The organism is Micrococcus luteus, assembly GCF_014138885.1.
Classification (GTDB): Bacteria; Actinomycetota; Actinomycetes; order Actinomycetales; family Micrococcaceae; genus Micrococcus; species Micrococcus luteus.
Window position 1 is genome coordinate 2,270,111 of sequence record NZ_JACJIK010000001.1, and the last position, 56,517, is coordinate 2,326,627.

Annotated in this window: 50 protein-coding genes (2 of these 50 only partly in view); 26 read left to right on the top strand and 24 right to left on the bottom strand. The window is 75.5% G+C overall.

Going from position 1 to position 56,517, the window contains the following annotated elements:
* Both dapC and HDA34_RS10570 read left to right on the top strand, forming a co-directional pair.
* Positions 1-17, top strand: the 3' end of a protein-coding gene (gene dapC / locus HDA34_RS10565) for a succinyldiaminopimelate transaminase (protein WP_044659396.1). Its footprint begins 1,135 nt before the window's first position; the window shows 17 of its 1,152 coding nt (coding positions 1,136-1,152); the start codon falls outside the window, past its left edge; the stop codon is at positions 15-17.
* A gap of 148 nt (positions 18-165) precedes the next feature.
* A complete protein-coding gene (locus HDA34_RS10570; protein ID WP_073117070.1) occupies positions 166-1,452 on the top strand; it encodes a citrate synthase in 1,287 nt (428 codons plus the stop codon).
* A 109-nt stretch (positions 1,453-1,561) separates the two neighbouring features.
* Here HDA34_RS10570 and HDA34_RS10575 read toward each other — a convergent pair whose 3' ends face one another.
* Positions 1,562-2,557, bottom strand: coding sequence for a hypothetical protein (locus HDA34_RS10575; RefSeq protein ID WP_134377039.1), 996 nt, complete (start codon positions 2,555-2,557; stop codon positions 1,562-1,564).
* Between the two features lie 259 nt (positions 2,558-2,816).
* Positions 2,817-3,782 (bottom strand): 2,3,4,5-tetrahydropyridine-2,6-dicarboxylate N-succinyltransferase, encoded by a 966-nt coding sequence (dapD, locus tag HDA34_RS10580; protein WP_036382673.1) that lies wholly within the window; start codon positions 3,780-3,782, stop codon positions 2,817-2,819.
* 69 nt (positions 3,783-3,851) lie between these two features.
* On the opposite strand from dapD, the gene dapE reads away from it, so the two are divergent.
* A complete protein-coding gene (gene dapE, locus HDA34_RS10585; RefSeq protein WP_036382675.1) occupies positions 3,852-4,988 on the top strand; it encodes a succinyl-diaminopimelate desuccinylase in 1,137 nt (378 codons plus the stop codon).
* 61 nt (positions 4,989-5,049) lie between these two features.
* On the opposite strand, the gene HDA34_RS10590 is transcribed toward dapE, so the two are convergent.
* The 4 genes from HDA34_RS10590 to HDA34_RS10605 form a co-directional block, all read right to left on the bottom strand.
* Complete coding sequence (locus HDA34_RS10590; RefSeq protein ID WP_036382705.1) at positions 5,050-5,937, bottom strand: amino acid ABC transporter permease; 888 nt, start codon at positions 5,935-5,937, stop codon at positions 5,050-5,052.
* Positions 5,934-6,614: an amino acid ABC transporter permease gene (locus HDA34_RS10595; protein ID WP_036316476.1), complete on the bottom strand. Its 681-nt coding sequence runs from the start codon at positions 6,612-6,614 to the stop codon at positions 5,934-5,936. The genes HDA34_RS10590 and HDA34_RS10595 overlap by 4 nt, the downstream gene beginning before the upstream one ends.
* A gap of 105 nt (positions 6,615-6,719) precedes the next feature.
* Positions 6,720-7,613, bottom strand: coding sequence for a glutamate ABC transporter substrate-binding protein (locus tag HDA34_RS10600; RefSeq protein ID WP_134377038.1), 894 nt, complete (start codon positions 7,611-7,613; stop codon positions 6,720-6,722).
* 47 nt (positions 7,614-7,660) lie between these two features.
* Entirely contained in the window at positions 7,661-8,395 is a 735-nt protein-coding gene (locus HDA34_RS10605) for an amino acid ABC transporter ATP-binding protein (protein ID WP_179288613.1), read from the bottom strand.
* 178 nt (positions 8,396-8,573) lie between these two features.
* Here HDA34_RS10605 and HDA34_RS10610 point away from each other — a divergent pair, with 178 nt between their 5' ends.
* The 3 genes from HDA34_RS10610 (at position 8,574) to HDA34_RS10620 (ending at position 10,069) form a co-directional block, all read left to right on the top strand.
* The gene (locus tag HDA34_RS10610; RefSeq protein WP_123244003.1) at positions 8,574-9,377 is read left to right on the top strand and encodes an LOG family protein; all 804 of its coding nucleotides are present in this window, start codon (positions 8,574-8,576) and stop codon (positions 9,375-9,377) included.
* Positions 9,374-9,718, top strand: a complete 345-nt coding sequence (locus tag HDA34_RS10615; protein WP_123244008.1) for a cell division protein DivIVA — start codon at positions 9,374-9,376, stop codon at positions 9,716-9,718. The genes HDA34_RS10610 and HDA34_RS10615 overlap by 4 nt, the downstream gene beginning before the upstream one ends.
* Before the next feature lie 180 nt (positions 9,719-9,898).
* Entirely contained in the window at positions 9,899-10,069 is a 171-nt protein-coding gene (locus HDA34_RS10620) for a DUF3117 domain-containing protein (protein ID WP_002855133.1), read from the top strand.
* Between the two features lie 78 nt (positions 10,070-10,147).
* Here the strand turns inward: HDA34_RS10620 and HDA34_RS10625 are convergent, their stop codons facing one another.
* Entirely contained in the window at positions 10,148-10,798 is a 651-nt protein-coding gene (locus HDA34_RS10625; RefSeq protein ID WP_123244002.1) for an O-methyltransferase, read from the bottom strand.
* Positions 10,799-10,994: 196 nt separating this feature from the next.
* Between HDA34_RS10625 and HDA34_RS10630 the strand changes: the two genes are divergently transcribed.
* Both HDA34_RS10630 and HDA34_RS10635 read left to right on the top strand, forming a co-directional pair.
* On the top strand, positions 10,995-11,861 hold the full coding sequence (locus HDA34_RS10630; protein WP_061867036.1) for an anti-sigma factor family protein: 867 nt from the start codon (positions 10,995-10,997) through the stop codon (positions 11,859-11,861).
* A gap of 60 nt (positions 11,862-11,921) precedes the next feature.
* The gene (locus HDA34_RS10635) at positions 11,922-12,530 is read left to right on the top strand and encodes a twin-arginine translocase TatA/TatE family subunit (protein WP_049147241.1); all 609 of its coding nucleotides are present in this window, start codon (positions 11,922-11,924) and stop codon (positions 12,528-12,530) included.
* Between the two features lie 48 nt (positions 12,531-12,578).
* On the opposite strand, the gene HDA34_RS10640 is transcribed toward HDA34_RS10635, so the two are convergent.
* The 3 genes from HDA34_RS10640 to HDA34_RS10650 are packed head-to-tail and all read right to left on the bottom strand — an operon-like array spanning position 12,579 to position 15,824.
* Positions 12,579-13,727: an Mrp/NBP35 family ATP-binding protein gene (locus HDA34_RS10640; protein ID WP_123244001.1), complete on the bottom strand. Its 1,149-nt coding sequence runs from the start codon at positions 13,725-13,727 to the stop codon at positions 12,579-12,581.
* On the bottom strand, positions 13,724-14,515 hold the full coding sequence (locus tag HDA34_RS10645) for a DUF1003 domain-containing protein (RefSeq protein WP_036382691.1): 792 nt from the start codon (positions 14,513-14,515) through the stop codon (positions 13,724-13,726). Before HDA34_RS10645 ends, HDA34_RS10640 begins: the two co-directional genes overlap by 4 nt.
* Before the next feature lie 40 nt (positions 14,516-14,555).
* Positions 14,556-15,824 carry a magnesium transporter MgtE N-terminal domain-containing protein gene (locus tag HDA34_RS10650; RefSeq protein ID WP_036339212.1) on the bottom strand — a complete coding sequence of 423 codons (1,269 nt, stop codon included), beginning with the start codon at positions 15,822-15,824 and terminating at the stop codon, positions 14,556-14,558.
* 92 nt (positions 15,825-15,916) lie between these two features.
* Between HDA34_RS10650 and HDA34_RS10655 the strand changes: the two genes are divergently transcribed.
* Positions 15,917-16,693 (top strand): YflT domain-containing protein, encoded by a 777-nt coding sequence (locus tag HDA34_RS10655; RefSeq protein ID WP_101967527.1) that lies wholly within the window; start codon positions 15,917-15,919, stop codon positions 16,691-16,693.
* 6 nt (positions 16,694-16,699) lie between these two features.
* Here HDA34_RS10655 and HDA34_RS10660 read toward each other — a convergent pair whose 3' ends face one another.
* Both HDA34_RS10660 and HDA34_RS10665 read right to left on the bottom strand, forming a co-directional pair.
* Positions 16,700-18,505, bottom strand: a complete 1,806-nt coding sequence (locus tag HDA34_RS10660; RefSeq protein WP_101967526.1) for a pyruvate kinase — start codon at positions 18,503-18,505, stop codon at positions 16,700-16,702.
* Positions 18,506-18,538: 33 nt separating this feature from the next.
* Positions 18,539-20,137 (bottom strand): aminopeptidase P family protein, encoded by a 1,599-nt coding sequence (locus HDA34_RS10665; RefSeq protein WP_134377037.1) that lies wholly within the window; start codon positions 20,135-20,137, stop codon positions 18,539-18,541.
* 64 nt (positions 20,138-20,201) lie between these two features.
* Here HDA34_RS10665 and HDA34_RS10670 point away from each other — a divergent pair, with 64 nt between their 5' ends.
* The gene (locus tag HDA34_RS10670; RefSeq protein WP_049147253.1) at positions 20,202-21,062 is read left to right on the top strand and encodes a PHP domain-containing protein; all 861 of its coding nucleotides are present in this window, start codon (positions 20,202-20,204) and stop codon (positions 21,060-21,062) included.
* 118 nt (positions 21,063-21,180) lie between these two features.
* Here the strand turns inward: HDA34_RS10670 and HDA34_RS10675 are convergent, their stop codons facing one another.
* The 5 genes from HDA34_RS10675 to HDA34_RS10695 form a co-directional block, all read right to left on the bottom strand.
* Positions 21,181-23,022, bottom strand: a complete 1,842-nt coding sequence (locus HDA34_RS10675) for a DEAD/DEAH box helicase (RefSeq protein WP_134377036.1) — start codon at positions 23,020-23,022, stop codon at positions 21,181-21,183.
* A gap of 251 nt (positions 23,023-23,273) precedes the next feature.
* Entirely contained in the window at positions 23,274-24,839 is a 1,566-nt protein-coding gene (locus HDA34_RS10680; protein WP_063189558.1) for an RNB domain-containing ribonuclease, read from the bottom strand.
* Positions 24,840-24,907: 68 nt separating this feature from the next.
* Positions 24,908-25,132: a DUF3107 domain-containing protein gene (locus tag HDA34_RS10685; RefSeq protein ID WP_002854967.1), complete on the bottom strand. Its 225-nt coding sequence runs from the start codon at positions 25,130-25,132 to the stop codon at positions 24,908-24,910.
* A gap of 120 nt (positions 25,133-25,252) precedes the next feature.
* Positions 25,253-25,909 carry a TetR/AcrR family transcriptional regulator gene (locus tag HDA34_RS10690; RefSeq protein WP_044659417.1) on the bottom strand — a complete coding sequence of 219 codons (657 nt, stop codon included), beginning with the start codon at positions 25,907-25,909 and terminating at the stop codon, positions 25,253-25,255.
* Positions 25,910-25,934: 25 nt separating this feature from the next.
* Entirely contained in the window at positions 25,935-27,287 is a 1,353-nt protein-coding gene (locus HDA34_RS10695) for a glutamyl-tRNA reductase (protein ID WP_101967522.1), read from the bottom strand.
* A 136-nt stretch (positions 27,288-27,423) separates the two neighbouring features.
* Here HDA34_RS10695 and hemE point away from each other — a divergent pair, with 136 nt between their 5' ends.
* Genes hemE through HDA34_RS10725 form a run of 6 tightly spaced genes read left to right on the top strand, consistent with a single transcriptional unit; the run spans position 27,424 to position 34,247 of the window.
* On the top strand, positions 27,424-28,647 hold the full coding sequence (gene hemE, locus HDA34_RS10700) for a uroporphyrinogen decarboxylase (RefSeq protein WP_101967521.1): 1,224 nt from the start codon (positions 27,424-27,426) through the stop codon (positions 28,645-28,647).
* Positions 28,644-30,152, top strand: coding sequence for a protoporphyrinogen/coproporphyrinogen oxidase (locus HDA34_RS10705; protein ID WP_101965984.1), 1,509 nt, complete (start codon positions 28,644-28,646; stop codon positions 30,150-30,152). Before hemE ends, HDA34_RS10705 begins: the two co-directional genes overlap by 4 nt.
* A gap of 50 nt (positions 30,153-30,202) precedes the next feature.
* Positions 30,203-30,919, top strand: coding sequence for a hydrogen peroxide-dependent heme synthase (hemQ, locus tag HDA34_RS10710; RefSeq protein WP_036314319.1), 717 nt, complete (start codon positions 30,203-30,205; stop codon positions 30,917-30,919).
* A complete protein-coding gene (locus HDA34_RS10715; RefSeq protein ID WP_049147270.1) occupies positions 30,919-32,268 on the top strand; it encodes a ferrochelatase in 1,350 nt (449 codons plus the stop codon). The genes hemQ and HDA34_RS10715 overlap by 1 nt, the downstream gene beginning before the upstream one ends.
* Before the next feature lie 4 nt (positions 32,269-32,272).
* Positions 32,273-33,406: a hydroxymethylbilane synthase gene (gene hemC / locus HDA34_RS10720; RefSeq protein WP_134377035.1), complete on the top strand. Its 1,134-nt coding sequence runs from the start codon at positions 32,273-32,275 to the stop codon at positions 33,404-33,406.
* 1 nt (position 33,407) lies between these two features.
* Entirely contained in the window at positions 33,408-34,247 is an 840-nt protein-coding gene (locus tag HDA34_RS10725; protein ID WP_036314324.1) for a uroporphyrinogen-III synthase, read from the top strand.
* 27 nt (positions 34,248-34,274) lie between these two features.
* Here HDA34_RS10725 and HDA34_RS10730 read toward each other — a convergent pair whose 3' ends face one another.
* The 3 genes from HDA34_RS10730 to brnQ form a co-directional block, all read right to left on the bottom strand.
* A complete protein-coding gene (locus HDA34_RS10730) occupies positions 34,275-34,556 on the bottom strand; it encodes a hypothetical protein (protein ID WP_134377034.1) in 282 nt (93 codons plus the stop codon).
* A gap of 99 nt (positions 34,557-34,655) precedes the next feature.
* Complete coding sequence (locus HDA34_RS10735) at positions 34,656-35,756, bottom strand: NYN domain-containing protein (protein WP_134377033.1); 1,101 nt, start codon at positions 35,754-35,756, stop codon at positions 34,656-34,658.
* Between the two features lie 10 nt (positions 35,757-35,766).
* Positions 35,767-37,161, bottom strand: coding sequence for a branched-chain amino acid transport system II carrier protein (gene brnQ, locus HDA34_RS10740; protein ID WP_036381103.1), 1,395 nt, complete (start codon positions 37,159-37,161; stop codon positions 35,767-35,769).
* Between the two features lie 107 nt (positions 37,162-37,268).
* Between brnQ and hemB the strand changes: the two genes are divergently transcribed.
* Complete coding sequence (gene hemB, locus HDA34_RS10745) at positions 37,269-38,255, top strand: porphobilinogen synthase (protein WP_036381100.1); 987 nt, start codon at positions 37,269-37,271, stop codon at positions 38,253-38,255.
* Complete coding sequence (gene hemL, locus HDA34_RS10750) at positions 38,252-39,577, top strand: glutamate-1-semialdehyde 2,1-aminomutase (RefSeq protein WP_036381097.1); 1,326 nt, start codon at positions 38,252-38,254, stop codon at positions 39,575-39,577. The genes hemB and hemL overlap by 4 nt, the downstream gene beginning before the upstream one ends.
* 28 nt (positions 39,578-39,605) lie before the next feature.
* Here the strand turns inward: hemL and HDA34_RS10755 are convergent, their stop codons facing one another.
* Complete coding sequence (locus tag HDA34_RS10755) at positions 39,606-40,292, bottom strand: 3'-5' exonuclease (protein WP_036381094.1); 687 nt, start codon at positions 40,290-40,292, stop codon at positions 39,606-39,608.
* A gap of 44 nt (positions 40,293-40,336) precedes the next feature.
* Between HDA34_RS10755 and HDA34_RS10760 the strand changes: the two genes are divergently transcribed.
* Genes HDA34_RS10760 through HDA34_RS10770 form a run of 3 tightly spaced genes read left to right on the top strand, consistent with a single transcriptional unit; the run spans position 40,337 to position 47,696 of the window.
* Entirely contained in the window at positions 40,337-40,747 is a 411-nt protein-coding gene (locus tag HDA34_RS10760; RefSeq protein WP_098092311.1) for an MGMT family protein, read from the top strand.
* Positions 40,744-44,184 (top strand): ATP-dependent helicase, encoded by a 3,441-nt coding sequence (locus HDA34_RS10765; protein WP_134377032.1) that lies wholly within the window; start codon positions 40,744-40,746, stop codon positions 44,182-44,184. Before HDA34_RS10760 ends, HDA34_RS10765 begins: the two co-directional genes overlap by 4 nt.
* Positions 44,172-47,696, top strand: coding sequence for an ATP-dependent helicase (locus tag HDA34_RS10770; RefSeq protein WP_134377031.1), 3,525 nt, complete (start codon positions 44,172-44,174; stop codon positions 47,694-47,696). The genes HDA34_RS10765 and HDA34_RS10770 overlap by 13 nt, the downstream gene beginning before the upstream one ends.
* Here the strand turns inward: HDA34_RS10770 and HDA34_RS10775 are convergent.
* On the bottom strand, positions 47,671-48,777 hold the full coding sequence (locus HDA34_RS10775) for a phosphotransferase (RefSeq protein ID WP_134377030.1): 1,107 nt from the start codon (positions 48,775-48,777) through the stop codon (positions 47,671-47,673). The genes HDA34_RS10770 and HDA34_RS10775 overlap by 26 nt on opposite strands.
* 72 nt (positions 48,778-48,849) lie before the next feature.
* Between HDA34_RS10775 and nudC the strand changes: the two genes are divergently transcribed.
* Both nudC and HDA34_RS10785 read left to right on the top strand, forming a co-directional pair.
* Positions 48,850-49,839, top strand: a complete 990-nt coding sequence (nudC, locus tag HDA34_RS10780; RefSeq protein ID WP_036314348.1) for an NAD(+) diphosphatase — start codon at positions 48,850-48,852, stop codon at positions 49,837-49,839.
* A 15-nt stretch (positions 49,840-49,854) separates the two neighbouring features.
* A complete protein-coding gene (locus HDA34_RS10785) occupies positions 49,855-51,984 on the top strand; it encodes an ATP-dependent DNA helicase UvrD2 (protein WP_041105123.1) in 2,130 nt (709 codons plus the stop codon).
* Between the two features lie 42 nt (positions 51,985-52,026).
* Here HDA34_RS10785 and HDA34_RS10790 read toward each other — a convergent pair whose 3' ends face one another.
* Positions 52,027-52,755: a ThiF family adenylyltransferase gene (locus HDA34_RS10790; protein ID WP_134377029.1), complete on the bottom strand. Its 729-nt coding sequence runs from the start codon at positions 52,753-52,755 to the stop codon at positions 52,027-52,029.
* Between the two features lie 97 nt (positions 52,756-52,852).
* Between HDA34_RS10790 and HDA34_RS10795 the strand changes: the two genes are divergently transcribed.
* Positions 52,853-53,524 (top strand): M48 metallopeptidase family protein, encoded by a 672-nt coding sequence (locus HDA34_RS10795; RefSeq protein ID WP_041105127.1) that lies wholly within the window; start codon positions 52,853-52,855, stop codon positions 53,522-53,524.
* A 64-nt stretch (positions 53,525-53,588) separates the two neighbouring features.
* Here HDA34_RS10795 and HDA34_RS10800 read toward each other — a convergent pair whose 3' ends face one another.
* Positions 53,589-54,989 carry a zinc-dependent metalloprotease gene (locus HDA34_RS10800; protein WP_041105129.1) on the bottom strand — a complete coding sequence of 467 codons (1,401 nt, stop codon included), beginning with the start codon at positions 54,987-54,989 and terminating at the stop codon, positions 53,589-53,591.
* 196 nt (positions 54,990-55,185) lie between these two features.
* On the opposite strand from HDA34_RS10800, the gene HDA34_RS10805 reads away from it, so the two are divergent.
* Entirely contained in the window at positions 55,186-56,256 is a 1,071-nt protein-coding gene (locus tag HDA34_RS10805; protein WP_233437066.1) for a YlbL family protein, read from the top strand.
* Positions 56,257-56,366: 110 nt separating this feature from the next.
* On the top strand, positions 56,367-56,517 hold the 5' portion of the coding sequence (locus HDA34_RS10810; protein WP_101967786.1) for a UPF0182 family membrane protein. The gene runs 2,993 nt beyond the window's last position; the window shows 151 of its 3,144 coding nt (coding positions 1-151); it begins with the start codon at positions 56,367-56,369; the stop codon falls past the right edge of the window.

The window sequence follows — 56,517 nt, forward strand, 5'->3', positions numbered from 1 at the left end:
GGCCGCGGACCGGCTGAGCCGGGGTCGGGGGCCGTCGTCGGGGGAAGCGACCGCGCGTCCCGGGCCGGTCCTTGATAGTTTGGAGCAGAGTCGTCCCCGTGTGGGCGCGCCCACGCCGGCGCGTGAACCCGGGCCATCGAGAAGAGAAGACGAGGGAGCACACCCGTGACCCATCACGAGTCCGTCCGGCTGACCGTCGGCGAGCAGAGCCTGGACCTGGGCGTCGAGCACGCCACAGAGGGCAACAACGGCATCAACATCGCCCCGCTCCTGAAGGAGACCGGCGACGTCACCTACGACCCGGGCTTCATGAACACGGCGAACGCCAAGTCGGCCGTCACGTTCATCGACGGTGACCAGGGCATCCTGCGCTACCGCGGCTACGCCATCGAGGACCTCGCCGAGCACTCCTCCTTCATGGAGGTGGCCTACCTGCTGATCTACGGCGAGCTGCCCGAGTCCAAGGAGACCCTGGAGGCCTGGGAGACCAACATCCTGCGCCACAACATGGTGCACGAGGACCTCAAGCTGTTCTTCAACGGCTTCCCGCGGGACGCGCACCCCATGCCGGTGCTGTCCTCCTCCGTGTCCGGGCTGTCCACGTTCTACCCGGACTCCCTGGACCCGCACGACCCGGAGCAGGTCCACATCTCCACCGTGCGTCTGCTGGGCAAGCTGCCGGTGCTGGCCTCCTACGCGTTCAAGAAGTCGCTGGGCCAGCCGTTCATGTACCCGCACAACTCGCTGAACTACGTGGAGAACTTCCTCCGCCTGTGCTTCGGCGTGCCGGCCGAGGAATACGACATCGACCCGGACGTGGTCAAGGCCCTCGACCTGCTGCTCATGCTGCACGCCGACCACGAGCAGAACGCCTCCACCTCCACGGTGCGCCTGGTCGGCTCCACCCAGGCCAACCTGTTCGCCTCGGTGTCCGCCGGCATCAACGCCCTCTACGGCCCGCTGCACGGTGGCGCCAACGAGGCCGTGCTGAACATGCTCCGGAAGATCAAGTCGGAGGGCATCACGCCCGAGGACTTCATGGAGAAGGTGAAGAACAAGGAGGACGGCGTCCGCCTCATGGGCTTCGGCCACCGCGTGTACAAGAACTATGACCCGCGGGCCAAGATCATCAAGAAGACCGCCGAGGACATCCTGGGCAAGATGGGCGGCAACGACGAGCTGCTCGAGATCGCCCAGCGCCTCGAGGAGAAGGCCCTCGCCGACGACTACTTCGTGGAGCGCAAGCTCTACCCGAACGTCGACTTCTACACCGGCGTGATCTACAAGGCCATGGGCTTCCCGGAGAAGATGTTCACCGTCCTCTTCGCCCTGGGCCGCCTGCCCGGCTGGATCGCCCAGTGGCGCGAGCTCATGGAGGACCCGGCCACCAAGATCGGCCGCCCGCGCCAGATCTACGTGGGCGAGCAGCTGCGCCAGTACCCGCAGCGCTGACCCGGGGGCACTGACCCTGCGTTTGGGGGCGGTTTCGGGTGGTATTCCGACGGAATACCACCCGAAACCGCCCCCAAATGCGTTCGCCGGAGCCTCTTCATGGCGAGGCTCAGGGGCCGAGGCGGCGTCGGACCACCCCGACGACGCCACGGAAGTCCTCGCGCCCATCCGCCCAGGTGACGCGGAGCGTCGTCCAGCCGCGCGCCTGCCCATAGCGGTCCCGGCGGGCGTCGCGCGCCTCCTGCTCCCGCGTGCGGTGCCCCGCGCCGTCGTACTGCAGGGCCAGGCGCACGTGGCGGTAGGCCAGGTCGGCCACGGGGGAGAAGGGGTCCCCGGGCTCGAGCGCGGCCTGCAGCTCCGGCTCCGGCAGCCCGCCGGCCACGAGGGCCAGGCGCAGGCGGGTCTCGGGCGGCGAGTCCGCCCCGACGCGAACGGAATCCAGCGCCTCCCGGGCGGCCGGGCGGCCATGGAAGCGTCCGGACGCGCGCAGCGCGGACCGCAGCGCGGCGATCGTGGTGGCCGGATCCGTCCGGCCCGCGGGCGTCCACGGGTGCCTGACGGCGTGGTCGCCGGCGGCCACGAGGTCCTCGAACGTCCACGGGGGCGTCAGGGAGCACAGGTCCAGCCAGGTGCGATCGACGGTGGTGACGCGCAGGCCGTGCACGTGCGTGACGAACTCGGGCGCCAGCGGCCTGCGGTGGTCCATCAGCCCGGCCCGCCGGACGCGTCGTGTCCCCCGAGCCACGGTGAGGTGCACCGGCGGGTCGGCCTCGAGCTCGCCCGTCGCCGGGTCGCGCCGCCGCCAGGCTCGCGCGGGCATCGGCAGGCCGTGCAGGTGGGCCGCGGTCTCGTGGGAGAGGACGGCATCCGGGCGCCGGCGCAGAAGCGCGGCGAGGTGATCGGGGGAGAAGCCGTGCCCGGGCTCGGTCAGGCCCAGGTCGGCCCAGCCCGTGCCAGGACGTGCCCGCTGCCGGTGGAAGCCCTGCCCGACCCGCTCCAGGTCCGACCGGCGGGCGCGGTCGGGCGGCAGCCCCAGTCGGGCCAGGTCCGTGGCCAACAGCACGGCGGGCTGGTCGGGCGGCAGAGGAGTCACGACGCGCGGCATGCACCCATCGGACGACGCCGGCGGGGCGCCCGGGGCGCGCTGGCCGCGGCACGGGGACGACGCGCGGGGCGGGCGCTGCTGTGCAGGAGCCGACGGCCCGCGCCGCGTGCCGCCGTCGTCGTCTTCCCGCCCCCGGGCCGCCGGGGAGTTCCGGGGGCGATACTGGGCGTTATCCCGGCGGGATACCACCGGAAATCGCCCCCCAACGCGGCGGAAAACGCGGGGAGGAACGGGGGAGGGGAGGGCCGGGTGTGCCGGGTCAGTTCGCGTGCAGCGCCGCGTTCAGTTCGACGGTCCGGCCGGCGCGGGGGAGGGCCTCGACCCCGCCCGTGGTGGAGTTGCGGCGGAACAGCAGGTTCGGCACGCCGGAGAGGTCCACGGCCTTCACGGTCCGCGCCGCCTCGCCGTCCTGCAGCACGCTCACGCGCGTGCCTGCGGTGACGTACAGACCGGCCTCGACCACGCAGTCGTCGCCGACGGAGATGCCCACGCCGGAGTTCGCGCCGAGCAGCACGTGCTCGCCGATCACGATCCGCTGGGTGCCGCCGCCGGAGAGCGTGCCCATGATGGACGCGCCGCCTCCGACGTCGGACCCGTCGCCCACCACGACTCCGGCCGAGATCCGGCCCTCCACCATCGAATGCCCCAGGGTGCCCGCGTTGAAGTTCACGAAGCCCTCGTGCATCACGGTCGTCCCCTCGGCCAGGTGGGCGCCCAGGCGCACCCGGTCCGCGTCGCCGATGCGCACCCCGGAGGGCACGACGTAGTCCGTCATGCGCGGGAACTTGTCCACGCCGTACACCTGCACGGCGCCGCGGGCACGCAGCCTCGCCCGCGTCAGCTCGAAGTCCGCGACCGCGCAGGGTCCGTGGTTCGTCCACACCACGTTGGTGAGCAGCCCGAAGACGCCGTCGAGGTTGAGCTCGTTCGGCCGCACCAGGCGGTGCGAGAGCACGTGCAGGCGCAGCCACGCGTCCGCGGTGGAGGCCGGGGCGGCGTCCAGGTCGACCTCCAGCTCGACGACGGCCTGCGTGGTCCCGCGGTCCGCGTCGTCCGCGGCGAGGGCGCGCAGGGTGTCGCGCAGCGAGGCGTCCGCAGCGGAGAGCGGACCGGCCACGGGCGCGGGGAACCACACGTCCAGGACGGCGCCGTCGGCGGCCGTGGTGGCCAGGCCGTGGCCGGAGACGAGACGGGGGGAGGGCTGCTGTGCAGCGGTCTGGGTCATGCGCCTCAGCCTAATGAGCGGCCGGGGCACGCTGCAGGGCGGCGAGAGGCCCGTCCGTAGACTGGACACATGAGTCTCACCCCCGTGCCCCTGCCCGACCTCGCCGATCCGGACCTCGACGTCGCGGCGCTCACCGCCATCCTGCTGGACGTGCGCTCCGTCTCGGGGGAGGAGGGGCCGCTGGCCGACGCCGTCGAGCAGGCCCTGCGCGCCCTCGGCGGCCTCGAGGTGCGGCGGTTCGGGGACGCCGTCGTCGCCCGCACCGCTCTGGGGCGGCCGACCCGCGTGATCCTCGCCGGGCACCTGGACACGGTGCCCCTGCCCACCGTGCCGGGCTCGCGCGGGACCGTGCCCTCGGCGTGGGACGGGGACGTGCTGTACGGCCGCGGAGCCGTGGACATGAAGTCCGGCGTCGCCGTGCAGCTGGCCCTGGCCGGCCGCTTCGGCCGCGCGGACGGCCCGACCCCCGTGCACGACGTCACGTGGGTGTTCTACGACCACGAAGAGGTCTCCTCGGACCTCTCGGGCCTCGCCCGCGTGGCCCGCCAGGCCCCCGAGCTGCTGGAGGGCGACTTCGCGGTGCTGCTCGAGCCGACCGACGGCGTCGTGGAGGGCGGCTGCAACGGCACGTGCCGGTACCGCGTCACCTTCTCCGGTGTCGCGGCGCACTCGGGCCGCGCCTGGCGCGGCGACAACGCGATCCACAAGCTGGCCCCCGTGCTCACCGCCCTGGCGGCGTACGAGCCGGCCACGGTCACGGTGGAGGGCCTGGAGTACCGGGAGGGGCTGCACGCGATCCGCGTGGCCGGCGGCGTCGCGGGCAACGTCATCCCGGACGAGGCGTCCGTGGACCTGAACTACCGGTTCGCTCCGGACAAGACCCTCGACCAGGCCCACGCGCACGTCCGCGCGGTGCTGGAGGGGGCCGGTGTGGACTGGGACGCCCAGGTGCGGATCGACGACGCCTCGCCCGCCGCCCGCCCCGGTCTGGACCGGCCGGCCGCCGCCGCGTTCGTCGCCGCCGTCGGGGGAGAGCCCCAGCCCAAGTACGGGTGGACGGACGTGGCGCGGTTCTCCCAGCTGGGCGTGCCCGCGGTCAACTTCGGCCCCGGCGACGCCCTCCTGGCCCACACGGACGACGAGCACGTGCCCCGCGAGGCGGTCCACGCGTGCCTCGCGGCGCTCGCGGCCTGGCTGGCCGGCTGACCCGACGACGTCGGCCGCCGCCACCCGCCGGACCCGCGGGCCCGCCGCGCCCGCCGCCGGGTCAGGCCGCCGTGGCCGTGGACGCCCCGACGAGCGGGGTCGTGGGGGTGCTGGCGTCGCCGGCCGTCCGCGACGACAGCCGCCGCGAGAGCCGGGTGGCCGCCCAGGTGAGGAGGAAGTTGATCACGATGAAGATCACCGCGGCCACCACGAGGGACTGCAGGATGTTGCCGTTGCCGGAGCCGAGTTGGCGGGCGTACTGCAGGAGTTCGAAGAAGCCGATGAGGTAGCCCAGCGCCGAGTCCTTGAGGATCACCACGAACTGGCTCAGCAGTGAGGGCAGCATGGCGATGAGGGCCTGGGGCACCTCCACGAGCCGCAGGGACTGCATGCTCGTCATGCCCACCGCCGCGGCCGCCTCGCGCTGGCCGCGCGGCAGCGAGCGCACCCCGGAGCGCACCAGCTCCGCGATCACGGACCCGTTGTACAGGGTCAGCGCCGCGATCACCGCGTAGTACGGGCCGTCCTGGGGCTGGATCGCCCCGGTGCGCGCGACCTGCGCGAACAGCTGGTAGAAGAACACCATCATCACGAGCACCGGCACGGCCCGGAAGAACTCGACGACGACGGCGGCCAGCCAGCGCATCGGGCCGAACGGGGCCAGCCGCAGGAAGCCGAACACCAGGCCGAACACCACGGAGGTGACCACGGCGATGCCCGCGGACTGCAGGGTGAACTGCAGGCCCGGCAGGTAGTAGTTCCGCCACGCGTCGCCGTCGACGGCGGCCAGCCAGCGGCGGCCGGAGAGCTGGCCGGTGGCGTTCATCTGGATCAGGACGAGCACCGCCACGGTCAGGACCGCGGCGAGGGCGACGAGGTTGGCGAGGAGGATCCGCCGGCGGGCGATCGGGCCCGGGGCGTCGAAGAGGACGGAGGCCTGGGCGCTCATCGGGCCACCGCCCATTTCTCCGAGGCCCACGTGGTCAGCAGGCCGATGGGGATGACGATCAGGCAGAAGCCGATCGCGAAGGTCAGGAAGATCGCCACCATCACGTCCGGGCTGAACTCGATCATGCGCTTCATCAGGCCCGAGGCCTCCGCCACCGACGCCGCGGCGGCGACGGTGGTGTTCTTGGTCAGCGCGATCACGGTGTTGCCGAGCGGGGTGATGGCCCCGCGCAGCGCCTGGGGCAGGATCACGTGGCGGGCCGCGGGCAGGAAGCCCAGGCCGATGGAGCGGGCGGCCTCGGCCTGCCCGAGCGGGACGGTGTTGACGCCGGAGCGGATCGCCTCGCACATGAACGCCGCGTGGTAGAGCGAGAGCGCGATCACGGCGTAGATGAAGAAGTTCAGCGTGAAGTCGGACGAGAAGCTGACCTTCAGCTGCCCCCAGACGGCGAGCACGCCGAGCAGCATGATGATCGTCAGCGGGGTGTTGCGGACCACGTTGACGTAGCCGGTGCCGAGGGCGCGCAGCGAGGGGACGGGCGAGATGCGGAACAGGGCGAGCACCACGCCGAGGGCGAACGAGCCGAGGGTCGCGAGGAACGCGAGCCTGATGTTCGTCCAGAACGCGAGCGGGATGTCCGCGCCGTAGTCCGCGAGGAGCGAGGAGATCGATTCCATGTCTTCTCCGAGGGTCGGGACAGGGCTGACGGGCAGGGGAGCCGCCGGGCGGGCCGAGGGTGACGGTTCAGGTCACGCCCTCGGCCCACCCGGCGCAGGAGGCCGTCAGGCGCAGGGCTCGAACTCAGCGTCCTCGCCGGAGTTCAGCGTCTCGTCGTAGGTGTAGCCCGTGCCCTCGGTGTTGGACTCGAGGGCCTTCTTCCACTCGCCGGAGTCCTTCATCTCCTTGATCGCCTCGTTGATGTCCTCGCAGCGCTCCGAGTCCTTCGGCAGGCCGACGCCGTAGCGCTCCGTGGTGAAGGTGTTGCCGACGACCTTGAACTTGCCCTTGTTGGCGTCGGCGGCGGCCAGGCCCGCGAGGATGATGTCGTCCGTGGTCACGGCGTCCACCTGGCCGGACTCGAGGTAGGTCACGCATTCGGCGTAGCCGCCCTGCTCCACCAGGTTCACGCCGGAGGCGAACTGGTCCTTGATCTTCTGGGCCGAGGTGGAGCCGGTGACGGAGCAGAGGTTCTTCCCGTCGAGGGCCTCGGGGCCGGTGATCGCGGTGTCGTCCGCGCGGACCAGCAGGTCCTGGCCGGCCACGAAGTACGGGCCCGCGAAGGCGACGCGCTCCTTGCGGGCGTCCGTGATGGAGTACGTCGCGAAGATCATGTCGACCTCGCCGTTCTCCAGGGCGTTCTCCCGGTTCGCAGACGGGGTCTGGACCCACTCGATGTCCTGCTCGGCCACGCCGAGCTTGTCCGCCACGTAGCGGGCCACGTCCGTGTCGAAGCCGGTGGGCTGGGCCGAGCCCTCGCGGTAGCCCAGGCCCGGCTGGTCGAACTTGATGCCGATGCGCAGGCTCTCGCCGGAGCCGGACGACGTCGACTCGCCGGCCGAGGACGAGCCGGCGGCGTCGCCACCGCCGCCCTGCGAGGACGACGGCGCGCAGGCGGTGAGGGACAGCGCGGCCGCGGCGGTGACGGCGGACAGGGTCAGGAGCTTCGTGCGGAGCATGGTGCTCTCCTCTGGTTCGGTGCGGTGGGGTGCGACGGGGGACGGGGTCAGTGCGCGAGGATCTTGCCCAGGAAGTCCTGGGCACGCTCGTGTCGGGGGTTCGTGAAGAAGGTGTCGGGGTCGGTGTCCTCGAGGATGGCGCCGTCGGCCATGAAGACCACGCGGTCCCCGGCCTTGCGGGCGAAGCCCATCTCATGGGTGACCACGACCATGGTCATGCCGCCCTCGGCGAGCTGGACCATGACGTCGAGGACCTCCTGCACCATCTCGGGGTCGAGGGCGGAGGTCGGCTCGTCGAAGAGCAGGGCCTTCGGCTCCATCGCCAGGGCACGGGCGATGGCCACGCGCTGCTGCTGCCCGCCGGAGAGCTGGGCCGGCATCTTCCTCGCCTGCTGGGCCACGCCCACGCGCTCGAGCAGCTCCATGGCGTGCCGCTCGGCGTCCGCCCGGCGCTTGCCCTTCACCTTGATGGGCCCGAGGGTCACGTTCTCCAGGATCGACTTGTGCGCGAAGAGGTTGAAGGACTGGAAGACCATGCCGATCTCGGCGCGCAGCTGGGCGAGCTGTCTGCCCTCGGTGGGGAGCGGCCGCCCGTCGATCAGGATGCGGCCGCCGTCGTCGTCGATGGTCTCGAGCCGGTTGATCGTGCGGCACAGCGTCGACTTGCCGGAGCCGGACGGGCCGAGGACGATCGCCACCTGGCCGCGCGGGATCCGCAGGTCGATCTGGCGGAGGGCGTGGAAGTCGCCGAAGTGCTTGTTGACGCCCTCGAGGACGATCAGGTCATCGCCCGCGGCACCGCGACGGCGCCGCACACCGGCCTCGTCGGGGAGGTGGGCGCCGTGGGGCTGCTCAGGCGTGATCTGCGTCATGCCAGTGGAATATAGCGCACGCCACACCCGGCGCGGTGCGCCGTGCGACGCCGGCCCCGGCGGCCCGCCGGCTCGTTAGGCTGGCGCCATGGCCCCACATGAGCACCCCTCGGGCGGCGACGTCGCCGCCAAGCCCCAGCGCGTCCGCCGCGGCGGGCAGGTCCTGCGCGGGGAGGCGGCGCGCACCCCCACGTTCGACCAGCTCCTCCTCGACGGCCGGCGGCCCGGCGACGCCGCACGCCCCGCCGCCGACGTCGCCTCGACGACGTCCGAGGCCTGGCGTGTCCTGCGCATCCAGGCCGAGTTCGTCGAGGGCTTCGGCACCCTCGCGGGGCTGGGTCCCGCGGTCTCCGTGTTCGGCTCGGCGCGCACGCCCGAGGGCAGCGCCGAGTACGCCCTGGCCCACGAGGTCGGGACCCGCTTGGCCCGGGCCGGGTACACGGTCATCACCGGTGGGGGGCCCGGCACCATGGCGGCCGCCAACCGGGGCGCCCACGAGGCCGGTGGAGAGTCCGTGGGCCTGGGCATCGAGCTGCCGTTCGAGACCGGTCTGAACCCCTGGGTGCACGTGGGGGTGGACTTCCGCTACTTCTTCGTCCGCAAGGTCATGTTCCTCAAGTACGCGCAGGGGTTCATCGTGCTGCCCGGCGGCCTCGGCACCCTGGACGAGCTCTTCGAGGCCCTCACCCTCGTGCAGACCGGCACCGTCACCCGCTTCCCCGTGGTCCTCGTGGACCGCGGCTTCTGGGGCCCGCTCGTGGACTGGATCCGCGGCACGCTCGTGGAGCGCGGCATGATCTCGCCCGAGGACCCGGAGCTCGTCCAGCTCGTGGACACGGCGGAGGAGGCCGTCGCGTGCGTGCTCCGCTCGGCGGGGAGGGCCGACGCGTGAGCGGGCCGCAGTGGATCGTCCTCGTGGCCGTGCTCGTCGTCGTGCTGGCGGCCCTGGCCGCCGCCCTCGCGGGCCGGCTCACGCTCCGGGCCGGCGACCCGGCCGGGAGGACGCCCGGGCACCCCGTGCTGCTGCCGGAGCGGCCGCGCGCGGCGGACGTCGGCCTGCTGCGGCTGGCCGTCGCGGTGCCCGGCTACCAGCGGGACCAGGTGGACGCCGTCCTGCTGCGGCTGCGGGACGCCCTCGCGGAGCGTGAGGACGAGGCGACCGCACTGCGGGCCCGGGTGGCCGAGCTCGAGGCCGCCGACCCGTCCCGGAGCGATCCGGCGGGGCGCGCCTGAGTCGCGGGCCGGGCTCGGTGCGGGCCATCGTTTGGCGCGAGCACGCGGAATCCGCGATAATGGTGATGTGACCGGCCTCGCGCACGCCCGCGTGCGGGGGCGCCGGAGGCGTCCGGACAGCGCCCGCTCCCGCGGTCGCCGGACGCCGTGACGGGAACATCATCCAGAAGGGAAGTCGCAATGGCCGCCATGAAGCCCCGCACCGGGGACGGTCCCATGGAAGTGACCAAGGAGGGGCGCAGCCTGATCATGCGCGTGCCGATCGACGGCGGCGGCCGTCTCGTGCTGGAGATCAACGCGGACGAGGCCCGCGAGCTCAAGGAGTGCCTCGAGGGCGTCATCCAGGCCTGAGCCCGGACCCCTTCGACGCGGACGCCCCGCGCACCGTCACGGTGCGCGGGGCGTCCGCGTCCCCGGCGACGCCGCGGATCAGCGGCGCACCGCGATCAGCACGCCCGTGCCGGAGGGGACGACGGCGGACAGCCAGTGCTCGTCCTCCCGGATGAGGCGGTCCACCGCCCGGGCGGACACGGTGGACTCGTCGCGCACGGCGGGCCGGGGAACGCGGTCCCCGTCGAGGGCGTCCACCACGACGAGCACGCCGCCGGGGGCGAGCACGCGCGCGGCCTGCTCGACGTCGAACTGACGCGCGGCCGGGTCCCCGTCCACCAGGACCATCTCATAGGCGCCGCTCGTGAGCCGGGGGAGGACGAGCCGGGAGCGCCCCGTGATCATGCGGGTGCGGCTCGTGGGCAGGCGGGCCTCCGAGAACGCCTCGCGGGCCGCACGCTGGGCCTCCGCGTCCGGGTCCACGGTGGTGAGGACCGTGCGCTCGGGCAGACCGCGCATCAGGGCGAGCCCCGAGACGCCGGCGCCCGTGCCCACCTCCACGACCGCCGCGGGGGCCCGTGTGGCCGCCAGCACCGTCAACAGGGCCGCCGTCCCCTCGCTCACCGGCGGCACGTCCAGCTCGGCGGCGCGCTCGCGGGCGCGCAGGACGACGTCGTCCTCGGTGGCCCGGCTCTCCGACCAGGCCCAGGACGCGTGCTTGTCGGTGGGCTGGGGCTGCAGGGCGCTCATGGCTGACTCCGGGACGACGACGGCGGGACCTCGCCCGCGGCACGGGCGACGCGGGCCAGTGTACGGGCCGGCACGCGGCCGGGACCCAGTGTTCTCCCAGGAGGCGGGCCGATGATGGGACACGGCACGAACCGGCTCCCGCCGTGCGGGAGGCCGTTCGCCGGACCGAGGACGCGAGGACCGAGGAGGTGGCCGCATGGGACGTCGACACACCCAGCGCCACATGGACGCCTACCTCGAGGGCTCCCTCCCCGCCGCGTCCCGGGCGCGCATCGCCCGCCACCTGGACCGCTGCCCCGAGTGCCGCGCCACCGTCCAGGCCCGGGCCCGCGTGCTCGACGCCGCCCGCACGGTGCACCAGCGTCCGGCCGGCGCCGTCGTCGCCCCGGTGCTGCGCGCCCGCGGCGTCTCCGGCCGCCTGGTGGTGGGGCTGCTGACCTTCGTCGTCCTGCTCGGCGGGCTGTTCACCGCGGTCTGGGTGGCCGGCGCGCCCCGCACCACGGCCCAGCGCACGGCCCCGACGGACACCGTCGCCCTGCCGGCGGCCGGGACCGCGTCGACGGACCGGCGCGGCACCGTCGCGGAGCTGCGGGGTCAGGGCTGGACGGTGCCCTCCCTCGTGGGGGCCGGACTGGAGCCGCTCACCGTGGACACCACCCAGACGGCCGAGGACGTGGAGGTCGTCGTCGGCTGGGGCCGGGACGAGCCGACCGTGACCGTCCGCGAGTGCCGACCCCGGATCGAGGGAGCCACCCCGGAGGGCTGTGCCTCGACCGCGCCCCTGAGCACGGGGGCACAGGAGCGTCGGCTGGCCGGCGGCGGCGTCTACCGGATCGTCCCGGCGGGGGAGCAGGACGGCTGGACGGCCGAGCTGACCACGCCCCAGGCCGCCTACCGCGTGGAGGCCAGCCTGCCGGACGAGCGCGCCGACGCGGTCCTCACCCACCTGCTGGTCTCCGAGCGGGCACGGGTGCTCGAGCTGGGCGGCGGCGACGCCGTCGAGGAACGCCTCGAGCGAGGCCTCGAACGCATCGCGGACGCCGTGCCGCGCCCCCGCGGCTGAGCCGCCCCGCCCCCGCGGCTCCGGGCTGTGGGGCGGTGCCGCTCTAGTAGAGTTGGGAGGGTGTTTGGTATCAACGGCGGCGAGTTCATCATCTTGGCGGTGCTCGCGATCGTCATCCTCGGGCCGGAGAAGCTCCCCGAGTACACGCGCGCCTTCACCGACTGGCTGCGCGTCATGCGCGACAAGGCCGAGGGTGCCAAGGCGCAGTTCAAGGAGGAGACCGGCACGGACTTCGACGAGGTGGACTGGCGCAAGTACGACCCCCGCCAGTACGACCCGCGCCGCATCATCCGCGACGCGCTCCGCGAGCCTGCCGGCGGCTCGTCCACGCCCGCGTCCCGGGCGGCGCAGGCGACGGGCGTCAGCGCCGAGGACGTGCACGGCGGCCTCACCCGCCAGGACCTGGCGGACATGGATCCGCGCACGCTCTTCCGCCGCCCCGCCGGGGCCGGCAGCACCGCCGCCGCGGAGTCCGGTGCCGCCGCACAGACCCGGTCGACCGCGCCCGCCGCCGGGGCGGCCGCCGTGGGCGGCGCCGCCGCAGCCCTGATGGCCTCCGGCCGCGCCGAGGCCCTCGCCGAGGAGCGTCCTGCCGCCGTGGAGACCGCACCGGACCCCCTCGAGCTGCTCGGGCTGGCACCCGCCCCCTTCGACGTCGACGCGACCTGACGCCGTCGCGCGCGTCGGGTGCCCCGGCCGGGGCGCCGGCACCCGAGGTCAGCGCGGGGTGAACGGCAGCGGCCGCCCGGCCAGCCCGCGCGGCCGCACGGCCAGCCGCTGCGCGATCTCCGCCAGCGCCCGGCCCGCGGGGCTCTCCGGCGCGGACACCACCACGGGGTCGCCGGCGTCGCCGCCCGCCCGCAGCGCCGGGTCCAGGGGAACGGTGCCCAGCAGCGGCACCTGGGTGCCCAGCACCCCGGACAGCCGCTCCGCCACCTCGGCGCCACCGCCGGTTCCGAACACATCCAGGACGGTGCCGTCCGGCAGGGTCATCGGCCCCATGTTCTCCACGACCCCGGCCACGGTCTGGCCCGTCTGCTCCGCCAGCTGACCGGCGCGCGCGGCCACCTGCGCGGCGGCGTGCTGCGGCGTGGTCACCACGAGCAGCTCCGAGGCGGGCAGCAGCTGCGCCGTCGAGATCGCGATGTCCCCGGTGCCCGGGGGCAGGTCCACGAGCAGGACGTCCAGGTCGCCCCAGTGCACATCCGTGACGAACTGCTCGAGCGCGCGGTGCAGCATCGGCCCGCGCCAGGCCACCGGCCGGTCCGCGTCGAGGAACATGCCGATCGAGATGACCTTCACGTCCCGCACCACGGGGGGCAGGATCATCCGGTCCAGCTTCGTCGGGGTGCCGGTCACGCCCAGGAGCCCGGGGATGGAGTAGCCGTGCACGTCCGCGTCGATCAGGCCGACGGCGAGCCCGCGCGCGGCGAGCGCGACCGCGAGGTTGGCCGTGACCGAGGACTTGCCCACGCCGCCCTTGCCCGAGGCCACCGCGAGGACGCGCGTGAGCGTCCCCTCCCCGAACGGGTTCGTCGGCCGAGTCGCGCGCAGGGCGTCCTGCAGCGCCAGGCGGCGCTCGGGCTCCATGACCCCGACGCGAACGTCCACGGATTCACAGCCGGGCACGACGGCGACGGCGGCGGCCACGTCCGTCTGGATCGTCCCGCGCAGGGGGCACGCGGCGATCGTGAGCAGGACCGCGACCTCGACGACGCCCGGGGCGGTCTCCACGACCGACTCCACCATGCCGAGGTCGGTGATCGGGCGGCGGATCTCGGGGTCCTGGACCGTGGCGAGCCGTTCCAGCACCCGGCGCTCGAGGTCGGTGCGGACCTCGGGCACGGGCAGGCCCAGGGCGCTCATCGGCCGCCCCCGTCCACCGGGCCCGCACCGTCGGCGGGACCGGCCGCCGGACCGGACCCCCCGGCCTCGCGGGCCTCCTGGGCCGCGAGGGTGGCGAGCGTGGTGGTCGTGGGCTCGGCGCCGGCGTCGCCGCGCCGCGCATCCCGGCCGCGGCCCTTGGTCTTCTTGTTCTTGCGGGGCTGGGCCTCGGCGCCCGGGAGGCCGGCGCGCAGCTCCTCCCGGATCTCCTCCCGGATCTCCTCCCGGATCTCCTCCCGCAGCTCGGCGCGCAGCGCCTCGCGGAGGTCGTCCCTGAGGTCGTCCTGGACGCCGCGCAGCTCGCCGCGCACGAAGTCGCGCGTGGCGACCTCCTGGACGGCCAGCCGCAGACCGGCGATCTCGCGGGTGAGGAACTCGGTGTCGGCGAGGTTGCGCTCGGCGCGGTCACGGTCCTCGCGCAGCGCGACCCTGTCCCGGTCGTCCTGGCGGTTCTGCGCCAGCAGGAGCAGGGGTGCGGCGTAGGACGCCTGGAGGGAGAGCATGAGCGTGAGCGCGGTGAAGCCGAGCTCGGCGGAGTCGAACCGCCACTCCATCGGGCCGAACGTGTTCCAGCCCAGCCAGGCGGCGCAGAACAGCGTCATCCAGACGAGGAACTGCGGGGTGCCCATGAAGCGGGCGATGCCCTCGGTGGCCTCGCCGAAGGCGTCCGGGTTCGGGGCCAGCCGGGGCACGCGGCGCCCGCTGGCGCTCAGCGGGGTGTCCAGGCCGGTGCCGCGGCCCGGGCGCAGGTCTCGCGCGGTCTGGGTCATGCTCACACCTCCGGTGTCGTGCGGCGGCGGGCCGCGGGGGTCAGGTTGCGGGGCGGGTCTCGGCGTCGTCGAGGTCCATGGCCCGCCAGTCGTCGGGCAGGATGTGGTCGAGCAGGTCGTCCACGCTCACGGCCCCGACGACGCGGTCCTGCTCGTTCACCACGGGGATGCACGTGAGGTTGTAGGTCGCGAGCTCGCGGGTCACATGGGCGATGGGGGCGAGGTCCGAGACGGGCTCGAGGTCCTTGTCCATGATGTTGCCGATCGCCTCCGGCGGCGGGTACCGCAGCAGGCGCTGGAAGTGGACGACGCCGAGGAACCGGCCCGTCGGCGTCTCCAGGGGCGGCCGGGCCACGATCACGAGCGAGGCCAGCGCGGGGGAGATCTCCTGCTGTCGGATGGTCGCCATGGCCTCGGCCACGGTGGCCTCCGGGGGGAGGATGACCGGCACGGGGGTCATGAGCGAGCCCGCGGTGCCCTCCTCGTACTCGAGCAGGCGCCGGACGTCCTCGGCGTCCTCCGGCTCCATGCGTTCGAGCAGCAGCTCCTGCTGGGAGTCGGGCAGCTCGTGGAGCAGGTCCGCCGCGTCGTCCGGGTCCATCTCCTCCAGGACGTCGGCGGCGCGGTCGATGTCCAGCTGGGAGAGGATCTGCACCTGGTCGTCGTCGGGCAGCTCCTGGAGCACGTCCGCGAGGCGTTCGTCCTGCAGCTCGCTGGCGACCTCGACGCGGCGCTTCTCCGACATGTCGTGGAGCATGTCCGCCAGGTCGGCGGGCTTGAGGTCCTCGTGCGCGGCGAGGAAGCTCGTGGCCCCCTGCGGGTCGGCCTGCGCCGTCCAGCGGGCCTCGTCCCAGTTCAGCAGGAGGTGCTCGCCCCGCTGGGCGCGGCCGAAGGGGCCGCGGCCGACGATGCGGCGCACGTACAGGTCCGAGACCAGCCAGTCGCCGTTGCGCTGCTGCTCCAGCCCGATGTCCTCCAGGAAGGCCTCGCCCGACCCGTCGGAGAGGCGCACCTTCCGGTCGAAGAGGTCGGCGGCCACCATCTGCTCGGCGCCACGGCGGGAGAACCGGCGCAGGTTGATCAGCCCGGTCGTGATGATCCGGCCCGAGTCCATGGACGTCACCCGCGTCATCGGGACGAAGACGCGCTTCTTGCCGGGGACCTCGATCACGAGGCCGGTGGCGAACGGGGCTGCGGCGGGGCCGCGGTCCAGCACGACGACGTCGCGCAGCCGTCCCAGGCGGTCGCCGAGGGGGTCGAAGACGTCCAGGCCCAGCAGGCGGGCCACGAAGATCTTGGGGGAGCTCACCGACCCAGCCTACGGCGTGCCGGGCCGCGGCTCCGTGTCCGCGGACGGCGGACCGCCGCCCGCCCGGGCGCCGGGCCGGGCACAATGGGTCCATGTCGTTCATGATGTCCAACCCTCAGCCCGGCGCCGAGCAGGGCCTGCCCCGCGGAGAGCTGCTGGCCACCTACGCCACCTACGCGCAGGCGCGCGAGCAGGTGGACCGCCTCGCCGCCACGGACTTCCCCGTGAGCGCCGTGTCGATCGTGGGCAAGGACCTGCGGGTCGTGGAGCGGGTGCGCGGCCGGCTGAACTACGCCCAGGTGGCGTTGTCCGCGGGAGTGCGCGGCGTGTTCTTCGGTGGACTGATCGGCGTGTTCCTCTACCTGCTGGCCCCCGAGGCCGGCCCGGGGCAGATCCTCACCTCCATGCTGCTGGGCCTGGCGGTGTGGCTGATCTTCGGCGTGATCGGCTTCGCGATGCGTCGGGGCCAGCACGGCTTCGCGTCCTCGCAGGCCGTCGTGCCCACGGCCTTCGACCTCGTGGTCGCGTTCGACCACGCCGCCCGCGCCCGCCAGGAGCTGGGCCTGGGCGGTGCCGCGGCCCCGACGCCGCAGCCGGCCCCGCAGCCGGCGCCCGCCCCCGCCGCGGAGGAGGCCGGGGGCGGGTCCGTGCAGGCCACCCCGGCCGCCGCGCCGTCGTCGGGCGGGTCCCACGCGGCGCCGGCCCCCGGCGGAGCCAAGGCGTCGGCCCGGCCCACTCCGGAGGCGGACACCGCGCCCACCGGCCTGGACCGCTCCTACGGCGTGACCCTGCCCCCGGAGGAGGTCGCCAAGCTCATCGAGGCGCGCGGCGGCCACCCGCCCCGGCCCCAGGACGAACCGCGCGGCTGAGCCCCGTCAGAGGGACCAGGACTCGAGTCGCCGGAGCATGTCGCGCTTCTTGCTCGCATGACCGTGCATCCGGCCCAGGATGTCGCCGAGGACGGTGACGGCGCGGTCGATGTACGGGCCCTTGTTCAGCATCGCGGCCTCGGCCCGCTGCGCCATCGCGGCGTCCGTGATCTCCGCCCGTGAGGGCAGGCCGGTCTTGGCGAGGGACTCGAGGACCTGGGTGGCCCAGATCGCGGGCACGTGCGCGGCCTCGCACAGCCACAGGATCTCCTCCTGCAGCTCGGCCATGCGTTCGAAGCCGGCCTCCACCGCCAGGTCGCCGCGGGCGATCATCACCCCGACGTCCCGCCAGCGCATCGCCTCGAGCAGCATCCGCGGCAGCTGACGGAAGGCCTCCACCGTCTCGATCTTCAGCGTGATGTCCACGTCCGGCGCGTCCTCGGCCTCGAGCGCATCGATCAGCTGGGCCACGTCCTCGGCCGAGCGGACGAAGGACATGTTCACCATGTCCGCGTGGCGGGCCGCGAACGGGATGTGGGCGAGGTCCTCGTCCGTGAGGGCCGGGATGGCCAGGTGCGTGTCCGGGAAGTTCACGCCCTTCTCCGCCTTGAGCTTCGCCCCGCGCGGGCCGGCCTGGGTCACCTCGAGGGTGATCTCGTCGTCGGACACCGCCGTGATCCGCGCGCCGATCCGTCCGTCGTCGAGGGAGACCCGGTCGCCGACCTCCGCGTCCGCGAACGCCTGCGCCAGGGTGAGGCCGATCCGGTAGGGCGGCGCGTCGACCGCCGGGACCGGCTCGAGCGAGCGGGTCAGCACGATCTCCTCGCCCTCGTGCACGCGCATGGACTGCTCGAGCGGGGGCAGCTGGCCCACCTCGAGCGGTCCGTGCGGCGTCGTCAGCGCCGTGCCCGTCGCCCAGTAGACCGTCTTCTCCGCCCGCACGAGCACGCCCTCGCCGTCCACCTGCTCGACCTCCAGCCTGCGGTGTGCACCCCGCGCATCGGTCAGCTCGATCTCGTCGCCGCGCTGCAGGACCGCCAGGGTCTTCCCCTCCGGGTCCGCGAGCGGCACGACGACGGCGCCGTCCGGCCGGTCCGCTGTGGCCACGGCGTCGTGGGGCCCGGCGGCGAGCCACACGCGGGAGGGCTCGGTGACGATCCCGGAGGGGTCCCGGGCGGGCTTCACCTTCACGACGCGCGGTCCCGGCTCGATGGGGCCGGTGCGCACCTTCGGCCCGGCCAGGTCCATCGCGACCAGGGGTGCGGGCCGGCCCGCACCGGCACACCGGCGGACCGCCGCGATCATGGCGGCCCACGCCTGCTCGTCGTCGTGGGCGCAGTTCACGCGCGCCAGGTCCATGCCGGCCTCGGCGATCCGGGCCACGAGCTCTGGGTCCGTGGCGGCCTCGGAGGGCATGGTCACCATGATGCGCGCGTCCCGGTCGCCGCGGGCCGGACCGAGCAGGCTCGCCGCGTTGCGGGCGAGGATGGCGCGGCCCTCGGCGGAGGTCAGGGCGTCGTCCTCGGGCGCGGGGGCGGGGTCGCCGTCGAGCGCGCGGGCGGCGGCCAGCACCGCGTCCACGTGGCCCAGCACGCCGGCCTCCATGCGGCCCAGAGAGGACAGTCCGGCGTCGCTCAGCGCCTCCTGCAGGGGCCGCAGGTCGGTGCCGCGCAGGGCGACGTAGTGCACGAGGTTCCGGGCCGAGGCCCGGTGGCGCTCCCGGACGCGGGAGATGAGGTCGGCGTGCTCCGCCTCGGCGGAGAGGAGGCGGTCGCGGAGGGCGGTGAGCTCGGTGGTCAGGTCGATACCCATGGTCCGAACCCTAGGGGCGCCCTCCGCGCCGGATCACGCCTGGAGCCGCGCCATCCAGGCCTCGATCTCGTCCGGGGTGCGGGGGAGGACCGCGGAGAGGTTCTCGGCCCCGTCCTCGGTCACGAGGATGTCGTCCTCGATGCGCACGCCGATGCCGCGGTACTCCTCGGGGACGGCCAGGTCCTCCTCCTTGAAGTACAGACCCGGCTCGATCGTGAAGACCATGCCCGGCTCGAGCACGCCGTCCAGGTAGAGCTCCCGCTTGGCCTGCGCGCAGTCGTGCACGTCGAGGCCGAGGTGGTGCGAGGTGCCGTGGGGCATCCAGCGCCGGTGGTGCTGGCCCTCGTCCGATAGCGCGACCTCGGCCGAGACCGGCAGCAGGCCCCAGCCGTCGAGGCGGTCGACGAGCACCCGCATGGCCTCGGCGTGGAGCTCGCGGAACCGGATGCCGGGGCGCACGATCGCGAAGGCGGCGTCCGCGGCGTCGAGGACCGCCTGGTAGATGCGGCGCTGCACGTCCGTGAACGTGCCGGACACGGGCAGGGTGCGGGTGATGTCCGCGGTGTAGAGGGAGTCGTCCTCGACGCCGGCGTCGAGCAGCAGCAGCTCACCCGGGCGCACGGCGCCCGTGTTGCGGATCCAGTGCAGGATCGTGGCGTTGTTGCCGGAGGCCGCGATCGTGTCGTAGCCCAGGTCGTTGCCCTCGAGGCGGGCGCGGGCGAAGAAGGCGCCCTCGACCACGCGCTCGCCGCGGTCGTGGCCCACGGCGCGCGGCAGGGCCCGCACGACGTCCTCGAAGCCCGCGATCGTGGCGGCCACCGAGGCGCGCATCCGCTCGACCTCCCACGCGTCCTTCACCAGGCGCAGCTCGGAGAGGAACTCGGCGGTCTGGGCGTCGGCCTCGGCCGCGGCGGTCAGGTCCACGCCGGCCTCGGTCCGGACGGCGGCCAGCAGCGCGTCCACGTCCTGGTCGGTCTCGGCCAGCAGCCGCACCGCGGTGCCGTCCGCGGCCACGTTCTTGGTCACGGCGGACTCGAGCTCCTCGAGCCCCGCCGTGCGCAGGCCCGTGCGGGCGGCCAGGCCGGCCAGGGTCGGACGGGGGCCGATCCAGAACTCGCCCGAGCGCGAGTCCGCGTAGAACTGCTCGGTGTCCCGGCCGGCCAGGGGACGGAAGTACAGGGTGGCGGTGTGGTCCGTGCCGTCGTCGCCGGTGCCCGGGTCCGCGGGCTCGAGCACGAGCACGGCGTCCGGCTCGTGGTCCACGCCGAGGCCCGTCAGGTGGGCGAACGCGGAGTGCGCGCGGAAGCGGTAGTCGGTGTCGTTCGAGCGGACCTTGAGGCGGCCGGCCGGCACCACGATCCGCTCGCCCGGGAAGCGCGCGGACACGGCGGCCCGCCGCCGGGCGGCGTACGGGGCCGAGGCGTCGGCGTCGGGCAGGGCGTCCGACGACGGCGCCCAGTCGGAGGCCATGAAGTCGCGGAAGGCGTTCGAGGCGGGGCGCTGCGAGCGGTTGTCGACGCGCTCGGCCAGCGGCTGGGGGTTCACCGCGCCGGTGCCGTCGGCGCCCGCCTCGGGGGTGGCGGCGGGCTGGTCGGGGGCGGTCTGGGCGGGGTGCTGTGCGGCATCGGTCATGCCCCCCATCATGGCACCGGTGGGCGCGGGCGGGTCGGGGCCGCCGCGCGCGGGTCTCGGTACCATGGCCGCCATGGCCCGCTACGACCTGCACACGCACTCGACCGAGTCCGACGGCACCGAGCCGCCGGCCGACGTGGTGCGTGCGGCGGCGCGGGCCGGGCTGGACGGCCTCGCGCTCACCGACCACGACACGACCGCCGGCTGGGCCGAGGCCGCCCACGCCGCGCGGGAGACCGGGCTGACGCTCGTGCCCGGCATGGAGATGTCCTGCACCTCCGCCGACGGCGTGAGCGTGCACGTGCTCAGCTACCTGCACGACCCCGAGGACCCCGCCCTGCTGCGGGAGGTCGGCCTGGCCCGCGACGCGCGGCTGATCCGGGCGCAGGAGATGGTGCGGCGCCTGGGCGCGGACTTCCCGATCACGTGGGAGCTGGTCCAGGAGCACGCGGCGGAGAACGCGACGATCGGCCGGCCCCACCTGGCCGACGCCCTCGTGACGATCGGGGCCGTCCCGGACCGCTCCGCGGCGTTCCGGGAGATCCTCGCCGGCCGGTCCAAGTACTACGTGCCGCACTTCGCCCCGGACCCGGCCGAGGCGGTCGCGCTCATCCGGGCCGCCGGCGGGGTGCCGGTGTTCGCGCATCCCCGGGCGCGCATGCGGGGCCGCGTGGTGGGCGACGAGGTGTTCGAGCAGATGGCCGAGGCCGGACTGGCGGGGGTCGAGGTCGAGCACCGGGACAACCCGGCGGAGGAGCGCACCTGGCTGCGCGCATTCGCGGACCGGCACGGACTGTTCGTCACCGGCTCGTCCGACTACCACGGCACCGGCAAGCCCAATCCGATCGGCGAGCACACCACGGGCGCGGAGGTGCTCGCCGAGATCGAGCGGCAGGGCACCGGCACGGCGATCATCCGCGGCTGAGCCCGGACGGCCCGGGCGACGGCGGAGGATCCGTTGCGCGAATGACCCTTCCGGCCGCCTGCACGGCGGTCGGAAGGGTCATTCGTGCAGAAGACTCCCGGGGGCCCGGAAGGGAGGGTCAGCCGTCCACGACCTCGCCGTTGCGGCGCCGCGTGCGGGAGCGGCCACCCCGGCGACGACGGGCCTCGGCCCGGGCCTCGGCGCGCTCGGCCCGGCGGGCCTCCGTGAGCTCGACGCCGGCCACCGGCTCCGACGTCCGGGCCGCGGGGGTCTCGGAGCGCGAGGCGGTGCGCTCGCGGCCCTCGCCGCGACCACGGCCCCGGCCCTCGGCGCGCTGCTCGGCGGGTGCCTCACCACGCCCGCGGCCCGAGCGCTCGCCGCGGCCTCCGCCGCGTGCATCGTCACGGCCCTCGCCGGAGCGGCCGCCCCGGTTCCGTTCGCCACGGCCTCCGCCGCGCGCCCGGTCACGGCCCTCGCCGGAGCGCCCGCCCCGGCCTCGGCCGCCGCGCTCGCCGTCACGGGAACGGCCGCCGTCGCGACCCCGTCCGCGGCCGCCGTCGCGCTGCTTCGCCTCGGGGCCGCCGAGGTCCTCGAGCGTCTCGCCCTCGAGGCCCTCGAGCACGCGCTTGGCCTGCGGCAGACGGCCCTTCGTGCCCTTCGGGATGCCGAGGTCGGAGAACAGGTGCGGGGAGGAGGAGTAGGTCTCCACCGGCTCGGGCTGGCCGAGGCCGAGCGCCTTGTCGATCAGGGACCAGCGCGGCATGTCCTCCCAGTCCACGAGGGTCACCGCCACGCCCTTGTTGCCGGCGCGGCCCGTGCGGCCCACGCGGTGCACGTAGGTCTTCTCGTCCTCCGGCGCCTGGAAGTTGAACACGTGCGTGACGTCGTCGACGTCGATGCCGCGCGCCGCGACGTCGGTGGCCACGAGGATGTCCACCTTGCCGTTGCGGAACGCGCGCAGCGCCTGCTCGCGGGCGCCCTGGCCGAGGTCGCCGTGCAGCGCGCCGGCCGCGAAGCCGCGCGCCGTCAGCTCGTCCGCCACGCGAGCGGCCGTGCGCTTGGTGCGCGTGAAGATGATGGTCCGGCCGCGGCCCTCGGCCTGCAGGGCGCGGGCCACGAGCTCGTCCTTGTCCATGTGGTGGGCGCGGTAGACGAGCTGACGGATGTCCTTCTTCGTCAGGCCCTCGTCCTCCGGGTCCGCCGCGCGGATGTGGGTCGGCTGCGTCATGTAGCGGCGCGCCATCGCGACCACGGGACCCGGCATGGTGGCCGAGAACAGCATGGTCTGACGCACGGCCGGGACGGCGGCGAGCAGGGTCTCGACGTCGGGGAGGAAGCCGAGGTCCAGCATCTCGTCGGCCTCGTCCAGCACCACCGTGTTCACCAGGTCCAGGCGCAGGTGGCGCTGGCGCATCAGGTCGATGAGGCGGCCGGGGGTGCCGACGACGATCTCGACGCCGCGCTGCAGCTCCTCGATCTGCGGCTCGTAGGCGCGGCCGCCGTAGATGGTGGCGATGCGCAGGGGGCGCCGGGCCGCGGCGGCCGTGAGGTCGCCGGCCACCTGGACGGCGAGCTCGCGCGTCGGGGCGACGATCAGGGCCTGCGGGGCGCCCGCGGTGCCCTTGGCCTCGAGGCCGTCCCAGCCGGGCTCGCCCGGGCCGATGGCGCGCTGCAGTGCGGGGATGCCGAAGCCGAGGGTCTTGCCGGTGCCGGTCTTGGCCTGGCCGATGATGTCGTGGCCGCCGAGGGCGACCGGCAGGGTCATGGCCTGGATGGGGAAGGGATGGACGATGCCCTTGGCCTCCAGGGCCTCGACGATCGCGGGGTGCACCCCGAAGTCGGCGAAGGTCTGCTCGGGGGCCACGGGCACGGCGTCCTCGGTGACGATGTCCTCCGCGATCGCGGCGACCGTCGGGTCGAGGTCGGCGGAGGCGGGGGTGTGCTCGGAGTTCTGGGTCATGGCGACTCGCGTTCCTGGTCGGGCGTCGTCACGGCGGGCGGGAGGCCCGGCTCCGCCGTGCGCGCGGTTCAAGCGGAAGCCGATCGCGAGGCAAGCACGCGGAGCGGCCGACGGGCGGCGCCCCGTGGAACCGGGCCGGGCGCGCCGTGCGAGGCGGGCCGTGCCGGATCCGGCAGGTCATGGTGCCGTCCCGGGCGTCAGGGGCGCGGGCGGCGGGTCAGGGTGATCAGAGAGCGACCGGTCATCCTGGGTCAGCGTGAGCTGTGCGGCCAGTCTACCCCCGCGGCCGTGATCGCACCCGAGGCGCGGTCCACGCCCTCGATCCGCACGCGCACCCGGGTGCCCGCCGGGACGCTGCCCGGCACCCGCAGGCTCACGGCCGGGTCGAGCAGCCACACCTCCGTGCCGTCCTTCGCCTCGCGCACCGCGATCCCCTCGAGCTCCGCGCCGACGCGGGACTCGAGCGCCGCCGCCTCCACGAGGTCCGCCGCCGTCCGGCTGGCGGCCGAGGCCCGGCGCGACGAGTCCGCCATGAGGGCGGGCAGCGCGGGCAGGGCGCTGCGGACCCATGCGGGGGCGGGGGCGCCGATGGCATGGGCGTGGCACAGGGCCAGGACGAAGCGGTCCACGAGCCGGCGCAGCGGAGCGGTGGCGTGGGCGTAGGGGGCGGCGAGCGCGGCCTGGGCCGGTTCATCCGGCGGTGTGCGCAGGGCCGGGTCCTCGGCCTGCGCGTCGAAGGCCGTGTACCCGGCGCCGCGGAACAGCCCGGTCGCCGCGTGCAGCACCGCCAGGTGCCGCGCGTCGGCGGGGTCGAGGGAACGCAGGTAGGCGCCGTAGTCCTGGCCCTCGTCCCACGGGGCGCCCAGGGCGCGTGTGCGCTCTCGGAAGGCGGCGACGGCCTCGGCGTCCGGCGCCGGCATCGTGCGCAGGATCCCGACCCCGGCGGCCAGCATCAGCTCGGCCGCGGCCATGCCGGTCAGCAGGGAGAGCTGGGCGTTGTGCTCCTCCGCCGGCAGCGGCGCCCGGTGCACGAGCTCGTGCGCCCCGTCCTCGGTGACACGGACCTCCTGGTCCGGCAGGTTCAGGGAGGCGCCGCCGCGGGCGGCCTCCTGCGCGGCCCGCCGTCGGCCCACCTCCGGCAGCAGCGTCAGCGAGTCGCGCACCTCGGCCGGCCACCCCTCGGCGGCGGCCCGGTCCGCGTCGGTGACCCCGGGACGCGGCGTCGTCTGCGCCTGCGCCCCCGGCTGTGCGTCGAGGAAGGCCTGCACCTGCCCGTACGTCAGCTGCGCCCGGGAGCGGATGCGGGCGCGTTCGAGGCCGGTCTCGACGACGGCGCCCGCGGCGTCCAGCAGGAACGTCCAGACGAACGCCGGGCGCTCGCGGTCGGGGAGCAGGGAGGCGGCGTCCTCGCTCAGCACCTCCGGGTGCAGGGGGACCCGGCCGTCGGGCAGGTAGACGGTCTGGCCGCGGCGGCGGGCCTCGGCGTCCACGGCGCCGCCCGGGGCCACGAAGGCGGGCACGTCCGCGATCGCGTAGCGGACGAGGATGCCGTCGTCGTCGGCGGGGGTCAGGAGCAGGGCCTGATCCAGGTCCGTGGAGCCGGCGGGGTCCACGGTGACGAACGGCAGCGCCGTGCGGTCCGCGTGGTCCGGGCTCCCGGTCAGGCCCGCGTGCACCTCACGCGCGGCCGCCTCCGCCTCGGCCAGGACGGGGGCGGGGAAGGCCGGCGGCAGCTCGAGCTCCGTCCGCAGGGCGGCGAGGCGCTCGAGCAGGGCCGGGTCGGCGGGGCCGCGGAGGCCGAGGGCGTGAGGCGACATGGCGATGCTCCTGGGCAGGGGGCCGAGACGACGCACGCCCCGGCGGATCACCGGGGCGTGCGGGCGGGTCAAGAGGCGGCGAACCCGAGCGGGCCCGACTTCTTCGCGCCGATCTCCACGAAGCCGATGCGGTCGCCGGGGACGACCACCTGGCGGCCCTTGGCGTCCGCCAGGACCAGCGGGGTGCCGTCGGCGACGGCGGCGTCCACGAGGGAGCGGACCTCGTCCGCCGACTGCTCGCTGTCGATGACGACCTCGCGGCCGACGTGCTGCACACCGATGCGGATCTCCATGGGGAACCTCTTCTCTTCGTCGCGTCCTGTGCGGTCCACCGTCAGCCTACGGGACCGCTCGGCGGGGTGGACGGGCGCCCACGAGGTTCACCCGCGGGCGAAACGGGCCGGACGGCCGGGTCAGCGCGGCGCGTCGTCCGCGGAGGGCAGCGAGGCGAGGCCGCGCCAGACGAGCGCGTCCACCGTGCGGGCCATCTCGGCGGCGGCGGGGCGGGCGTCGGCGTCGAGCCGGTCCGCCCAGTGGCGGGCGGCGCCCAGGAGATAGCCGACGAGTCCGCGGGAGAGCACCTCGGCCTCGGCCTCGGCTACGGTGGTGTCCGCGCGGATGGTGCGCGCGACCTCGGAGGAGAGCAGCCGGTGGACGGCCTCGCTGCGCGTGCGCACCTCCGGGTCCGCGTCGATGCCGGAGTCGAAGATGAGGCGGTGGGTCCGCTCGGGGGAGGCCATGTACTCGAACACGGCGGCGACGGTGGCCCGCACCCGTTCGCGGTTGTCCCGGCGGGTGTCCATCGCCGCCTCGAGGAGCGCGCGCAGGCTCGCGACCTCGGCGTCCAACAGCTCGAGGAAGAGCTCGTGCTTGCTGGGGAAGTGCTGGTAGAGGACCGGCTTGGAGACCTCGGCCCGCTCGGCGATCTGCTCCATGGAGGCCCCCGCGTACCGCTCGGCGGCGAAGACCGCGCGGGCGCAGTCCAGCAGCTGGCGGCGACGCTTGTGCCGGGGCAGACGACGGCCTCGCCCGGGCTCGTCGGGCGCGGTGGCGGCGGGGTGGGCGGTCACGGGGTCTTCCTGGCGCGGGGCGGGCTCACGCGATGCGCGCGGCGCCGCCGTCGTCCTCGTGCGCGGGGCAGGCCGCCTCGACCGTGCCCACGGCGGGGGCGGGGCGGCCGGGGGCCTCGATCCCGAAGACCGCCTCGAGGGCGTCCTCATAGCGGTCGAGCCGGCCCTCGGCGGCGAGCCGCTTGGCGCGCACGCTGGGCTCGTGCAGGAGCTGGTTCACCATGCGGCGCAGGGCGAACTCCACCTCCTCGGCGGCCGCCGTGCAGCCGTGGCGGGCGCGCACGCGCTCGAGCTCCCGGTCGAGCACACCGAGGGTGTGGCGGCGCAGGGCCTTGATCGCCGCGTCGGCACTGCGGCCACGCTGCGCGGCGCGGTACTCCTCGACGGCGTCGTCCACGAGCGCGCGGGCCTCCGCGACGGCGACCTGGGCCTGCTCGGGTGCGGCCAGCCGCACCGACTCGAGGGTGATGAGATCGACGTCCGGCAGGTCCGCGACCGCCGGGTCGAAGTCGCGCGAGAGGGCCAGGTCGACCACCGTGAGCGGACGCCGTCCGCCCTTGCGCAGCTCCTGGAGGCGCTCGGGGCTGATCTGGCGTTCGCCGCCGGAGGAGCCGATGATCACGTCCGCCTCGGCGACGGCGCCGGCCACGGCCTCGCCGCCGAGCGCGAGGGCCCAGCCGCCGCGGTCCGCGACGAACTGCTCCGCGCGGCCCGAGGCCGAGTGCACGCCGACGGTGGTCGCGCCCCGGTCCGCCAGCTGCGCGAGCGTGGTGCCGGCGTAGGCGCCCGTGCCGATCAGCAGGATGGTGGCCCCGGCCCAGAAGTCGCGCTGGGCCGCGGCGTCGGTGAGACCGCGCAGCTCCTCCGCGAGGTCCAGGGCGACGGAGACGACCGAGCGGCCGGCCGCGCCGAGCGCCGTGCGGGAGCCGACGTCCTTGGCCGTGCGCGTGGCGGACTCGAAGAGGCGGACGAGCGGACCCGAGGCGGTGCCGGCCTCCTGGGCCGCCGTCAGGGCGCGTCGGACCTGACCGGCGATCTCGCGCTCGCCCACCACGGCGGAGTCCAGTCCGGCGCCGACCTCGAAGAGGTGACGGGCCGTGGCGTCGGCGTCGAGTGTGCGGAACGCGGCGTGCACGTCCTCGTCGGGCAGGGAGGTGGAGGCGGCGACGGCGGACAGCAGCCCCGCGCGAGCGGCCTCGACGCCGGCCCCGTCGGCCTCGGCGTAGATCTCCACGCGGTTGCACGTGGCCAGCACGACGGCGCCCGCCGCACCGCTGCCGGGCAGGGCGGGCCCGACCCCGGTCGCGCCGGCGCTGAGGCGGGCGACCGTGTCCAGGTCCAGATCATGGTGGGAGGCGACGAGAGAGAAGACAGTCACAGCGGGCCAAGTCTAGCCCCGACCGCCCCGCCCGTCCGGGAAGGCGGACCTGACCCGGGTGCCGTCGGCCAGTGTGACGACGCTCACGGAGGACGCGGATGTGCCACCGCGACACGACCGGTGGGACACTGGGGGCATGTCCGCCCTGTCCCAGACCCCCGAGACCCCCGCGGCCGTCCCGGCACTGCCCGCCGAGCACCCGCTGCGCACCGAGGATCCGTCACGCTCGACCGTGGCCAGCCCGCTCCTCTGCGCGCTGCGCGGCCAGCGCCCCGACCGCCACCCCGTGTGGTTCATGCGGCAGGCCGGCCGTTCGCTGCCCGAGTACCGCCAGGTGCGCGAGGGGATCGGGATGCTCGACTCCTGCCTCATGCCGGACCTGGTCCGGGAGATCACGATGCAGCCGGTGCGCCGCCACGACGTCGACGCGGCGATCTTCTTCTCGGACATCGTGGTCCCCCTGCGCCTGGCGGGCGTGGACGTGGAGATCCAGCCCGGCGTGGGCCCCGTGCTCGGCCAGGCCGTCCGCACCGCCGACGACGTCGCCGCGCTGCCCGTCCTCGAGGACGCCGCCCTGGACGTCATCCGCGAGGCCGTCGCGGCCACCGTCGCCGAGCTGGGCCCGCGCCCCCTGATCGGCTTCGCCGGCGCCCCCTTCACGCTGGCGGCGTACATGGTGGAGGGCCGTCCCTCCCGCGACCACTTCGGCCCGCGACGCATGATGCACGCCGACCCCGAGACCTGGGCCGCCCTGGCCGGCTGGGCGGCCACCGTGTCCGGCCAGTTCCTGCGCGCCCAGCTCGAGTCCGGCGCCTCCGCCGCGCAGCTGTTCGACTCGTGGGCCGGTTCGCTCTCGGCGGACGACTACCTCGAGCACGTGCAGCCGCACTCGACGGCGGCCCTCGCCCATGTCGCCGACCTCGCCGGGCCCGGCGTCCCCGACGGCGCCCCGCTCCTGCACTTCGGCACGGGCACCGGAGAGTTCCTGCACCACATGCGTGACGCGGGCGCGACCGCCGTCGGCGTGGACCACCGCCTCACGCTCGCCGAGGCGCACCGCCGGCTCAGCGCGAACCCCGGCCCCGACGGACGCGGCGCCGTGCCCCTGCAGGGCAACATCGACCCGGCCCTGCTCGCCGCCCCGTGGGAGGTCCTCGAGGCCCACGTGCGCGACGTTGTCGCCTCCGGCGCCGTCGCGCCCGGCCACGTCGTCAACCTCGCCCACGGCGTGCCGCCGGAGACGGACGCGGCCGTGCTGACCCGCGTGGTCGAGCTGATCCACTCCCTGCCCGTGCCGGAGCGGGAGGGCCAGGACCCGGCACCGGGGGTCGAGACCGCCGAGCGGGAGGAGCGCGCATGAGCGGCACGGCGCTCGTGGTCGGCGGCGGCATCGCCGGCCTCGTCGCGGCCCACCGACTGTCCACGGCGGGCTGGGACGTGACCCTCGCCGAGGCCACCTCCGTGCTCGGGGGCGCGGTCTCCCCGCGCTTCCTCGACGTCCCCTCGCACGGCGAGACCGGGGCCCCCGAGACCCAGACCCTCGAACTCGACGGCGGCGCCGAGTCGTTCGCCGTCCGCGGCGCCGCCGTGCGCGCGCTCGTGGAGGAGCTCGGGCTGGGCGAGAAGATCGTCGCGCCCGAGCCCCTCGGCTCGTGGCTGCACGGTCCCGCCGGCCCCGTGCGCGCCCCGCGTCTCGGCATCGTCGGCATCCCCGGCGACCTCGACGCCGAGGACCTCGCCGCCGCCCTCACGCCGGCCGGCCTGGAGCGCGCCCGGCAGGACGCCGAGGCCCCCATGGATCGCTGGGCCGCCGCGCTCGCGGCCGGCGAGCCGGTGACCGTCGCGCAGGTCGTGGCCGACCGCCTCGGCGACGAGGTGCTCGACCGCCTCGTGGCCCCCGTCGTCGCCGGAGTCCACTCGGCCGACCCCGCGGTCGTCGAGCTGGAGCGCGTGGCCCCCGGCCTGCTCGCCGCCGCCGTGGAGCACGGCGGGCTGGCCGCGGGCGTCGCCGCGCTGCGGTCCACCGGGACCCCCGGCTCGCTCGTGGCCGGTCTGGACGGCGGCATGGTCCGCCTCACCGGCCGGCTCGTCGAGGCGCTGCGCGAGGACGGGGCCACCGTCCTGCGCGGTGTCCGGGTGGCCGCCCTGTCCCGCGTGCCCGCCACCGGCGGCTGGTGGGCCCAGATCTCGGACCGGGACGACGAGGTCGTCCGCGGGCTCGACGTGGACCGCGTCGTGCTGGCCGTGGACGGCGTCACCGCCTGGGACCTGCTGGCCCCGCTCTCGGCCGAGGCCCTGGACCCCGACGCCGGCCCCGCCCTCGGCGAGGGCATCGCGCTGGCCACGCTCGTCGTCGAGGCCGCGGGCCTGGACGACGCGCCACGCGGCACCGGAGTGCTGGTCGGCGCCGGGACGGACGTGGCCGCCAAGGCCCTGACCCACGCCACCGCCAAGTGGGCGTGGCTGCGCGAGGTCGTCGCGCGTCCGCAGGAGGACGGTGTCGCCCGCCATCCCCACCGCCACGTGCTGCGCCTGTCCTACGGCCGCCAGGGCGGCGGGCCCGAGGCCCTGGGCCACCGCAGCGCGGACGAGGAGCTGCTCGCGCAGGCGCTCGTGGACACGGCGACTCTCACCGGGGTGCCGCTGGCGGAGGAGGACGTCGTCGCCCGCACCGTCACCCGCTGGCGCCGCTCCATCCCGCCGCAGGCCGGCCCCGACCGCGCGAAGGCGGACACGCTGATCGACTGGGCACGGGACGTGCCCGGCCTCGACCTCGTGGGCAGCTGGGTGCACGGCACCGGGCTGGCCGCCGTCGTCGCCGGCGTGGACCGCACCCTCGGCGCCGACGCGCCGCCCGCGGGCTGACCTCGCCCCCAGACCACCCCTGACGCAATCGGATCTCAAGGAAGAGGACCATGACCAAGGACAGCACCACCACCCCTGCCGAGGCCGGCAAGGACTGGTTCACCACCTACACCGTGTTCGCCCGCCCACAGGGCGAGCCCGGCTGGCTGGGACTGGAGGGCCGTGACGCGAAGAAGGCCGCCAAGGAGTTCGACGAGGCCGTCGCGCGGGTGGCCCAGACCGGCGTGACCGTGCGCGGCGTCTACGACGTCTCGGGCATGCGCGAGGCCGGCGACGTCATGGTGTGGATGTACGGCCAGGTGCCCGAGGACCTGCAGGCCGCCATCCGCGAGCTGCGCCGCACCCGTCTGCTCGAGGGCACCACGATGGTGCTCTCGGCCATGGGCGCCGATCGCATGGCCGAGTTCAACAAGGACCACGTCCCCGCCTTCGCCATGGGCCGCAAGGCCCTGAAGTGGCTGTGCTTCTACCCGTTCGTGCGCTCGTACGATTGGTACCTGCTGGACCCGAAGGAGCGGGCCCGCATGCTCCGCGAGCACGGCCAGCTCGGCCAGGACTTCCCGCAGGTATGGGCGAACACCACCAGCGCGTTCGGCCTGAACGACTGGGAGTGGCTGCTGGGCCTCGAGGCGGACGAGCTGACGGACCTGGTGGACATGATGCGCCACCTGCGCAACAACGAGACCCGCCTGCACGTGCGCAGCGAGGTGCCGTTCTACACCGGACGCCGTCTGGAGACCGCCGAGATCGCGGAGGTGCTGGCCTGATGACCGCCGCCCCCGAGCCCCGCGCCGACGCGCCCGTCCACACCGGCCCGGACGCCGGCGTCGCCCCGGCCCTCCGGACGCCCGAGAAGGCCGCCGCCGGCGTCGACTACGACGTGTGCGGCGTGATGGCCCCCAAGGACTACGACGCCCTGCTGCTCGCCTCCTTCGGCGGGCCCGAGGGCCAGGACGACGTGATCCCGTTCCTGCGCAACGTCACGCGCGGGCGCGGCATCCCGGACGAGCGCCTCGAGGAGGTCGCCACCCACTACCGCGCCAACGGCGGCGTCAGCCCCATCAACGCGCAGAACCGCGCGCTGAAGGCGGCCATCGAGGCCGAGCTGGCCGCCCGCGGCCTGGACCTGCCCGTGTACTGGGGCAACCGCAACTGGGAGCCCTACTTCCCGGACACCCTCGAGCGGATGCACGCCGACGGGCACCGCCGCATCCTGACGGTCACCACCTCCGCGTACTCCTGCTACTCCTCGTGCCGCCAGTACCGCGAGGACATGGGCATGGCCCTGGAGCAGACCGGCCTGACCGGGAAGGTGGACCTGGACAAGACGCGCCAGTACTTCAACCACCCCGGCTTCATCGAGCCGTTCCGGGACGGCCTGCGCGCGGACCTGGCGTCGCTGCGCGCGGAGCTGGGGGACGACGCGCGGATCCACGTGCTCTTCGCGACCCACTCGATCCCCACCTCCGACGCCGCCGCGGCCGGCCCGCGCGGCCTCGCCGCAGACCTGCGCGCGCAGGCGGGGGCGGAGCCGGGCGACGAGGGTGCGGACGTGTACTCGGCGCAGCACCTCGACGTGGCCCGCGAGATCCTCGCCGGCGTGCCCGAGGCCGCGGACGTGCCGTGGTCGCTCGTGTACCAGTCGCGCTCCGGCCCGCCCTCGGTGCCGTGGCTGGAGCCGGACATCAACGACGCGATGGAGCACCTCGCGGGCGAGGGCGCCGAGACGGACGCGCAGGGGCGTGCCGTGGCGGGCTTCATCGTCGTGCCGCTGGGGTTCGTCTCGGACCACATGGAGGTGGTCTGGGACCTCGACACCGAGGCCAAGGAGACCGCCGAGGGGCTGGGCGTGGGGTTCCGTCGCAGCCCCACCCCGGGCACCGACCCGCGGTTCGTGGCCGGGCTCGTGGACATCGTGGAGGAGCGGCTGGGCCGGCGCGAGGGTCGCGCCGCGGTCGGCTGCTTCCCGGCGTGGTACGACGTGTGCCGGCCGGACTGCTGCGTCAAGGTGATGCGGGACGGCTCGACGCGGCCGACGACGTCCGCTGTCGACGCCGCCGTGCGCGGGCTGGCCGAGCACGAGGCGGGCGCCGCGGCCCCCGCCGAGGAGGCCTGAGACCGTGACCCCCCTGCGCATCGGCACCCGGGGCTCCGCCCTGGCGACCACGCAGACCACCCACGTGGCCGAGACGCTCACGGAGCGCTCCGGCCTGGCCCACGAGCTGGTGGTGATCCGCACCGAGGGCGACGTCACCACCGGCTCGCTGGCCTCGCTGGGCGGCACCGGCGTGTTCGCCTCGGCGCTGCGGGCCGCCGTGCTCGACGGCGTCGTGGACGCGGCCGTGCACTCGCTCAAGGACCTGCCGGCCGTCCAACCGGAGACCCTCGAGATCGCCGCGGTGCCGGCCCGGGCCGACCTGCGGGACGCCCTGTGCGCCCGCGACGGCCTCACCCTGGCGACCCTGCCCGAGGGCGCCCGGGTGGGCACGGGCTCGCCGCGCCGCGTGGCCCAGCTCAAGGCGCTGCGCCCGGATCTGGAGCTGGTGGACATCCGCGGCAACGTGCAGACCCGCCTGGCCCGCGTGCCCGGGCTGGAGCAGCACGACGATCACGCCCCGGCCGCCGCGGGTTCGCCCCGCGGTGACCTCGACGCCGTGATCCTGGCCTGTGCCGGGCTCGACCGGCTCGGCCTGGACCACGTGATCACCGAGCGGATCGACCCGGAGGTCATGGTGCCCGCCCCCGGGCAGGGCGCCCTGGCCGTGGAGATCCGGGCCGAGGACGAGTCCTTCCTCGGTCGGGCGCTCCTGGACCCCGAGGCGCCGGTCGGGAGGCTGCACGCCGCCCTCGAGCTGGTCGACGATCGGGACACCCACGTGGCGGTCACCGCCGAGCGGGCCCTGCTGCGCCGCCTCGAGGCCGGCTGCGCCGCGCCGATCGGGGCCGTGGCCCGCGTGAGCGACGGCGAGGCCGGCGCGCCGCGCATCGAGATGACCGCGATGGTGGCCGCCCTCGACGGCTCGCGCGTGCTGCGCCGGACCTCGTCCGTGCAGCTCGACCCGGTGCCGACCGACGTGGCCGGCGACCCGGCGGCCGGCGACGAGTGGCTCGAGGACACCCTGTTCGTGGCCGCGGAGGCACTCGGCGTGCACGTGGCCGAGCAGTTCGTGGCCGAGGGCGCCGACCTGCTGCCCGGCACGGTGCGCGGGGTGGACCGGGGCGACGGCGCCCCGCGCCCCGACGACCCGGCCTGAGATGCGCGTCCTGCTCACCCGCCAGCCGGCCCAGGCCGGCGACCTCGAGGCCGGTCTCGCCGGCACCGAGGTGGCGGGGCGGCGGCTGCGGGTCGGCTTCCTGCCGCTGACCGACTTCGCACTGCCCGACGACGACGGCCCCCTGCGCGCGCTGCTCGCGGACTGGGCGGGGGCCGACGGTGATGCGGCCGGGCCGGTGCGCTCGGACGGGTCCCGCTGGCTCGTGGTGACGAGCCCCAACACCGTGCGCGCGCTCAGGGCCGTCGGCTGGGACGGCCATGTCCCGGCGGGCGCGCGGATCGCGGTCACCGGACCGGGCACGGCACGGGTGCTGACCGAGGCGGGCTGCGACGCGGCGCCGTGGCTGCCGCCCGAGGACCGCTCCGCCGAGGGCCTGATCGCCGGACTCGCCGCCCTGCATCCCCGCGGCGCCCGCGCGTGGCTGCCCCAGTCCGATCGGGCCCGGTCCCGCCTCGCCGACGGCCTGCGCGCGGCGGGCTGGGACGTGCGGACCGGGCTCGCCTACCGGACGGTGCCGTATCCGGCGCAGGCCGGCAGGCGGCTGCTCGACGGGGCGGCGGACGAGGGCCGGGGGGACGTCGTGACGCCCGCGCGGCTGGCCGCGGTCGCGGCGGGGACCGCCGTGGTGCTCACCAGCTCGTCCGCGGCGGAGGAGTTCGTGGCCGCGGGTCTGACGCCGCTGGTGGGGGAGCGGGTGCGGCTCGTGGCGATCGGCGCGCCGACCCGGGACACATGCGCGCGGCGGGGTCTGCCCCTGCTCGGGACGGCCCCCACGCCGGATGCGGCCGGAGTGCTGGCCGTGCTGCGCGCTGCGGCCTGAGCCGCCCGTCCGCACTCGAGGCGAGGCTCAGTCGGGGCGGCCGCCGTCCGGGTCGGGCGCGTCGTCCTCCGTCGGCGCCGGGCCGGCGTCGTGCCTCTCGTCCTGCGGCACGCCGGTGGCGGCGGCCATGATGTCCACCCGCGGGCCGCGCAGGATGGCGACCGAGACGTTGGTGAAGCCCGTGTTGGCGAGCAGCTCCGAGGCCTCCTCGTCCGTCAGGTCGTACGCGTGCGCGAGCATGCGCACGTTCTCCGTGTAGAAGGCGTGCAGGCGGTCGACGCCGCGCAGGAAGCCCAGAGTGTTCCCCATGGCGGGGAGCCTACCGGGCGGGCGTGGTGGGCGGGTGGCCGGCGGGTGAACGGCCGGTGGACCGGCCCGCCGGCCGCGGGGGACGACGGGCCGTGCCGCTCAGCCCTCGGCGCGGCGGCTGCGGCGGCGGACCAGCGAGACCTCCATGGTGCGGCCCTCGGTGCGGGTGCGCAGGTACGGCTGGTCCTCCACGAGGGTGGAGAGCTTGGAGTGCCCGAAGTCGCGCGGGTCGAAGTCCACGTGGGTGCGGCTCAGGTGCTGGCCGATCAGGGACAGCGTGGCCCAGCCGTCGTCGGTGCTCGTGGCGTTGACGGCCTTGGTGAGCGCGGCCTGCAGGTCGATGCGCGGGGCGGCGTCGGCCTCGTCGTGCTCGGGCTCGGCCTCGACCGGCACCTCGGGCGGGGTCGGGTCCTCGGTGACGTCCGACGACGACGCACGGCGGCCCCGACGGCCGGCCCCGGACTTCGCCTCCGCGACCTTCCCGTCCTTGCCGGCGGCGGCGTCCCCGGCGGGGGCCTCGTCGGCAGCAGGGGCCTCGTCGGCAGCAGGGGCCTCGTCGGCAATGGGGGCCTCGGCGTCCGCGTCGGTGGCCTCGGGGGTGTCGGTGGCGTCGGTGGTCTTGGCCCCGCGACCGCGGCCTCGACCACCGCGGCGGGACCCCGAGCGGCCGGAGCCCTCGGACGCCTTGGCGTTCTCCTCCTTGGCGGGGGCGTCCTCGCCGGTCTCGTCGTCGTCGACGTCGTGGTCCGTGGCGGTGCCGAGCAGCTCGAGGTAGATGAACTGGTCCACGGCGTTGCGCAGGGAGGCGGGGGTCTTGCGGGCGCCCAGGCCGATCACGCGCTTGCCGCCCTCGCGCAGGCGGGTGGCCAGGCGCGTGAAGTCGGAGTCGGAGGAGACGAGGGCGAACGCGTCCACGTTGCCCATCCAGAGCAGGTCCATCGCGTCGATGATGAGCGCGGAGTCCGAGGAGTTCTTGCCCACGGTGTAGGCGAACTGCTGGACCGGCTGGATCGCGTGGTGGTTCAGCGCCTTCTTCCAGCCGTTGAGGTTGGTCGTGGTCCAGTCGCCGTACGCGCGCTTGATCGTGGGGGTGCCGTAGGTGGCGAGCTCCTCGAGGATCAGGGGGGCGAACTTGGGGGAGACGTTGTCGCTGTCCATCAGGACGGCGATGCGCAGGGATGCGGGGGTGGGTTCGGGCATGTGTCCCACCCTAGTCGGCGGCGGTGCGCCCGTGGCCGGCGGTGACCGGGATCGCCTCCCGCTCGCCCCGGCGGGGGCGGGGCCGCGAGGCGGCGGCCACTGTGCCGACGACCAGCCCGACGAGCGCCGGGACCACCCAGCCGAAGCCGACCGCGTAGCCGGGCAGCACCCGGCCGGCCAGGCCCGTCAGGGCGGTGACGGGCGGCGTCGTCGCGAGCGCCTCCGGCAGGGCGCCCAGCAGGTCGAAGGAGGCGGCGAGCCCCGTGCAGGCGACCACCCAGCGGGCCACCGCCGGGCGGCCCCGCACCCAGGCCCAGGCGAGGCCGAGCAGGATGACGACGACGGCGATCGGGTAGAGGAACATCAGCACCGGGACGGACCAGGCGATGATCGCCTCCAGGCCCAGGTTGGCGAGTGCGAAGGACACCACGAGGAAGAGGCTCGCCCACAGCCGGTAGGACCCGGGGAACATCTCCGCGAACATCTCGGCGCACGCCACGATCAGTCCGATGCAGGTCTTCAGGCACGCGACGAAGACGATGGCCGCGATGAGGTACGCGCCCGCCGTGCCGAAGAAGTGGCTCGCGGTGCGGGCGAGGACGTCGCCGCCGTTCGCGGCCTGTGCGAACGCGCCGTGGCTCGTGGCGCCGACGTACGCCAGCGAGGCGTAGACCACCGTCATCGCCGCGCCGCCGAGCAGCCCCGCCTTGCCCAGCTCCACCGCCATGCGGCGCGGGCCCGTCACGCCCAGGCGCCGGGCGGCGTCGACGATCACGACCGCGAAGGCGAGCGAGGCGAGCGCGTCCATCGTGGCGTAGCCGTCCAGCAGGCCCCGCACGAGCGCCCCGTCGGCGTAGGCGGGGGTCGGCGAGGGCAGGGCGCCCGTGCTCATCGGGGCCACGACGGCGGCCGCCACCAGAGCGCCGAGCAGGACCAGGAACGCCGGGGTCAGGTACCGCCCCACCCACTCCATGAGCCGGCCCGGACGGAACGCCGCGACCGCGGCGACCGCGAAGAACGCCGCCGTGAAGCCGAGCAGCCGCAGGCCGCCGTCGCCCGCCAGGGGCGCGACACCGATCTCATAGGACACCGTGGCGGTGCGGGGGATGGCGAAGAGGGGGCCGATCGTCAGGTACAGCAGGCACGTGAACGCCACGGCGAAGCGCCGGGAGACGGGCGCCGTCATCTCACGGACCGAGCGCGCCCCCGTCACCGCCGAGGCGACGATGCCCAGGACCGGCAGCCCCACCGCCGTGACGAGGAAGCCGAGCGTGGCCGGCGTGACCGCGGCGCCCGCATCCCGGCCCAGGCCGGCGGGGAAGATCAGGTTGCCCGCGCCGAAGAACAGGCCGAAGACGAGCGAGGCCAGCAGCAGGGTCTGACCGGGGCGCAGGCGCGGGGGCATCACGGGCCTCTCGACGGCGGACGGGGCGCCACGACTGTACCCGGCGCGCGGTCAGCCTCCGCGCCTAGACTGGACGGGTCCCCGAACCAGGAGCGTGTGACCCCGTCATGTCCTTCCCGCTGCACCGTCCCCGGCGTCTGCGCCGGTCCGCCGCGATGCGCCGCCTCGTCGCTGAGACGCGCCTGCACCCCGCCGAGCTGATCCTGCCGGCCTTCATCAAGGAGGGCGCCGCCGAGCCCGTGCCGATCGCCTCGATGCCGGGCGTCGTGCAGCACACCGCGGACTCGCTCAAGGCCGCCGCGGCCGAGGCCGCCGAGCTGGGCCTGGGCGGCATCATGCTGTTCGGCGTGCCGACCACGCGCGACGCCGTCGGCAGCGCCGCCCTGGACCCGGACGGCGTCCTGAACCGGGCCATCCGGGACGTGAAGGCGGAGGTGGGGGACGGGCTCGTCGTGATGTCCGACCTGTGCCTGGACGAGTTCACCGACCACGGCCACTGCGGCGTGCTCACCGCCGAGGGCACCGTGGACAACGACGCGACGCTGGAGATCTACGCCCGGATGGGCGTCGCGCAGGCCGAGGCCGGTGCGGACGTGCTCGGCCCCTCCGGGATGATGGACGGCCAGGTCCGCGTGATCCGGGAGGCCCTCGAGGGCGCCGGCCACCACGAGACCGCGATCCTCGCCTACGCCGCGAAGTACTCCTCGGCGTTCTACGGGCCGTTCCGCGACGCCGTCGACTCCCAGCTCACGGGCGACCGCAAGACCTACCAGATGGACGCCGCCAACCGGAGCGAGGCCCTGCTCGAGGTCGCCCTCGACCTCGAGGAGGGCGCGGACATGGTGATGGTCAAGCCCGCGATGAGCTACCTGGACATCGTGCGCGACGTGGCGGACATGGCGGACGTGCCCGTCTCCGCGTACCAGATCTCGGGGGAGTACGCGATGATCGAGGCCGCCGCCGCGCACGGCTGGATCGACCGGAAGGCCTCGATCGTCGAGTCCGTGCTCTCCATCCGGCGCGCCGGCGCCGACTCCGTGCTCACCTACTGGGCGGCCGAGCTCGGCCGCTGGATGAAGGAGGGGTCCCTGTGACCGCGTCCCAGCCGACCACCAACGCCGCCGCCTTCGCCGCGGCCCAGGCCGTCATCCCCGGCGGCGTCGACTCACCCGTGCGCGCCTTCGGCTCGGTGGGCGGCACGCCCCGGTTCATGGCCGGCGCACGCGGCCCGTACCTGACCGACGTCGAGGGCAACGAGTACGTGGACCTGGTCTGCTCGTGGGGCCCCATGCTGCTGGGCCACCAGCACCCCGAGGTCGTCGAGGCCGTGCACGCCGCCGTGGACCGCGGCCTCGGCTTCGGCACCTCCACGCTGGAGGAGACCGCGCTGGCCGAGCTGATCGCCTCCAAGGTCCCGGTCGAGCGCGTGCGCTTCGTGTCCACCGGCACCGAGGCCACCATGACGGCCCTGCGCCTGGCCCGCGGCGTGACCGGCCGCAACCTGATCGTGAAGTTCGCCGGCTGCTACCACGGCCACTCGGACGGCCTGCTGGCCGCGGCCGGCTCGGGCGTGGCGACCGCCGCCCTGCCCGGCTCCGCGGGCGTCACCGAGGCCGCCGCCTCCGAGACCCTCGTGGTGGACTACAACGACCGCGCCGCCGTCGAGGCCGTGTTCGCCGAGCACGGTGAGCGCATCGCCGCGCTCATCACGGAGGCCGTGCCCTGCAACATGGGCGTCGTGGAGCCCGCCGAGGGCTTCAACGCGTTCCTGCGCGAGATCACCCGCCGCCACGGCGCGCTGCTGATCTGGGACGAGGTGCTCACCGGCTTCCGCGCCACCGCCACGGGCGGCTGGGGCCTGTCCGGACAGCCCGAGGGCTGGACCCCGGACATCTGGTGCTTCGGCAAGGTGATCGGCGGCGGCATGCCCGCGGCCGCCCTGGGCGGCTCCGCCGAGATCATGGACCACCTGGCCCCGCTCGGCCCCGTGTACCAGGCCGGCACCCTCTCCGGGAATCCGGTGGCCATGGCCGCCGGCCACGCCACGCTCTCCCGCGCCGACGAGGCCGTCTACGCGGCCGTGACGCGCGCCTCGGACGCCGTGCGCGAGGGCCTCGTGGCCGCGCTCGACGCCGAGGGCGTGGACCACTCGATCCAGCGGGCCGGCACCCTGTTCTCCCTGGCGTTCGGCACCTCCGGCACCGGCGTGCGGGACTACCGGGACGCCCAGGGCCAGGAGGTCTTCCGCTACGCCCCGTTCTTCCAGTCGATGCTGGCCTCCGGCGTGTACCTGCCGCCGTCCGTGTTCGAGGCCTGGTTCGTCTCCGCCGCCCACGACGACGCGGCGGTCACCCGGGTGCTCGACGCGCTGCCGGCCGCGGCGAAAGCGGCCGCGGCGGCGACGCCCCAGGGCTGAGACCCGGGTGCGGGTCGGGGCCGGGCGCTCAGCGCTCGGCCTCGACCGGCCAGTGGCGCGAGACGGTGGCCTGCGGGTCCTTGCGTCGCAGGTACTGCTCGAAGCTCTCCGCCTGCTCGGCCTTCCAGCGGACCTGCCGCTCGTGCAGGTCCGTCGGCGCCACGCGCAGCTGCTCGTACCGGGCGGCCAGGGCGTCGGCCACCTGGACGGCGGCGAGGGCGTCCGCCGCGGAGGTGTGCGCGTTCTCCAGGGTCACCCCGTAGTGCTCGGACACCGCGGAGAGCGTGCGCTTGCCCTTGCGGAACCGGTCCACCTGCTTGTCCAGCACGAACGGGTCGATCACGGGGCGGGCCTCGAGCGGCGTCAGCCCGTGGCGGCGCGCCTCCCGGTCCATCACCGTGAAGTCGTACACGCCGTTGAAGGCCACCACGGGGATGCCCGCGGCGAACAGGTCCCGCAGGGTCTCGGTGATCTCCGCGACGCCCTGCGCGGCGGGCATGCCCTCCGCCTGCGCCCGCTCCGTGGTGACGCCGTGGACCTCGGCCGCCTCGGCGGGGATGGGCACGCCCGGGTCCACGAGCCACTCGGCCGACGACGCGGCGCGGCCGTGCTCGTCCACCATCACCAGGGTGGCGGTCACGATCAGCGCGGTGCGCGGATCACGTCCGGTGGTCTCGAGGTCGAAGCCGGCGCGGATGCTCTCATGCCAAGTCACGCGCCTCACGCTACCCGGACCGGCGGACACGACAGGATGGGGTCGTGACCGATCACCCTGTGCTCCCCGGCGCTCGCCACCGCGACGACGGACCGCTCACCCTCGGCGAGGGGCTCGAGGCGCTCGCCCGTCTGGTCCCGCCCGGACGCGCCGTCAGCTACGGGGGGCTGGCCGGCCTGCTGGGGGTCGGCGGTCCGCGGCACGCCGGCCGGGCGATGGCCGAATCGAGCCCCGGCACGCCGTGGTGGCGCGTGGTCCGGGCCGACGGCTCGCTGCCTCCGGAGCTGGCCGCGCGGGCCGCCGTCGAGCACGAACGGGAGGCCACGCCCCGCACCCCGGCCGGGCGCGTGGACCTGCGCCGGGCCCGCTGGGAGCCCGACGACGGCGCCGCGCGGGCGATCCGTGCGATCGCCGACCGTATCGTGTCCGGGCCCGGTGCGAGGATGAGGCCATGACCAGGGAACACGGGGTGGACCCCTTCGACGACGACGCGGCGGCGCCGGAACGGGCCGCCCGGCTGGTGCGCACGGCCGCCGCGCCCGAGGACCGGATCACGCTCACGGACGAGCAGGAGGCGATCGCCTCGCTCGCCCCCGGGCACGGCGCCGTGCTCGTGCTGGGCGCCCCCGGCACGGGGCGCACCACCGTGGCGGTCGAGTACGCGGCCCGCCGGATCGAGGAGGGGCTGGACCCCGAGTCCCTCCTGCTGCTGGCCCCGAGCCGGGACGCGGCGGCGCGGCTGCGCGACGCCCTGACCCGCCGGCTCGCCGCCGCCGGTCGAGGCACCCGCGCCGTCACTCCCGTGCGGACCTGGTCCTCCTACGCGTTCGACCTGCTGCGCCGCGCCCGCGTCACGGGACCGCTGAGGCATCTGGAGGTCGCCCCCCGGCTGCTCACCGGTGCCGAGCAGGACACGGTCATCGCCGAGCTGCTCGAGGGCTACGCCGCCGGCCTCGCCGCCGCGCCGGACTGGCCGGCCGACGTCGCCCCCGCCGTAGAGGCGCGGGGATTCCGCCGCGAGGTCCGCGAGCTCGTGGACCGCATGAGCGAGCTCGGCCTCGAGCCGGGCCGCCTGCAGGAGCTCGGCACCGCCCACGGGCGCCCCGAGTGGGAGGCCGCGGCCGTGCTGCTGCAGGACTACCGGGACCGGATCGACCTGGGCATGGCCGAGGCGTTCGACGCCGCCGGGCTGCTGTCCGCCGCCGTCCGCGTGCTCACCGAGCGGCATCCCGAGGACCCGGAGCGCGACGCCGCGGCGCAGGCGTTCGTGGCGGCGGAGCGGGACCGCCTGGCCGTGCTCGTGGTCGAGGACCTCCACGAGGCCACCCCCGCCGTGCACGACCTGCTCACCGTGCTCGGACGCGGGCGGGACGTGCTGCTCACCGCGTCGCCGGACACCACCGTGGAGGGCTTCCGCGGCGCCCGGCCCGACCTCCTCGCCCGGTACCCCGGGGTCCTCGACCCCGATCCCGTGCCGGGGGCCGCCCCGCCCGCGTCCCCGGACGGGCGCGTCCGGGTGCTGACGCGCGGGCACCGCATGCGCGCCGAGGTCCAGGACGCCTACCTGCGCGTGGCCCGCCGGGCCCGCCAGCGCACCGCCGGCGTCGAACGGACCCGGACCGAGACCGTCCCGGCGGACGGTGACGGCGCCGTCCGCGCGCACGTCGTGCCCACCCGCGCCCACGAGGACCAGCTCGTCCTCGAACGGGTGCTGCGGGTCCACCACGAGGACGGGGTGCCCCTGGACCGGATCCTCGTGGTCGCCCGCTCCGGCTCCCGTGTGGCCGCGCTCGCCCGCCACCTGGAGGCCGAGGGCGTCCCCGTGCTGCGCGACGCCGCCGGGCTCGTGCTGAAGGAGGAGCCCGCCGTCGCGCCCCTGCTCACGCTGGTGGACGCGGCGGGGGCGCTCGCGGAGGATCCGGAGGCCCGGGTCGAGGACGTGCTCGACCCGGACGAGGTCGTGGGACTGCTCACCGGCCGGTACGGGATGGCCAGCGCGCTGCACGTGCGGCGGCTGCGCCAGGACCTGCTGGCCGCCGAGCGGGGCCGGGGCGGCCGGCGCACCTCGGACGCGCTGCTCGCCGCGGCCCTGCTGGACCCGAGCCTGGCCGGCCCCGAGCACGAGCGGCACCGCGCCCTGCGCCGCGTCCACTGGATGCTCCGGGACGGCCTGGAGGCCGCCCGCGCCCCCTCGGCCTCGCCCGAGACCGTGCTGTGGGCGCTGTGGTCCGCCTCCGGTCGGGCCGAGCGGTGGCGTTCGCTCGCGCTGCGGCCCGCCGAGCACGCGAACGACCGCCGCGAGTCCCGCCGGGCGGACGCGGACCTCGACGCCGTCGTCGCCCTGTTCAAGGTGGCCGAGCGCTTCGTGGACCAGTTCCCGGGCGCGTCGCCCGAGTCGTTCGCCGTCTACATGGAGTCCCAGGACCTGCCCGTGGACACCCTGGCCCGCCGTGCCGAGTCCGGTGACGCCGTGCACGTGCGCACCCCCGCCGCGGCGGCCGGCCAGGAGTGGGACACGGTGATCGTCGTGGGCCTGCAGGAGGGCGTGTGGCCGAACACCCGGCTGCGCGGCCAGCTGCTCGGCGCCACCGACCTCGTGGACCTCGTGACCCTGCCCGCGGACGCCCCGTGGCCCACGGACCACCGCACCCGGCTGCGCGAGGTCCGCCAGGACGAGCTGCGCATGCTCGCGGCCGCCGTCTCCCGGGCACGGCGCCAGGTGGTCGCCACGGCCGTGCGCTCGCCAGATGAGGGCCCCTCCGACTTCCTCGACCTGGTGGACCCGCCCGAACGGCTGCCCGCCGAGGCGCGCGACGCCGCCGGCGTCCGGCGGCTCACCGCGGTCCCCGACCCGATCACGGCGCCCGCGCTCGTCGGCCGGCTGCGCCGCGTCCTGGAGGCCGGGGACGAGGCGGACGCGGCCGACGGGGCGACACCCCGGGCGGCGGCGGCCGCCGGCCTGGCGGCCCTCGCCGAGGACGGCGTGACCGTCGCGGACCCCCGACGCTGGTGGGGCCTGCTGCCGCTGTCCACCGAGGCCGCGCTCGTCGACCCGAAGCACGAGGTCGTCGCGCTCTCGCCCTCCCGCGTGGAGACGGCCCTGCGCAATCCGCTGGACTGGGTGCTGTACCACGTCGGCGCGAACGCGGGCGGAACCCTCGCCCAGTCCGTGGGCACGCTCGTGCACTCGGTGGCCGAGCACCATCCCGAGGGCATGCCCGAGGACGTGCGTGCCGAACTGGAGCGCCGCCTGCCCGAACTCGGCCTGCCGGAGGGCTGGATCACGGAGATCGAGCACGACCGGGCCCGCGGCCTGGTGGACGCCTACATCGGCTACTGGAGCATCGCCCGGGCGGCCGGGCGTCGGCCCGTGGCCCAGGAGGTGCGGCTCCTCGCGGACCTGACCTGGGGCGGGACCACCGTCCGGATCACCGGCGTCGTGGACCGGCTCGAGGCGGACGCGCAGGGCCGGCCCTTCATCGCCGACCTCAAGACCGGCCGCAGCGCGCCCACCGGTGCGGAGATGGCGCGCCAGCCCCAGCTGGCCGCCTACCAGGTGGCCGTCCGCGCCGGCGGTCTGGAGCAGGTCCGGGACGACCCCGCCACCGACCCCGCCCTGCGCGCCGCGCTCGCCGGGCTGGAGCGGCCCGCGACGCCGGCCGGCGCGGCCCTCGTCCAGCTCGGCGCCGGCACCCAGAAGACCAAGGTGCAGGACCAGCCGGCCCTCGAGGACGAGGACACCTGGGCGCTCGAGCAGGTGTTCACGGCGGCCCGCCGCACCACGGGGCCGCGCTTCCTCGCCCTCCACGAGGCCGGCGCCCGTCGGTGCGCGCTGCCCTCCGTCTGTCCGCTCTGCTCCGAAGGAAGGCAGGTCACCGAATGGCCCCGCTGACCGGCGATCCCGCCGCCCCGATCGATCGCCCGCGCGTCGAGGACGCGGTCCACTCCCCGGGGGACATCGCGGCGCGGCTGCGGCTGCCCCCGCCCACGCAGGAGCAGGCCGAGGTGGTCACCGCCCCGCTCACTCCGCGCCTGGTGCTGGCCGGCGCCGGCTCCGGCAAGACCGCCACCATGGCCGACCGCGTGGTCTGGCTCGTGGCCAACGGGCTCGTGCGCCCGGACGAGGTCCTCGGCGTCACGTTCACCCGGAAGGCGGCCGGTGAGCTCGCCGAGCGGATCAACGGGCGCGTGGACGCCCTGCTGCGCTCCGGCCTCGAGATCCCCGGCTTCGACGGGGAGCCCGAGGACCTGGGCCGCGCCTCGGTGTCCACGTACCACTCCTACGCCGGCGCGCTCGTCAGGGACCACGGTCTGCGGATCGGCGTGGAACCGGAGGCGCGGCTGCTCGGGGGCGCGGAGGCCCACCGGCTCATGGGCGCCGTCGTGCGTTCGCATCCGGTGGTCGCGGACACCCTCGGCGTGGCCCCGTCCCGGCTCATCACGCAGGCGTTGCGGCTGGCCGGGGACATGGCCGAGCACCTGGTGACCGCGGACGAGGTGCGCGGGTTCCTCGCCCGGCTGGCCGAGCAGGGGAGCGCCCTGCCGCTGCCCCCGCGCGCCAAGACCCCCTCGAAGGAGATCCAGGAGTTCCTGACCGGTCTGGCGGACCGCGCCCTCATGGCGGACCTCGTGGCCCGCTACGACGAGGTCAAGCGCGAGCAGGACGTCATGGACTTCGGTGACCTGCTGCGCCACGCGGCGCGCATCGCCGTCGAGGTGCCGGCGGCCGGCGAGCAGGAGCGCGCGCGGTTCCCCGTGGTGCTGCTGGACGAGTTCCAGGACACCTCCCACGCCCAGATGCGGATCTTCGCCGGGCTGTTCGGCCCGCGCGGCGCCGAGGACGACGCGCTCGGGCTGGGGCACTGCGTCACCGCGGTGGGCGACCCCCACCAGTCGATCTACGGCTTCCGCGGCGCCTCCGCCGGGCAGCTCTTCGCCTTCCCGCACGCCTTCCCCCGGCTGGAGACCGGCCCCGGCGGCGCTCCGCGGCGTGTGAACGCGGACGTCTCGCACCTGACGATCGCGTGGCGCAACGAGGAGTCGATCCTGGCGGTCGCCAACGCTGTCGCCGCACCGCTGAACGCCCACGCCGCCGCGACGGGCGGCGCGCCGGTGAAGGTGCGCACCCTGCGGCCCCGGCCGGGCGCGGGGGAGGGCGTCGTCCGGGTGGACCGGTTCGTCACCGCGGAGAAGGAGGCCGCCGACGTCGTCGCCCGCCTCGGCGCCCTCACCGGGGCCGGGCCCGGGGGGACCACCCCGAGCCGCGCCGTCCTGTGCCGCACCCGCGCCCAGTTCGGCCCCGTGCTGGACGCGCTCGACGCCGCCGGCCTGCCCTACGAGGTGCTCGGGCTCTCCGGGCTGCTGGCGCTGCCGGAGGTCGCCGAGGTGCTCGCCGTCCTCCACGTGCTGGCCGACCCCACGCGCAGCGACCAGCTCGTCCGCCTGCTCACCGGCCCGCGCTGGCGCATCGGCGTGGCCGACCTCGAGGTGCTGCAGGAGCGCGCCCGGTTCGTCTCGCGGCTGCGGGCCCGGCGGGCCGGCGGTGGGCGGGAGGACCCCGCCGGGGACGCCCCGGACCCGGCCCGGGACGTGAGCCCCGAGGAGGACGCCGACGCCGCCGCCCTGCTGGAGGCCCTCGACTCCCTGCCCGGGGAGGGGACGGACTGGGTCGGCTCGCGCGGCCGCGGCTTCTCACCCGAGGGCCTGGCCCGACTGAGGGCCGTCAACGCCGAGCTGCGCCGGCTCTCTACGCGCACCGGGGAGGACCCGGCCGACCTCATCGCGGAGGTGATCCGTGAGACGGGGCTGGACGTCGAGGTGGCCCTGCGGCCCGGCGTCTCCGCGGCCGCGGCCCGGCGGCACCTGAACGCGTTCCAGGACGCGGCCCGCGACTTCGGCGCCGGCACCACGGCGACGGACCTGACGGCGTTCCTGGCCTGGACGGAGTCCGTCCTCGAGCACGAGGACGGCCTCGGCGTCGAGAACGCCGAGCCCACCCCCGGCCTGGTCCAGGTGCTCACCGCGCACGCCTCGAAGGGGCTCGAGTGGGACGTCGTCGCGGTCCCCGGCCTGCAGGAGGGCACGTTCCCCTCCACGCGGGCGGACCGCTGGACCAGCCCCCGGGCCGGCGCGCTGCCGTGGCCCCTGCGCGGGGACCGCGCGTCGCTGCCGCAGTGGGACGGCTCGTGGGCGCAGGACCAGCGGGACTGGGTCCAGTCGGCCGGCACCGGATACAGCTCGAAGGCGGCCCAGGAGGGCAACCCGGACCCCTATGCCGTGGCCGTGGCCGCCCACGCCGAGCGCGAGGAGCGGCGCCTGGCCTACGTCGCGTACACGCGCGCGCGATCCGCCCTGTGGCTGAGCACCTCCCTGTTCAAGGGAGTCAACAAGGAGCCCCTGCCGGCCTCGGCCTTCCTCGAGGAGGTGGCCGGTCTGGCGGGGGAGGTGCCCGGCGTCGCGCTCGGCCCCGCCCCCGCCGAGGACGACCTGCCCGAGGCCAACCCCGCCGCGGGCCGGACGCTGGTCGCCCGCTGGCCCTTCGACCCGCTCGACGGCCCGGAGGCCTTCGTCGCCGACCCGGAGGACCCCGAGGACGAGGAACGCTGGCAGCCGCTGCCGCGCCGCTCCCGGGCCCGCCGGCACGGGGTGGAGGCGGCCGCCGCGGCCGTGCACGCCGCGGACCCGGCGGCGCTCGGGGACGACCCGGAGCTGGCCCGCCAGGTGGACTGGGTGCTGCTGCGCCGCCGGGACGTCGCCGGGACGGGCGGGGAGACCGCCCTGCCCGAGCACGTCTCCGTGTCCCTCTACGGCGAGCTCGCCGCCGACCCGCAGGCCGTGGCCGAGCAGCTGCGCCGGCCCCTGCCCCGGCCGCCCGCGCACGCGGCGCGGCGCGGCACGGCGTTCCACGCGTGGCTCGAGGAGCGCTTCGGGGCCACCGGCATGCTGGACATCGACTCGGCCGAGGACGCCGCGGACCTGTGGGTCGACGAGGCCCTCGACCTCGGCCCGATGCAGGAGTGGTTCCGCTCCTCGCGCTGGGCGGAGCGCACCCCGGCCTTCGTCGAGGCCCCGGTCGAGACGACGGTCGGCGGGATCACACTGCGGGGCCGGGTCGACGCGATCTACCGCTCCGGCGGCGACCCCCGCCTGCCCTTCGACCCCGAGGCCGACTGGGAGCTCGTCGACTGGAAGACCGGCGCCGTGCCGCGGGGCCGCGACCTCGAGCTCAAGTCGCTGCAGCTGGCCGTCTACCGGCTCGCCTGGTCACGGCTGCACGGGATCCCGCTGGAACGGATCGGGGCCAGCTTCGTGTACGTGGCCCACGGGCAGGAGCGCTCCTTCCCGGACCTGCCGGGGGAGGAGGAGCTCGAGCGTCACATCACGGACGCCCTGGCCCGCCGTTGATCGGCCGCACCACCTCGACGGCGGGCAGCGGGCCCGTCTCCGGGTCCGCGGTCCTCGCGGCCGCGGCCTCCCGGGCGTCCTCCGCCGCATCCCGGGCGTCCTCGGCGGGGTCGGCGGCCGCGTCGGCCTCCGCCTGGCGCGCGGCCGCCTCCTGCGCGGCGCGCACGTCGCCCTCGAGCTCGGCCAGCATGGCCTCCGCCTCGGCGACCATCCCCGCGTCGTGCCGGTCCAGGCCCCGCGTGAGCCACTGGGCGAGGGCGAACTCGGCGAGCAGCGCCGCACGGCGCATCAGGTGGGCGTCGCCGTCGTCGGCGGCCCCCGCGTCGGCCCGCCGGGCCGCGTAGGCGTCGAGGACGCGGTCGGCCAGGTCCGGGTCCGTGGCGGCGGCCAGCCAGGCGACGTCGCCGGCCGGGTCGCCCACGTGCAGGTCCGTCCAGCCCGTCACGCCCACCACGCGGCCGCGCTCGAGTAGCAGGTTGTCCTCGTGCAGGTCACCGTGCACAGGCACCGGGGTGAACCGCCACAGGGCCTCCTCCTCCATGGCCTCCTCCCAGCGGCGCAGCAGCAGGGGCGGCACGCGGCCGGAGGTGGCCGCCTGGTCGAGGGCGTGGAGGTGACGCTGCCGGATCTGCTCCGCCGTGTAGGAGGGCAGGTCCGCGTGGTCCACGACATCCGAGGGCAGCGTGTGGATCGCGGCCAGCACACGGCCCACGTCCTGCACCGCGGGCTCGCCGAGCCGGGCCAGCTCATCCAGGGTGACGGGACGCCCGGGCATGTCCTGATAGACGAAGGTGCGCAGCCCCTCGAGCCGCACCGCGCCCGCCACGGAGGGCGTGCGGAACGGCAGGCCGGCGCGCACCGCCGGGGTCAGGCCCGCCAGCACCTGCAGCTCCGTCTCGAGACGGATGCCCGCCTCCGGGGTGCGGGGCGAGCGGACCCGCCACCGCTGGCCCTCACCGTCCACGACGACGGCGGTCGAGAAGTCCGCGGGGTCGTCCGGGCTCGCCTCCGCGGAGACGGGGGCGAGGCCGGGGACGGCCGCGGCGGCCAGGGCTGCGAGACGAAGGGGCTGACGATCCACCCCTCCAGCCTAGGCGCGGAACGCCCTCCCCCGTCGTCGGGCGCACCGGAGACGGGTCGCTAGCCTGGACGCATGGCCTCCTGCCCCCCGTCGTCGTCCGACCCCACCGCCGCACCACCCCTGGCCCTGCCGCTGGCCCGCGAGGAGCTGGACCGCGGTGCCGTGGCCCGCCTCGACCCGGGCCACCTGGCGGCGTCCTGGGCGCGCGAGGGGACGGAGGTCCTGTGGCTGCAGGGCGGCCGCGCACCCGTCGCGGACGGCCGGCTCGTCTTCACCGCGCCCTCCGGTCCCGTGCCGGCCGAGGCCGCGTATCTGGGCCGCGGCACCGCGGCGGACCGGGGCCCGCACGGGCGGGAGCGCGAGGTGGTCTCCGTCGCCGTCGAGCCGCCGGCGGCCCTGCCCGAGGACGCGGCCGCCGCGCTCGCCGACGCCGTGTGGGTCGGCCTCCGCGATGCGGCCGCCGCCCTCAGCGACGCGGACACCGGGCTGTTCGTGGCCGCCGTCGCGAACGCCAACTGGCACGCCACCCACCGCTTCTGCGCGTTCTGCGGCGGCGTCACGGACGTCGAGGCGGCCGGCTGGGTGCGTCGCTGCCGCGACTGCTCCCGGGAGCAGTTCCCGCGCACGGACCCGGCGGTGATCGTGGCCGTCATCGACCCGGCCGGGCGGATCCTGTTGGGCCGCAACGCGGCGTGGCCCGAGGGGCTGTACTCCTGCCTGGCCGGGTTCGTGGAGCCGGGGGAGTCCCTGGAGCACGCGGTGGTCCGGGAGATCGCGGAGGAGTCCGGGATCACGGTGACGCACCCGCGCTACCGCGGCTCCCAGCCGTGGCCGTTCCCGCGCTCGCTCATGCTCGGGTTCACCGCCCTGGCCCCGGCCGGCGTCGAGCCGGTTCCGGACGGCGAGGAGATCCTCTCCGTGCGCTGGTTCGAGCGGAAGGAGCTCGCGCATCTGGCCCGCGAGGGCGACGTCACCCTGCCCGGGGCCGTGTCCATCGCGCGGGCGCTCATCGAGGATTGGTACGGTGGGATGCTGCCCGATGCGCAGACCCTGATCACCTAGGAGGACTCGTCCCGCATGAGCACTCCCGACGAGATCCTCCGCGGCCTCGACCCGGAGCAGCGCCGGGCCGCCACGGCCCTGCACGGGCCCGTCTGCATCCTGGCCGGCGCCGGCACCGGCAAGACCCGCGCCATCACGCACCGCATCGCCTACGGCGTGGCCTCCGGCGTCTTCGACCCGCACCGCACCCTCGCCCTGACCTTCACGGCGCGCGCCGCCGCGGAGATGCGCACCCGCCTGCGCGACCTCGGCGTGGCCGGCGTCCAGGCCCGCACGTTCCACTCGGCGGCCCTGCGCCAGCTGCAGTACTTCTGGCCCCAGGCCGTGGGCGGGCCCATGCCCTCGCTGATCGAGAACAAGGTGCGCCTGCTCACGGAGGTCGCCCAGCGCATGCGCATGACCGTGGACCGGGCCGGCCTGCGCGACCTCGCCGGCGAGATCGAATGGGCCAAGGTCTCCCTGCACGCCCCCGAGGGCTACGCCGAGGCCGCGAAGGAGCGGGAGATGCCCGCCGGCTGGACCGCCACCACCGTCGCCCGTCTCTACACCGGCTACGAGGAGGCCAAGACAGCCCGGAACATGATCGACTTCGAGGACGTGCTGCTGATCCTCGTGGGGATCCTGTCCACCGAGCCGCAGATCGCGGCCACGATCCGGGACCAGTACCGCGTGTTCGTGGTGGACGAGTACCAGGACGTCTCGCCGCTGCAGCACCGCCTGCTCGACCTCTGGCTCGGCGACCGCGGCGACCTGTGCGTCGTCGGCGACGCCTCTCAGACGATCTACTCGTTCACGGGCGCGACCTCCCGCTTCCTCACCGACTTCCGTGAGCGGTATCCCGCGGCCACGGTGGTCCGTCTCGTGCGTGACTACCGGTCCAGCCCGCAGATCGTGGAGGCGGCCAACCGCCTGCTGGCGGACCGCACCAAGGCGGGGGAGCGGGACCGCACGATGCCGCGCTGGCCCGACCCCCTCGAGCTCGTCTCCCAGCGGCCGGCCGGCCCCGACCTCGTGTTCGCGGAGTGCACCGACGACGAGGCCGAGGCCGGCTGGGTCGCAGACCGGATCGCGGCGCTGATCGACGACGGCGTGCCGGCCTCCGAGATCGCCGTCCTGTTCCGCACCAACGGCCAGTCCCAGGCCTTCGAGACGGCGCTGTCCTCGGCGGGCATCGGCTACCAGCTGCGCGGCGGCGAGCGGTTCTTCTCCCGGCGCGAGGTGCGCGACGGCATCCTGCAGCTGCGGGCCGCCGCCCGCGCCGCCCAGGACCTGACGGGCGACGACGTCACGGACCGGGTGCGGGACGTGCTCTCCTCGCTCGGCTACTCCGCCGAACCGCCGGCGGCCTCCGGCGCGGCCCGTGAACGGTGGGAGTCCCTGCACGCCCTCGTCAACCTCGCCGACCAGCTCGCCACGACGCGCGGGGCCGAGTTCACGTTGACCGAGCTCGTGGCCGAGCTCGACGAGCGTGCCCAGCACCAGCACGCGCCGACGGTGCAGGGCATCACCCTGGCCTCGCTGCACTCGGCCAAGGGCCTCGAGTGGGACGCGGTGTTCCTCGTGGGCCTGTCCGAGGGGCTCATGCCGATCTCCTTCGCGGAGACCCAGGCCGAGGTGGACGAGGAACGGCGCCTGCTCTACGTGGGCATCACGCGTGCCCGCCAGCACCTGTCGCTGACGTGGACGCTCTCGCGGGGCACGGGCGGGCGCTCCACCCGGCGGCCCTCCCGGTTCCTGTGGGCCATCGACCCGACCCTCGGCGGCACCCGCGAGCACGCCCCGGCCCGTGGTTCCGCGGCGGGCCCGACGGCGCCGCGGCGCCGGGGCGCGAAGGTCGCCGTGTGCCGCACGTGCGGCAAGCCCCTCGAGACGGGAGCCGAGCGCAAGGTCGGCCGCTGCCTGGACTGCCCCGCCACCTACGACGAGGCGGTGCTCGAGGAGCTGCGCGACTGGCGCACCCGCACGGCCGCCGAGATGCGGATGCCCGCGTTCGTGGTGTTCACGGACGCCACCCTCGTGGCCATCGCCGAGGCCATGCCGAAGACCCCGGCAGAGCTGCTGAAGGTGCCCGGCCTCGGCAAGTCCAAGCTGGAGAAGCACGGACCGGAGCTGCTCGAGCTGCTGCACGGCACCCCGGCGGCCTGAGCCGCGGACCCGCGCTCCGTTCCGCCGGCGGCGCCGACCCCCTCAGAACGCCCAGCCGAGCGCGTCCGGGTCGCAGGCACAGCCGGGCCGGGGGCGGACCCGCACCCGGCGCGTGCGTCCCGTCACCCGATCGGCCCGCAGCACGCCGGGGGCCGGTCCGGCCCGCAGCGCGTCCACGGTCAGCACGGCGGCCCGCAGCGCCGCGAGCCCGTCCACCTGTCCCCGGTGCGCCGACGGGCCGGGCGCCGTCGGGGCATCGGGGACGCCCGTCGGATCCGCGGGCCATCGGCACAGCGGGCACCCGCGCACCCCGGGGGCGCACCACGGTCCGACCGTGACCGCCTTCGGTCCCACCGTGACCGGCAGCAGCGGGTGGTCGGCGGCCAGGGCCTGCGCGGCCAGGTCCGCGTCGAGCACGGACCCCACCGCCACCGTCGCCTGCCCCACGAGCACCGGCACCGGGCCGTGGTGCGCGTAGAGGCGCAGCCCGGGGGCCACGTCGCCCAGCCGGCGCGCGAGCGCACCCGCCCGGGGCCGACCGAGGTCCCCGGGCAGCAGGCCGGTCCCCAGGTCCGCGGCGTCGACGGGCCGCGGATCCCACAGGGCCAGGCGCAGCGCCCCGGCCCCCGCCAGGGCGTGGGCGATCGCCGCGCCCACCGCGTCGAGGCCCGCCACATGGACGTCGGTCGGCGGGGCCCACACCCCCGGCTCCGGCGCTGACGCGGCGGTGTCATGAGGGACGGTGGTGACGGTCTCGGCGACGGTGCGCACGGCTCTCCTCTCGGCTCGGTGCCTCCCACCCTGCCAGGGCGCCCCCGGACCGCGCCGGATTGTCCACAGCCTGCGGCCCATGCCGGAGAATGGCCCGATGCGCCCTGTCCCGCCCGCCCCCGGCCGCCCTCCGCGTGCCGTCCCGGCCGCCCACCGCGGTCCCGCCCGCGAGAGCACCGACCTGGACTGGGAGGGCACGCCCGTGCGGCTCGTGCGCTCCACGGCCCGCACCCGCACCGTCTCGGCGGCGTGGCGCGACGGCCGCCTGCAGGTCAACGTCCCGGCCCGTCTCTCGGCCGCGCAGGAGCGCGAGTGGATCGGCCGGATGGTCGCGAAGGTGGGCGCACGCGGTGGGACGGGGCAGCCCGCGGCCGACCCGGACGGCCGCCCCGCCGACGCCCGCTCCGACGACGCGCTCCTGGCCTGGGCGGGACGGCTCTCGGCGGCACACCTGGGCGGGCGGGCCCGTCCGGTCTCGGTCACGTGGTCGGCCCGGCAGCGCCGCCGCTGGGGCTCGTGCACGCCGGGGCGCGGCACCATCCGGCTCTCGACGCAGCTGCGCGGCATGCCGGACTGGGTGGTGGCGGCGGTGCTCGTCCACGAGCTGGCCCACCTGCTGGAGTCCGGACACGGCCCGGCCTTCCGACGCCTCGTGGACCGGTACCCGCGCTACGCCGAGGCGATGGCCTTCCTCGACGGGGTCACCTTCGCCGAGGGCCGCGGTCGCACGGCGCCGGACCGGTGGGCGGAGGACGAGGACGCGGGTTGACACGACGGCGGGCGGCCCGCACCCGAGGTGCCGGGCCGCCCGCGGCCGTCGTGCCGAAAGGGGCTCAGCCCTCGCGCGGCGCGTCGCCGAAGCCGCCCTCGAGGAGCTTGCGCAGCTCGTCGTCGAGGGACTCGGTGCTGGCGTCCGCGGCGGAGCGGCGCCCGGTGTACCCGGCGGGGTCCTCGAGGTCCTCCGCCGTGGGCTGACGCTCGGGATGGCGCCAGATCTCCTCGCGATACTCCGTGCCGTGCTCGGCCGTGACGTGCTCCCAGAACGCGGCGGCCTCGCGCAGGCGGCGCGGGCGCAGCTCGAGGCCCACGAGGGCGGCGAAGGCCTGTTCGGCCGGGCCACCCGAGGCGCGGCGGCGGTTCATGGTCTCGCGCAGGGCGGCCGCCGACTCGAGCGGGCGCGCGGCCTCGGCGACCACCACGTCCACCCAGCCCTCCACGAGGGCGACGAGCAGCTCCAGCTGGTCCAGCGCGGCCTGCTGGGTGGCGTCCGGGGCGGCGATGAAGGACGCCCCGTCGAACACGGCCTGCAGGGAACCGGGGTCCATCGGGTCCACCGACTGCGCGGCCCGCTCGATGCCCTCGGTGTCCAGGCGGATGCCCGCGGCGTACTGCTCGACGGCGGCGTACAGGTCCCGCTCGAGCCACGGCGAGTGCAGGAACAGGCGCATGCGTGCGGCCTCACGCAGGGCCAGGTAGATGCGGATCTGGTCGTCCGGCACCGAGAGCCCGTCGCCGAACTCCTCGATGTTCACGGGGACGAGGGCGAGACGGTGGCCGGCGACGGGCAGGCCGATGTCCGTGCCCGAGAGCACCTCCTTGCCCAGGGCGCCCACGGCGCCCCCGAGCTGCAGGCCGAACATCGTGCCGCCCATGTTCTTCAGCATGGGCTGCAGCCCGCCGAGCAGGGAGGCGTCCATGCCCTCGGGGAGCTGACCCGGCAGCTGCTGCTCGATGGCCGCGGACATCGCACGGGACATCGAGATGGCCACGGGCTCGGTGAGCCGGCGCCACTGGTCCATGGTCGCCTCCACCCACTCGGCACGGGACCAGGCCACGCCGACGCTGCCGACGGGCTCGGTCTGCGTGACGCCGTCGAGCCACAGCTCGGCCAGCCGCAGCGCCTCGTCCACCTCGCGTCGCGCGAACGAGCCGACGGCCGGGTCCTCGCCGGCCACGGCCTGGCGGGCGGCCTGCTTCGCCAGAGACCAGTTCACGGGGCCGTCCGAGCCGGAGCCGGAGCTCATCATCGCCTGGAACTGGGCCATGGCCTGCTGCATCATGGCCGGATTCAGCTGGGACGGGTCGAAGGGCACCCCGCCGGGGCCGCCCAGGCCCTCCATGGCGCGTCGGACTTCGTCCGGGTCGGGGCCCTGGCCGCCGAAGAGCTGCCGCAGCATCTCCTCCAGGGGGTCGCGGCCGTCGTCGGATCCGGGCGTGCGCGCGTCGTTGCTCATGTCTCCAGCGTATCCGCGTCGGCGCGACGCGCCCGCCCTCCCGACGTCGCGGCGGCGCGGTTCGCCCATGGCGCACGGCGTCGCGCGGGGCAGGCGGGGGTCGCGGCCCCGCGTAGACTGGTGTGACCGTCGCCGCGCGGCCCGTGCCCGGCGGCGAGGACGGCCCGATCAGGACCCCCAGGAAAGACGGTGTCGCGTGCGCGCAGTGCCCTCGAGGACCACCCGCGCCGCCCGCGTGCCCTTCTCCGGATGGCTCGCCCTGGGCAGCGCCGGGCTGGCACTGCTGGCCCCCACCCCCTACATCCTCGAGGGCCCCGGCCCCGCCGTGGACCTGCTGGGCGAACGCGAGGGTCGACCCGTGCTGCGCGTCGAGGGCGGCGAGGCGGACCCGGGTGAGGGGACCCTGCACATGACCACCGTGATGGTCGGGGGTCCTCCCATCGGCACCACCTCCCTGCTCGATCTCGGCCGCGGCCTGACGGACCCCGCCGTGGACGTGGCCCCGCGCGAGCTGATGTATCCCACCGGCGTCACCTCCGACGAGGTCGGCGAGGCCAATTCGGCGGCCATGTCGGACTCCCAGCAGACCGCGACCGCCGCGGCCCTGCACGAGCTCGGACGCGAGGTGCCCCAGCGGCTCGTCGTGCAGCAGCTCGTGCCCGGCGGGCCCGCCGAGGGCGTCCTGCGGGCCGGGGACGAGGTGATCGCCGCCGAGGGACGGCCCGTGGCCGACCTGGAGGCCGTGCGCGCCGCCGTCGGGGCCGCGGGGCCCGACCCGGTCACGCTGACGGTCCGCCGGGACGGCGTGGAGCAGGACCTCGAGGTGCCCGTGGCGGCCGCCCCCGAGGGCGCACCCCAGCCGTGGCAGATGGGGGCCCTGATCGAGTCCGCCTACGACGTCCCGGTGGACGTCGAGCTGACCGTGCCGGACATCGGCGGGCCCTCGGCGGGTCTGATGTTCGCGCTCACCGTGATCGAGCGGCTCACCCCGGGGGCGATGACGGGGGGCGCCCCGATCGCCGGAACAGGCACGATCACGGGGGACGGCGTCGTGGGCCCCATCGGCGGGATCCCGCAGAAGGTGCGCGGCGCCGCCGAGGCGGGGGCCACGACGTTCCTCGCCCCCACGGCGAACTGCGAGGAGCTGGCCGGCCGTGTGCCCGAGGGTCTGACGGTGTACCCCGTGGACACGCTGGGCCAGGCCCGCGACATCGTCGAGGCGGTGGCCCGGGGGGAGAGCCCGGCCGCCGCCCGGACGTGCGGCTGAGCCGACGCACACCAGGACCACCAGACCACCAGACCGGACGACATGTCCGGGGCGCAGCGCCCCGGACCGGAGCAGAGCCCCGCGGACGCGGGAGGGAAGAGGACAGAGCAGTGAGCTTCGGACAGGGAGGCGGCGGACCGTTCGGCGGCCCGCCCCGTGACGGCGGCGGGACCGCCGGGGGACAGTCCGGCCCGTTCGGGGCGTTCGGCCCCTTCGGCGGCGCCCCGCGCGGCCCGGGCGACGACGGCGACCGCGGTCCTG

Coding starts and splice junctions, on each gene's coding strand:
- HDA34_RS10575 (WP_134377039.1), bottom strand. CDS start 2,557: ATGCCGCGCGTCGTGACTCCTCTGCCGCCCGACCAGCCCGCCGTGCTG.
- dapD (WP_036382673.1), bottom strand. CDS start 3,782: ATGACCCAGACCGCTGCACAGCAGCCCTCCCCCCGTCTCGTCTCCGGC.
- dapE (WP_036382675.1), top strand. CDS start 3,852: ATGAGTCTCACCCCCGTGCCCCTGCCCGACCTCGCCGATCCGGACCTC.
- HDA34_RS10590 (WP_036382705.1), bottom strand. CDS start 5,937: ATGAGCGCCCAGGCCTCCGTCCTCTTCGACGCCCCGGGCCCGATCGCC.
- HDA34_RS10595 (WP_036316476.1), bottom strand. CDS start 6,614: ATGGAATCGATCTCCTCGCTCCTCGCGGACTACGGCGCGGACATCCCG.
- HDA34_RS10600 (WP_134377038.1), bottom strand. CDS start 7,613: ATGCTCCGCACGAAGCTCCTGACCCTGTCCGCCGTCACCGCCGCGGCC.
- HDA34_RS10610 (WP_123244003.1), top strand. CDS start 8,574: ATGGCCCCACATGAGCACCCCTCGGGCGGCGACGTCGCCGCCAAGCCC.
- HDA34_RS10620 (WP_002855133.1), top strand. CDS start 9,899: ATGGCCGCCATGAAGCCCCGCACCGGGGACGGTCCCATGGAAGTGACC.
- HDA34_RS10625 (WP_123244002.1), bottom strand. CDS start 10,798: ATGAGCGCCCTGCAGCCCCAGCCCACCGACAAGCACGCGTCCTGGGCC.
- HDA34_RS10630 (WP_061867036.1), top strand. CDS start 10,995: ATGGGACGTCGACACACCCAGCGCCACATGGACGCCTACCTCGAGGGC.
- HDA34_RS10640 (WP_123244001.1), bottom strand. CDS start 13,727: ATGAGCGCCCTGGGCCTGCCCGTGCCCGAGGTCCGCACCGACCTCGAG.
- HDA34_RS10645 (WP_036382691.1), bottom strand. CDS start 14,515: ATGACCCAGACCGCGCGAGACCTGCGCCCGGGCCGCGGCACCGGCCTG.
- HDA34_RS10655 (WP_101967527.1), top strand. CDS start 15,917: ATGTCGTTCATGATGTCCAACCCTCAGCCCGGCGCCGAGCAGGGCCTG.
- HDA34_RS10660 (WP_101967526.1), bottom strand. CDS start 18,505: ATGGGTATCGACCTGACCACCGAGCTCACCGCCCTCCGCGACCGCCTC.
- HDA34_RS10665 (WP_134377037.1), bottom strand. CDS start 20,137: ATGACCGATGCCGCACAGCACCCCGCCCAGACCGCCCCCGACCAGCCC.
- HDA34_RS10670 (WP_049147253.1), top strand. CDS start 20,202: ATGGCCGCCATGGCCCGCTACGACCTGCACACGCACTCGACCGAGTCC.
- HDA34_RS10675 (WP_134377036.1), bottom strand. CDS start 23,022: ATGACCCAGAACTCCGAGCACACCCCCGCCTCCGCCGACCTCGACCCG.
- HDA34_RS10680 (WP_063189558.1), bottom strand. CDS start 24,839: ATGTCGCCTCACGCCCTCGGCCTCCGCGGCCCCGCCGACCCGGCCCTG.
- HDA34_RS10685 (WP_002854967.1), bottom strand. CDS start 25,132: ATGGAGATCCGCATCGGTGTGCAGCACGTCGGCCGCGAGGTCGTCATC.
- hemE (WP_101967521.1), top strand. CDS start 27,424: ATGTCCGCCCTGTCCCAGACCCCCGAGACCCCCGCGGCCGTCCCGGCA.
- HDA34_RS10705 (WP_101965984.1), top strand. CDS start 28,644: ATGAGCGGCACGGCGCTCGTGGTCGGCGGCGGCATCGCCGGCCTCGTC.
- hemQ (WP_036314319.1), top strand. CDS start 30,203: ATGACCAAGGACAGCACCACCACCCCTGCCGAGGCCGGCAAGGACTGG.
- HDA34_RS10715 (WP_049147270.1), top strand. CDS start 30,919: ATGACCGCCGCCCCCGAGCCCCGCGCCGACGCGCCCGTCCACACCGGC.
- HDA34_RS10725 (WP_036314324.1), top strand. CDS start 33,408: ATGCGCGTCCTGCTCACCCGCCAGCCGGCCCAGGCCGGCGACCTCGAG.
- HDA34_RS10730 (WP_134377034.1), bottom strand. CDS start 34,556: ATGGGGAACACTCTGGGCTTCCTGCGCGGCGTCGACCGCCTGCACGCC.
- HDA34_RS10735 (WP_134377033.1), bottom strand. CDS start 35,756: ATGCCCGAACCCACCCCCGCATCCCTGCGCATCGCCGTCCTGATGGAC.
- brnQ (WP_036381103.1), bottom strand. CDS start 37,161: ATGCCCCCGCGCCTGCGCCCCGGTCAGACCCTGCTGCTGGCCTCGCTC.
- hemB (WP_036381100.1), top strand. CDS start 37,269: ATGTCCTTCCCGCTGCACCGTCCCCGGCGTCTGCGCCGGTCCGCCGCG.
- HDA34_RS10765 (WP_134377032.1), top strand. CDS start 40,744: ATGACCAGGGAACACGGGGTGGACCCCTTCGACGACGACGCGGCGGCG.
- HDA34_RS10770 (WP_134377031.1), top strand. CDS start 44,172: ATGGCCCCGCTGACCGGCGATCCCGCCGCCCCGATCGATCGCCCGCGC.
- nudC (WP_036314348.1), top strand. CDS start 48,850: ATGGCCTCCTGCCCCCCGTCGTCGTCCGACCCCACCGCCGCACCACCC.
- HDA34_RS10785 (WP_041105123.1), top strand. CDS start 49,855: ATGAGCACTCCCGACGAGATCCTCCGCGGCCTCGACCCGGAGCAGCGC.
- HDA34_RS10795 (WP_041105127.1), top strand. CDS start 52,853: ATGCGCCCTGTCCCGCCCGCCCCCGGCCGCCCTCCGCGTGCCGTCCCG.
- HDA34_RS10800 (WP_041105129.1), bottom strand. CDS start 54,989: ATGAGCAACGACGCGCGCACGCCCGGATCCGACGACGGCCGCGACCCC.